Genomic DNA, 57,671 nt, shown 5'->3' with positions numbered 1-57,671 from the left:
AAGATGGCACTTGGCCGTGCCACATTCTTGAGCATGTCACTCTGGAGCTTCAGAACCTGGCGGGTATGCGCGGCGGCTTTGGCAGAGCGCGTGAAACTTCGGTGCGCGGTGTTTATAAAGTCGCATTAAGCGCCTGGCAAGCGGAAATCACTACAGCTGCTTTACATTCCGCGCGTGAATTGGTTTTAGCCGCGATGAATTTTCAGCAATCCGACTCCCCATTTTATGATGTCGAGGGAGCAATCGAGCATCTTCGCGATATGGTCGATTCGCTTTGGCTCGGACCTTCCACAGCATGCATTGTAGATGCTGCAATGGCTCGTAATATTCCAGCCACCCGACTCATTGCAAAAGGAAATCTTGTGCAACTGGGCCATGGCGCGCGCTGCCGCCACATCTGGACAGCCGAGACAGACCGGACACCCGCCATTGCCGAGGGTATTTCCCGTGACAAGGATCTGACAAAATCATTGTTGCAATCCTGCGGTGTTCCTGTTCCGGAAGGGCGCATTGTCGAAAGCGCCGAAGCTGCTTGGGAAGCGGCGAATGACATTGGCATGCCGGTTGTCATAAAACCTTGCGATGGAAATCATGGACGTGGCGTTTTTATTGAGTTAAGCCAGCGGGAAGAAATCGAATCGGCTTACCGCATGGCGTTACGGGAAGGGACGGAGGTACTGGTCGAACGCTATATTGCCGGAACCGAGCATCGTTTGTTGATTGTCGGTGGACGCCTGATAGCGGCTACGCGTGGCGATTCAGTATCAGTCATAGGAGATGGCGTCTCAACCATTGCCGAGTTAATCGAATCGCAAATCAATTCCGATCCACGGCGTGGATCGACAGAAGATCATCCGCTCAATTTGATCCGGTTGGATAGCGCGGCACAGATGGAAATCGCTCACCAAGGGTATCAGCGTGATTCCGTCGTGCCAACCGGCATTAAGGTTTTGATTCAACGCAATGGTAATCATGCGTTCGATGTGACCGATCAAGTTCATCCGTCGACGGCGTCTATTGCATCACTAGCAGCGCGCGTCATCGGTCTGGATATTGCCGGTATCGATCTGGTCACCAGCGATATTTCACGTCCATTGAATGAACAAGGCGGCGCCATAGTAGAAGTCAACGCAGGTCCAAGCTTGCTGATGCATATTAAACCGGCGGTTGGTAAACCCCGGCCGGTCGGAAAAGCGATTGTCGATCACTTATTTCCAGACCAGGAAAACGGCCGCATTCCCATTGTTGGAATTTCCGGAAGTTATGGCAAAACATCGGTTGCTTACCTTGTTGCCAGATTGCTTGTTCTGTCCGGCAAGCAAACCGGTTTGGCTTGCAGCGATGGACTGTATCTGGACTATCGGCAAATTGATAAAAACAACAGCGCCAACTGGGCGGCAGCTAATCGCACCTTACTCAATCCGACAGTTGAAGCTGCTGTTTTTGAAAATGGTTTTGATGTGCTATTGAATGAAGGACTGGCATACGATAGTTGCCAGGTAGGTGTAATCACCAATATCGATCCTGCGCACCATTTTGGCCGTCACGGGATTGAAACGCATAAACAGGTTTATACGGTGCTCCGTTCGCAAGTCGATATGGTGACACCGACCGCTGCGGCCATTGACGATGTGGAAAAAGATATAAAACTACCGGTCGGCGCGGCAGTCATCAATGCGAACGATGAAATGCTGGTTGAAATGTCCGAGTTGTGTCACGGTGAAGTGATTTATTTCAGCATTGAACCGGAGCTACCCGTGATTAAGCAACATTGCGCAAGTGGAACCGGACCTACGCAGGGCAAACGCGCTGTAGTAGTCCGCAATGGCAGAGTTGTACTGATATCGGGTTCAAATGAATTGGTACTGATCAACCTGCGTGAGATCGCTTCAGAAAGCGGGGCGAAAAGCACGCAGGCAATCGAGAATATATTGGCAGCTGTGGGTGCCGCTTGGGCATTAGGCATTGAACCGAATCTTATACGTGTTGGAATTGAGACATTTGGTTTCAGTCAAGAGAAGTACAAACCTGAAAATCAGAATCTTCTGGAATTACAAACACAAGGAATTAAGTTATGAAAGTTTTACGCATACGCGCTTTGCGCGGACCTAATTTGTGGAGTCAGCATACTTCGATTGAAGCTACCGTTTTTTGTAGTGGATCTGAAAATAGTATTGATACCATTCCTGGCTTTGAAGCACGGCTACGTGAGCGTTTTCCAGAGATTTCCTTACTCCAGCCCGCCGGTCATCATGAAGCGGTCACCATGGCTCATGTACTCGAATTTGCCACGCTCGGTTTGCAAGTGCAGGCAGGTTGCCCGGTAACATTCAGCCGCACGGTACAAACACCGGAAGCCGATACCTATCGCGTTATCGTAGGATATAGCGAAGAGAAAGTTGGCTTGCTGGCTTTTGAACTGGCGCAAGCTTTATGTATCTCCGCTATTGATGATAGCGTTTTTGATTTATCCGATGCACTGCATCGCTTGCGCGAACTCAATGAAGATATCCGCCTGGGCCCGAGCACCGGTGCCATTGTGCAAGCCGCAGTGGCGCACGGTATTCCGTTCCGCCGCTTGACCGAAGGCAGTCTGGTGCAATTTGGCTGGGGCAGCAAACAGCGCCGCATTCAAGCATCAGAGAGCGATCGCACCAGTGCCGTCGCAGAATCGATTGTGCAGGATAAGGAATTAACGAAAACTTTACTGCATGCCGCCGGCATCCCGGTTCCGCTCGGCCGGGAAGTGAAGGATGTCGAGGATGCTTGGGCAGCTGCTTGCGAAATCGGCGTGCCTGTCGTGATAAAACCTCAGGATAGCAATCAAGGCAAAGGTGTCACTGTTAATCTTGTCACCGCTGAACAAGTCAAAGCGGCGTACATGATCGCAGCCGAAATCAGTGATAATGTTCTGGTGGAGCGTTATATCCCCGGACATGATTACCGCATGCTGGTTGTCGGTAACAAATTGGTCGCTGCCGCCCGGCGCGAACCGCCGCAAGTCATTGGCGACGGCGTGCACAGCATTTATGAACTGGTGGAGCAAATCAATCGCGACCCCATGCGCGGCGAGGGCCATGTCACTTCATTAACCAAGATACATCTGGATGAGATATCCGTCGCGCATTTAGCCGCGCAAGGATTGACCGCCGAGTCGATCCCTGTAAAAGGAATGCGCGTGGTATTGCGCAAGAATGCCAATTTATCAACAGGGGGCACGGCGACCGACGTGACCGACGATGTGCATCCCGAATTGGCGGCACGCGTAGTTGCTGCTGCGAGAGTGGTAGGGCTGGATATTTGCGGTGTTGATGTGGTTTGCGACAATGTCATGAGCTCTTTAGAAGATCAAGGTGGTGGCGTTATTGAGGTAAATGCGGCGCCCGGTTTGCGGATGCACTTGCAGCCATCGTATGGAAAAGGCCGCGCAGTGGGCGAAGCCATTATTGATTACATGTTTCCCCAAGGCGAGGATGCACGCATTCCCGTGATCGCCGTTACCGGCACCAACGGTAAAACAACGACAACCCGTCTGATCGCCAACGTTCTGCAGAGAGATCAAAAACGCGTTGGTGTTACTTGCACCGATGGTGTTTATGTCGACGAGCAGTGCATCGACACCGGAGATTGCAGCGGGCCGAAAAGTGCAAGAAATATTCTTTTTCATCCCGATGTCGATGCTGCCGTGTTAGAAACCGCACGAGGCGGTTTGCTGCGCGAAGGCCTGGGATTTGATCGTTGTGATGTTGCCGTTGTAACCAATATTGGCATGGGCGATCATCTTGGCATGGCATATATCAATACAGCCGAAGAGTTGGCTGTGGTTAAGCGGATTGTTGTGCAGAATGTAACGCCCAATACCGGTTATGCGGTGCTAAATGCGTCTGATCCGCTGGTTGCCAGCATGGCTGAACATTGCCCCGGTTCGGTTATTTTCTTTGCTCAAGATCGCCATCATCCGGTGCTGGCTATGCATCGCGCGCAGCATAAACGTGTTATTTACGTTGAAAGCAGCTGCATCGTCGCTGCGAGTGAAACTGTTGAATACCGTATCCCGTTAAATGAAATCCCCCTGACGAAGAACGGCAGCATCAATTTCCAAATTGAGAATGTAATGGCTGCTATTGGTGCTGGCTGGGCGCTCGGCCTGGAATGGGCGGTCATTCATGCCGGTGTCGCTAGTTTTATCAGCAATACGCAAACAGCACCGGGCCGTTTTAATCTCTTTAATTACCGCAATGCAACTTTGATTGCCGACTACGGCCATAATCCCGATGCGATCCAAGCCTTGGTCAGCGCGATTGATAATATTCCGTCAAAGAAACGTTCCGTTGTTATCAGTGCTGCAGGCGACCGGCGCGATGAGGATATTCGTCAACAGACACGAATCCTCGGTGATGCATTTGATGAAGTGGTGCTGTATCAGGATCAATGCCAACGCGGCCGTGCGGATGGTGAAGTATTGTCTTTATTGCGCGAAGGTTTGGGTAATGCCAAACGCACGCAAAAAGTCAGTGAAATCTTTGGAGAAGCGATTGCCATTGATGCGGCTTTGTCCAATTTGCAGGACGGTGAGTTATGTCTTATTCTGGTCGATCAAGTTGAACAATCACTGGGACAAATCAATAACCGTATTGCACTCGGATAATCGGGCTATTTTTTAGATGTGAGCGTTATGCAATTTCATGGTGAGGTGAATCATGAATAACTTACGCTCATATCGCTATCACAGTCTTTACCAAAAGCTCAAAATCAAGAGCAATAACGAATTGCTCTTCATCACTTTCCCGGCAGTATTCGCAATGAATGCGAAGCACTGCATTGACAAGACGTTACGAATCCGGCCCCCGGCTTTATTAAGTCATTCCACTCATCTACTCAAAGCTGCAAAAATCCAGTAATCAGTTTGCTCTGAGCAAGTTACAGCATATCTAAAGCTACTTCGCGGCTTGACTATCGCAACAGACTTGCCGGGCTGAATACCCCGCCTCATACGGCGGAGTATTCAGTGCTTTCTTTAATTCTCTGATTTCCAATTTTTCACTCCCAAAGATGGGGAAAATTAAATCTTGAGAAATTAAATCGGATTAATCGGCTTGTCTTCTCAAGAAAGCGGGGATATCCATTGGATCAACGCCCGATTGACGCATCGCTGCGACGGTGGCGTTACCTCTTCTGCCCGTGCGCATTACGGCCGGTTCTTCAGTGGAAAACACGGAATCCCTATCATCGGTACCGGTGCGTGTATGCACCACGGTTAACGGAGAATTTTGGCTTTGGCTGACCAAGCTGCCCAATCCGGTAGCCACCATGGTAACGCGCAGATTATCGGCCATATTCTCATCAATGACGGTGCCGACAATAATCGTTGCATCTTCGGCGGTCAGGTCTTTAATCGTGTTCATCACTTCATGCACTTCGCGCATTTTCAGCGATGAGCTGGCGGTAATATTCACTAGAATGCCGCGCGCTCCGGACAAGGAGATATCCTCGAGCAGCGGACTTGATACCGCGCGTTCGGCTGCAACCCGGGCGCGATCGACACCCATCGCAATGGCTGAGCCCATCATCGCCATACCCATTTCCGACATCACGGTTCTAACGTCGGCAAAATCAACGTTGACCAGACCTGGGCAATTAATCACTTCGGCGATACCGGCTACCGCGCCGTACAGCACGTCGTTGGCTGCTTTGAATGCATCCAGCATGGAAATATCATTGCCTAATACCATCATGAGCTTATCGTTCGGGATCACGATCAACGAATCAACATGCTGTGACAACGCTTCCATCCCCGCTTTGGCAGCCGCCAAGCGCTTTCCTTCAAATGCAAACGGTTTGCTGACAACAGCCACGGTTAAAATGCCCATTTCCTTAGCGACTTGCGCCACCACCGGAGCAGCACCGGTACCGGTACCGCCACCCATGCCAGCGGTGATAAACAACATATCCGCGCCTTGAATCAATTCAGCGATGCGGTCGCGATCTTCCAGCGCGGCTTCCCGGCCAATTTCAGGATTCGCTCCGGCGCCCAACCCCTTGGTAATACCCGTACCCAGTTGCAGTACCGTTGGCGCTTTATTGCTTTTCAATGCCTGGGCATCAGTATTCATACTGATGAACTCAACGCCTTGCATGCCGTTCTGGATCATATGATCCACAGCATTGCTGCCGCACCCACCAACGCCGACAACTTTGATGACTGCCTCTTGAGTTTCGTTATTCATGATTTCGAACATATTGTTTCTCCTTTAGTACATTGAAATTAAAGCCGCCTGACTGCTAATACAACCCGTGAAATTTACTATTAAAAATTTCTTTGAAACCACCCCTTCATTCTGGAGAAAATCTGCTTGGCAGAACCTCCTTGTAATCTTGAACCATGCTGATGCTGCAACTGTTCGATACCCGCCAGAATCAAGCCGATCCCGGTCGAATAACGCGGTGTATGAATCACATCTTTCAAATTGCCATGATAATTCGGCAAACCCAATCTGACCGGCATGTGAAAGATTTCCTCGCCCAATTCCACCATGCCGCGTAACGAAGCGGATCCGCCCGTGATCACGATGCCCGATGACAGCAATTCTTCAAATCCGCTGCGGCGTAATTCCGCTTGCACCATGCAATACAGTTCCTCTGCCCGCGGCTCGATCACTTCCGCCAGCGTTTGCCGCGAAAGTTGCCGCGATCCCCGGTTGCCGACATCGGGAACTTCCACCATCTCTTTCGTATCGGCCAGACTTCTCAGTGCGCAGCCGTAGCGGCACTTGATATCTTCCGCGCTCTTGGTCGGCGTACGTAAGGCCATCGCAATATCATTGGTAATTTGGTCCCCGGCAATCGGAATCACCGCGGTATGGCGAATGGCGCCATGCGTGAATACCGCGATATCGGTTGTGCCACCGCCAATATCGACCAGACAGACACCCAAATCTTTTTCATCATCGGAAAGCACGGCCATGGCCGAGGCCAGTGGCTGCAATATCAAATCGCGTACTTCCAATCCGCAGCGATGCACGCACTTGACGATATTCTGCGCCGCCGAAACTGCGCCCGTGACAATGTGCACTTTCACTTCCAGCCGTATGCCGCTCATCCCCACCGGTTCACGCACATCTTCCTGGCCGTCGATGATGAATTCCTGGTTCAGAATGTGCAGAATCTGCTGATCGGCCGGAATATTGACCGCTTTCGCCGCTTCCATCACCCGTTCGACATCTTTCTCAGTGACTTCCTTATCCTTGATAGGCACCATGCCATCGGAATTAAAACCTTTGATATGGCTGCCAGCAATGCCGGTATACACTTCATGTATCTTGCAATCCGCCATCAGTTCGGCTTCTTCCAATGCGCGCTGAATTGCATTCACCGTCGTCTCGATATTGGCCACAACACCTTTTTTCAATCCGCGCGATGGATGGCTGCCCAAACCGATCACTTCGAAACCGCCTTCCGGAATCACCTCGGCGACAATGGCAACAATTTTCGATGTGCCAATATCAAGACCGACAATCAAATTTCTATTTTCTCGAGCTTTATTCATCTAATCCCATCTCCGTGGTCTCACGTTTCTCTCCTCGCGCCGGATTTACGTGGTACTTGTTGCATCACTTCAGGCATGCGGATGGCAAAACCATTGGGATAACGTAAGTCAACATACGCCAATGGTTCTTGCTGATTTAACCGCGCAATACTGTGGTTATATACTGAAACATAACGAACCAATCTCTCTTCAATCTCATTCCGCCCCAACTCCAGAACCGTTCCAGTATTCAATTGCAGACGCCAGGCATAGCGCGGGGTCAGGCTTATTTCCGCAATATGCTGCTGCAATGGCGTCAGTATCTTGTTAAAGCGCCGGAATTTCTGCGCCACTTCTTGCGCGCTGGCCTCATTTGGGCCGGTAAACACCGGTAAATCAGTATCAACCGTCACCCGGAACACCTCACCGTAGGTATTGACCAACGCATGACTTCCCCAGTAGGCCAAGGCTTCATGCTCTTCCAGTGTCACATTCAAACCATGCGGCCATTCCCTTTTCACTCTGGCTTCACGTACCCAGGGTAATTTTACAAAAGCTTCGCGCACCGCAGTGAGATTTACCGAAATAAAATTTCCTTCAATTTCATTTCTGACCAATTGCTCAATTTGCTCGCGCGTCACATGCTGCAATTCAACCTTTTTTTTCTCTTTCCCGTGAATCACTTGCACATTAATTTCTTTAATCGGAAACAACGGTGGCTGAATAAGCCGCAAGCTGATCGCATACAGCACCGCCATTGCCACCAAAGTGAGCAATATTTTGGATAACAGATTCAAGGCGTGATGGTTATTCCACATGCGCCAGATCCAGTATTTTCAAAACCAAGTCTTCGAACGAAATTCCGGCCGTTCTTGCCGCCATCGGCACCAGACTGTGGCTGGTCATACCGGGCGAAGTATTGGCTTCGAGGAAATAAAACTGATTGGTTTCACTCAAGATCAGATCAACCCTTCCCCAGCCCTGACAACCTAACACCTGGTACGCCTTTAATGCTTCTCTCTGGATCGCCGTTTCCAATTCCGCCGGTAAACCGCTCGGGCAAAAGTACTTCGTCTCATTGGAGAAATACTTCGCTTCATAGTCGTAAAGCTCACCCGCAATTTCAATCCGCACCACCGGCAGCGGCGTTTCACCCAGAATTGCCACGGTCAATTCCTTACCGGCGATAAATTCTTCCGCCAGCACCAATGCATCGTGCTCAGCAGCCAGTTGATACGCTTTTGCCAAATCCTGCTTATGCTTTACCTTGCTCAAGCCAATCGTGGAGCCTTCCCGCGCCGGCTTGACGATCAGCGGCAAACCCAATGTTCCGGCGACTTGTTCAAAATCGCTATCCGCTTGCAGTACTGCGTAACGCGGCGATTGAATACCGGCCGCCTGCCAGATCAATTTGGTGCGCCATTTATCCATCGCCAATGCGCTGGCCATCACACCGCTGCCGGTATACGGCAATCCCATTAATTCCAGCGCGCCCTGGATAGTGCCATCCTCGCCAAAACGGCCGTGCAGTGCGATAAAAGCCCTATCGAAACCTTGCTGCAGCAGTTTTTCCATGGCTTGCTCAGCCGGATCGAAAGGATGCGCATCGACGCCGCTGCGCAATAACGCATCCAGCACCGCTTGTCCGCTTTGCAGAGATATTTCCCGCTCGGCCGACCGGCCGCCCAGCAGAACCGCAACTTTGCCGAAACGCTGCGCGGTCATTATGTCAGCCTCCTGGCGTCACCGATGATCCGGACTTCCTGCATCAATGCGACGCCCATTGCTTTTTTAACCCTGCTTTGCACCATCATGATCAACGCTTCAATATCCGCCGCGCTGGCAGCACCGGTATTGACGATAAAATTGGCGTGCTTAGGCGACACCATCGCGCCGCCAATGTGGCATCCCTTCAAACCGCATGCTTCAATCAAACGCGCTGCGTAATCTCCTGGCGGATTGCGAAATACCGAACCGGCATTCGGCAGATTAAGCGGTTGACTGGCTACCCGCTGCGCCAGCAACGCCTTGATGCGTTGCCGCGATTGCGTTTCTTCGCCTTGCACCAAGCGGAAATAGGCGCCGGTAAACCACTCGGCTTCCATCGCACCGGCCGGTTCGCTGTGCCGTTTCACACTGCGATAAGCAATCGCGTATTCACCGGGCTGGCGCATTACGATCTCTCCGCTGCGCTTGATAATCTGTGCTTGCGCCACGATTTCCCAGGTTTCCGAACCGTAACATCCGGCATTCATCGCCAGCGCACCGCCAACCGTGCCCGGTATTCCGGCCAGAAACTCCGCTCCGGCCAGATGATGCTTGGCGGCAAACCGCGCTACCTTGGCGCAAGCCACACCAGCGCTCGCGTAGATGAGCCCGCCGGATTGATTCTGCTCGACCAGCCGCAAATCGTTTAAGCGCGCATGCAACGCCACCACCGTGCCGCGCAGCCCGCCGTCCCTGACCAGCAAATTGCTGCCCAGGCCAATGACGTGAATGACTTCGTGCGGCGACGCACGCAGAAAATCCGCCCAGTCGTCCAGATCCGCCGGTTGGTAGTAACGATCCGCATAACCGCCCGCCCGCCAGGTTGTATGTTTGCTCATCGGCTCATTGAGGCGCATTTCGCCCCGCAATGCGGACACGCCTGTGTCACCGGTTGTTTGATCGGCTACTGGCATGGCAAATCCCGTATTGTGCGGCAAAGCGGTCATGTCTCATCAATCCTCAGCATTCATAGCCATTAACCACGGTCAGCTTCTTTCCCATTTGCGCAATGTGCGGCGCCACTCGCGCTACCGAACCCGCGCCCATCACTAGCACAACATCGCCGTCTTGCACGATATCCAGTATCGCTGCCGGTAAATCGTCCACTTCCTCGATATAAATCGGCTCCACTTTGCCCTGCACCCGGATTGAACGCGCCAGCGACTTGCTATCCGCCGCGACAATCGGCTCTTCCCCCGCGGGATAAACTTCCGTCAGCAGCAATACGTCCACCTGGGATAAAACACGAGTGAAATCCTCGAATACATCCCGGGTGCGGGTGTAGCGATGCGGCTGAAAAGCCACTACCAGTCGGCGGCCTGGGAACGCGCCGCGCGCCGCTTTAATGGTTGCCTCCATTTCCGCCGGATGGTGTCCATAGTCATCCACCAGGGCAAAACTTTTCTGTCCGCTGAAGCGGATATCGCCGTACTGCTGGAAGCGCCTTTCGACCCCTTTGAATTCCGACAACGCTTTGACGATCGCGCTATCCGGCACACCGATTTCATTCGCCACCGCAATCGCCGCCAACGCATTCTGAATGTTATGCAAACCAGGCAGATTCAGGGTGATATCGAGTTTGCGGGCGGAGCCGTTCACACCGACCACCGCGGTGAATCTCATCCGGCGATGATCTTGCCGGATATCGATGGCGCGCACTTGCGCTTCTTCGCACAAACCATAAGTTGTGATCGGTTTGGTAATCGACGGCATCACTTCGCGGATGTTGGCATCGTCCATGCAAACCACCGCCATGCCGTAAAAAGGCAAGTGCTGCACGAAATCCACAAAAGTCTGCTTTAAGCGGCTGAAGTCGTGACCGTAGGTTTCCATATGATCCGCGTCGATGTTCGTCACGACAGCGAGCATCGGTTGCAAATACAAAAACGAAGCATCCGATTCATCCGCTTCGACAACGATGAATTCGCCTCTGCCCAGTTTGGCATGACAACCCGCTGCTTCCAGTTTTCCGCCGATGACAAAAGTCGGATCCATATCCGCTGCCGCCAGAATACTGGCAATCAAGCTGGTGGTGGTGGTTTTGCCGTGCGTGCCGGCAATCGCGATACCGCTGCGCAAGCGCAGCAATTCCGCCAGCATCATGGCGCGCGGCACAACGGGAATATTTTTGTTTTTGGCGGCGATCACTTCCGGATTGCCGGGTTTCACCGCCGTGGAAGTAACCACGACATCCGCTCCCGCAATCTGCTCGCTGGCATGCCCTGCATAAACCTTGATGCCGAGCTTGGCCAAACGCTGCGTCACCGGGTTATTCATCAAATCGGAACCGCTGACCTGATACCCCAGGTTGACAAAAACCTCGGCGATACCGCTCATGCCCGCGCCGCCAATGCCGACAAAATGGATATGTTTGACTTTATGCTTCATGCAGTGCTCCGCTCAATTCGATACAACCTTCAGCCACGATCCGGGTAGCTTCCGGTTTTGCTTGGCTGCGCGCCGCCATCGCCATACCGAGCAATTTTTCCCGGGTTAAATCCGTCAATAAATCAGCTAGCTTTTGCGCTGTCAATTCCTGCTGTGGCAACAACACGGCGGCACCGTGGCGGGAAAGAAATTGCGCATTGCCGGTTTGATGATCGTCGACAGCATGCGGATACGGCACCAGAATGCTGGCGACACCGGCCGCGCTTAATTCCGCGACCGTCAGCGCACCGGCGCGGCACAACACCACATCGCAGTCCGCGTAACGCTTGGCCATATCGTCGATAAACGCCGTCACTTCGCCATCCAATTGCAGTTCCCGATAGATTGTTTTAACCGTTTCGATTTGCGCTGTACCCGTTTGATGCACCACTGCCGGACGCACATTCTCCGGCATTAATTTAAGCGCTTGCGGTACCACGGTATTCAGAACTTGCGCCCCCAGGCTGCCGCCCACAACGAGCACATTCAACTTGCCCTGCCGTTCCTGGAAACGTTTTTCCGGCGTTTCCATGTGTGCAATTTCCGCACGCACCGGATTACCGGAGCAAACCGTTTTATCCCGATCACCTTGGATAGCGCCGGGGAAGCCGAGAAAAATTTTATCCGCCAGCTGCGCCAGAATTTTATTGGTTAACCCTGCGACCGAATTCTGTTCATGAATTACCAATGGCTTGTTGAGCAGTGAGGCCATCATGCCGCCCGGAAAAGCCGGATAACCGCCCATGCCGAGAACCACATCCGGTTTTACCCGTTGAATAATCCGCAGGCTCTGCCAGAACGCCTTGAGCAAACGCAGCGGCAGCAGCAACCATGTAACCAACCGTTTACCCCGCAATCCGGAAAAACTGATTATTTCGGTTTCATAGCCTCGTTGTGGCACCAGTTTTAATTCCATTCCAGCCTCGGTTCCGAGCCAAACCACGCGCCAACCGGCTTGCCGCAAGTAATCGGCCACCGCCAAACCCGGAAACACATGCCCGCCGGTACCGCCTGCCATAATTAATATGGTGTGCGCACTCATACGTTCAGCCCCCGCAGCCGCTGCCGGTTTTCCCAGTCGATGCGCAGCAAAACCGCCAATGCGATACAATTCGCCGTGATACTGCTGCCGCCAAAACTCAGCAGCGGCAGCGTCAATCCCTTCGTAGGCAAGACGCCCATATTCACGCCCATGTTGATCAACGCTTGCACGCCGATCCAGACGCCGATGCCCTGCGCCACCAAGGCCGCGAAAGGACTGTCCAATTTGGCTGCCAGACGGCCAATGACAAAAGCGCGCATAATCAGCCAGGCAAACAAAACGATCACGGCAGCGACACCGGCAAAACCCAATTCTTCAGCCAATACCGACAGCAAAAAATCGGTGTGCGCTTCGGGCAAATAGAACAGTTTCTCGACACTGCCGCCCAAGCCGACGCCGAGCCACTCGCCGCGCCCGAACGCGATCAGCGCATGACTGAGCTGATAGCCCTTGCCATACGGATCGGCCCAGGGATCCATGAAAGCAACCACGCGATTCAACCGGTACGGCGAACTCAAAATCAACTCATACAAACCGAACGCCAGGATAGCGATCAGGCTGACAAAAATTTTCAAACTGACACCGCCGAGGAACAGAATCGACATCGCCAGTGCGGCCACCACGAAGAAAGCGCCGAAATCCGGTTCCAGCAGCAATAACGCACCGACGACGGACAACACAACCGCGATCGGCACAAACCCCTTGAAGAAAGAATTCAGATCGGCTGCCTTACGGTTAACGTAGTCGGCGGCGTACAACACCATGCAGAACTTCATGAACTCGGACGGCTGGATATTCACCACGTACAGCGAAATCCAGCGCTGACTGCCGTTCACTTCATGCCCGATGCCCGGAATCAGCACCAATATCAGCAAAAAAATGCTCAGCATCAGCAGATAGGTCACGTATTTCTGCCACATCTGCATCGGCACTTGAAAAGCGATCAGTCCCAGCAGTAACCCGACACCCAGATAGGCACTATGGCGCAGCAAATAGTGGCCGGCCCGGTCGGGACCAAATTGCGCTTCGGCAATGGCGATCGAAGCGGAATAAATCATCACCAAACCGATACTCAGCAACAGCAAAGCAGACCACACCAGCGCCTGATCATAATCGGCGGTTATTCTTGGTTTCTGATTGTTTGCTTGGTAAATCATCGGTTAATGTTTTTTCTGTCCAAAACTGAAAAATTTGTTTTCCATATCTTTGACGGCCGCGACAAATACTTCCGCGCGGTGAATATAATTTCTAAACATATCGAAACTGGCGCATGCCGGTGAAAGCAAGACCACATCGCCGGATTGCGCCAGCAAGAAACTCTTTTGCATGGCTTCTTCCATGGTCACGGCAAAATGCAACGGCACGCCGCAGTCTTTCAATTCATTCGCAATCATGTTGGCATCCCGGCCAATCAGCACCACGGCACGGGCATTATTGGCAACCGCTTCCCTCAGATAGGAGAAATCCTGCCCCTTACCGTCGCCACCGGCGATTAATATGACGTTTTGCTTCATGCCGCTTAAGGCTGCCACGGTTGCACCCACATTGGTACTCTTGGAATCATCAAAAAAAGTAACGCCGTTAAATGCGGCGACTTTTTCCATGCGATGCGGCAAGCCGCGAAATTCGCGCAACGCGGTCAAAAGCGGATCGATGGCCACACCCAGGGCGCGGCACATGGCTAGTGCCGCCAGCGCATTGACCGCATTATGCAAACCGTTGACCACCAGCTCGGAAGTTTTCATTAATTGCACATCGCCTTCCATCAGCCACAAGTCGTCGCCGTCGTGCATGAGACCGAAATCGGCATGGCCGGGCGGCTCATCGACGCCGAAAGTAATCTGTTTTCTGTCCGGCAGCGCCATGGCACAGACACCGGGATCGTTCCGGTTGAGCACCTGTATGCCTTTACCGGCCTTCTCATGCAGAAATACTCTGGCTTTGGCGATGGTGTAATCGCTCATGCCGGTATAGCGATCCAAATGGTCTTCGCTCAGATTCAACACAGTCGCCACATCCGCATTCAAATTGTGCGTCGTTTCCAATTGGAAGCTGGATGTTTCCAGCACCCAAGCCTGCGGCCAATCGCCTGCATCGATCCGCTGCATCAGCGCATTCAGCACCGCAGGGCCGATATTTCCCGCCACTTCCACATTCCAGCCGGATTTCTTCAACATCGCGCCGGTCATCGCCGTAACCGTCGTTTTTCCATTCGATCCGGTGATGGCGACCACTTTCGGTTTGGGCCGGTTGCTTTGCTCCAGCGCCCAGGAAAAAAGCACCATATCGCCGATTACCGGCACGCCGCGTTGCACCGCTTGCTGCACGCACGGATCGGCCAATGGAACGCCTGGGCTGATGGCGATCATATCGATATCATTGAAAATGGATGCCGTGAATTTGCCTTTATGCAGCTGCACGGACGGAAATCCCGCGCTGATTTGCTGCCAGTTGGGCGGCTCGGAGCGGCTATCCGCAGCGCGCACCGTGGCGCCCTGGCGTAGCAGCCATTTCACCATGGACAAGCCGGTTTCACCCATCCCCAGCACCAGAACTGTTTTATCTTGCACATTCATCGTAATTTTAATGTCGACAATCCAACCAATACTAAAATAAAGGTGATGATCCAAAACCGGACCACCACCTGATTCTCTTTCCAGCCTTTCAATTCAAAATGATGATGCAATGGCGCCATGCGGAACACCCGCTTGCCCAGCAGCTTAAACGAGGCCACCTGCAACATCACGGATAGCGCTTCCACGACAAAAACGCCGCCCATAATCACCAGCACAATCTCCTGCCGCACGATGACGGTGACGATTCCGAGTGCAGCACCCAGCGCCAAGGCACCGACATCGCCCATGAAAACCTCGGCGGGATAAGCGTTAAACCACAAAAAGGCAAGCCCGGCACCGGCCATAGCGCCGCAGAATATAGCCAATTCGCCCGCATTGGGGATATAAGGAATGCCCAGATACTTGGCGAATACCACGTGCCCTGAGGCGTAAGCAAAAACAGCCAGCGCACTGCTGATCATGACGGTCGGCATAATGGCCAAACCATCAAGACCGTCGGTCAGATTGACTGCATTACTGGTGCCGACAATAACAAAATAAGTCAGTATGACAAAACCAGCCGCACCCAGCGGAATCGCCACTTCCTTAAAGAAGGGCACGATCATGTCCGTTTGCGCCGGGATTTCCGCGATGGAAACCAAATACAGCGCAACGATCAGCGCAATCAGCGATTGCCAGAAAAATTTAGCGCGCGCGGACAATCCTTTCGGATTGCGGTAAACCACTTTGCGGTAATCATCGACCCAGCCGATCACGCCGAATCCCAGCGTGGTCGCGAGCACCACCCAGACATAGCGATTGTTCAGATCCGACCATAAGAGAGTCGTCAATACGATCGACATCAGTATCAAAGCGCCGCCCATGGTGGGTGTACCGACCTTGACCAAATGCGTTTGCGGACCGTCGTCACGCACCGATTGTCCGATTTTGTAAGCCGTCAGTTTACGGATCATCATCGGGCCGATGATGAAGGAAATGACCAGGGCAGTCAGCGTAGCCATCACCGTGCGGAGCGTAATATAACTGAATACATTGAATGCGCGGATGTCCTGCGCCAGCCATTGTGAAAGTGTCAGCAGCATGACGGCTCCCTCGGCTGCTCCAGTTGCCGCACTACCCGCTCCATGCGCATAAAGCGCGATCCTTTCACCAGCAAAGTCACATCATCCGCCAGCAAGCTTTCGGTCGCATGCAGCAGTTCGTCGATATCGTTGAAATGCCGCGCGCCCTTGCCGAATGCTTCTGTGGCGTAAGCGCTCAACTCACCCAGTGTGAATAATTGATCCAGCCCGGCATTGCGCGCATCGCGCCCGATCGTGCGATGCAGATCAATGGCGGACTTACCCAATTCGCCCATGTCGCCGAGCACCAGTATTTTTTTCCCCGTCGTAGCAGCCAAGACCGCGAGAGCGGCGCGCACGGATTCGGGATTGGCGTTGTAGGTATCGTCAATCAACAGGGCATGGTGCAAACCGGATTTTTTCTGCAACCGTCCTCTCACGCCCTGGAACGATTCGAGTCCAGCGGCGATCGATGCTTTCCCGACACCCGCTGCGACAGCCGCTGCCGCTGCTGCCAAAGCGTTATAGACGTTGTGCACACCGGGTGCTTGTAACTTCACTTCCACAATGCCATCCGGCAATTTCAACTGAATCCTGTTGCTCAACCGGTCTGCCTGATACTCGGCACTCACCAGCGCTTTTTCGCGCAAACCAAAATCGGCAATCTTGCGTGCACCGGCGCATTCCCGCCACAAAGCAGCAAAGCGATCGTCCGCATTGATCACCGCCGTTCCCTGCTGATCCAATCCGGTAAATATCTCTGCCTTGGCGCGCGCAACCGTTTCAACGGAACCCAAGCCTTCAATATGCGCGGCGCCGGCATTGGTAATGATGGCAATGCCCGGTTTTGCCAGCTGAGTCAGGTAACCGATCTCGCCAACATGATTCATACCCATCTCAATCACTGCATAGCGATGCTGTGGCCGTAAACGCAGCAACATCAGCGGCACGCCGATATCGTTATTCAGATTTCCTTCGGTGGCCAGAATTTGCTCGGCTGGCGCAGCCGTGGTGACTTCACCGCCTGCGGTTGCTTGACGCAATATCGCGGCGATCATTTCCTTGACCGTGGTCTTGCCGTTGCTGCCGGTCACGGCGATGAGCGGCAGCGTAAAGCGGTTGCGCCAATACGCGGCCAGTTGCCCCAGGCTTAAGCGCGTGTCCTGCACGTGCAGCACTGGAATCCCAGCGGATAAAGTATTTTCACCGGCCGATTGCGGCACCAGCGCGGCGGCGGCGCCATTTTCCTTGGCGCTCGCGACGAATTCACTGCCATCGAATCTTTCGCCGGTTAACGCCACAAATAAATCGCCCGGCTTGAGCGTGCGGCTATCCGTGCTCACTCCGGTGAATAATCCGTCTTGCCCATTCCATCCGGCCTGCAATACTTGCGCCGCTTCCCGGATCGTCATCATGATTGCACCCGCACTTTCCTGGCCAAATCTTTCAGCACCTGCTGCACAATGTCGGCATCGCTGAAAGGAATTTTCCGGCCCTGTATTTCCTGATACTTTTCATGGCCTTTACCTGCGATCAGCACGATGTCGTTGCGCTGTGCATTGGCGATTGCCTGATAAATGGCCAGCGCCCGGTCGCTTTCAACCTGGTAATTGTCCGCGCCCGCACCTGCTGTGATGTCTTTAATAATGCTCAAAGGATCTTCCGTACGCGGATTATCGCTGGTAAAAATGACTTCATCCGCCAATCGGGTGGCAACCTCGCCCACCATTGCACGTTTGCCTTTATCGCGGTCACCGCCGCAACCGACCACGCAGAACAACCGCGCATTCCGGCCGGATGTCCGCTTTTTCGATTGCGCGCTGCGCAACAGCTCACGTGACGTGCACAGCACTTTTTCCAGCGCATCCGGGGTATGGGCGTAATCGACGATAACAATCGGCTGGTCAATCCCTTCGTATTTTTCCATCCGGCCCGGAATGGATTGCACACTGTGCAGCGCCCGGACCGCGTCCGGCAACCGGATTCCGCTTGCCAGCATTGCCGCCACGACAGCCAGCAAGTTCGATGCGTTAAATTTACCCAGCAAACCAATTCTCAAATGTTCGCGATTATCCTCAAATTCAATATCAAACTCCAGTCCATGCAGATCAACTTTTAAATTGGATCCGTAGACCATTTTGAATTGCCTTGCATAGCGTTCTTCCGGATAGTGAAATCCATAACCGATGAAGGTGGTGGATTTGCTGGCCAGCTGCCGCGATAACTCGACCCCCAGCACATCGTCCATGTTGACCACCGCATAGCGTAATCCGGGCCAGAAAAACAGACGCGCCTTGGCTGCGGCGTAGGCATCCATATCCGGGTGATAATCCAAGTGGTCGCGCGATACATTGGTCAGCACGGCAATCGCAAATGTGGTGCCGTTAACCCGTCCCTGCACCAGGCCGTGCGAGGATACTTCCATCGCCACGCCATGCGCGCCCTGGTCAACAAATCGCGCCAGCGAACGTTGCAGCACCGCGGCATCAGGCGTTGTATTCTCCGCCGCTTCCAACGCGCCGCAAAAACCATTTCCCAATGTTCCCAGCACCGCTGTTTTTTTACCCAGGCTGGTCATGGCTTGCGCATACCAGTGACTGCACGATGTTTTGCCGTTGGTGCCGGTAATGCCGACCATCCATAATTTCTCCGACGGCTGATCATAGACGTGGCTGGCAATCAGTCCCGCTTTAGCTTTCAACCCATCGATTGCCAACGCCGGGATCCGCCATTCGGGGTTCCACGTGAAATTCTGCGGATCCCACAAAACCGCATTGGCGCCCGCAGCAATGGCTTGCGGGATAAATTTGCGCCCATCGGTGATATCACCGGCATAGGCAAGGAATGTATCGCCGGGCTGTATCTGGCGGCTGTCCGTGACCAGATTTTTAACCGCAACACCCAGCTCATCCAACCGATGATAATCAAACAACTGGGATGTTTTTTTCTTCATCGTCATCGCAGTCATCCTTCGTCACCCATTTCAGGGGTCGCGGTAAAGGTAACGACATTATTGGCCGGTGCATCGGGCGGAATATTCAGGATGCGTAAAGCACCGGACATGACTTTACTGAAAACCGGCGCTGCCACCGCGCCGCCGAAATATTTTCCAGCGGAAGGCTCATCGATCATCACGGCGATGATCAGGCGCGGATTCGATGCTGGCGCATACCCCACAAACGTGGAGATATAGCGCTTATTGGCATATTGACCATCGATCAGTTTATGCGCCGTACCCGTTTTACCGGCCACGCGGTAGCCGCTGATCTGCGCCAGCGGCGCTGTGCCACCCGGTTTGGTAGCCATCTCCAGCATGCGGTTCATCGCCTGCGCGGTATCGCGCGAGATGACGCGCTGCCCCATCACCGGCATGTTTTGTTTCAAGAGCGAGATCGGCTTTAATTCGCCGCCGCTGGCAAAAATCGTGTAAGCACGAGCCAATTGCATCAAACTGGTCGATATACCGTGACCGTACGACATGGTGGCTTGTTCGATCGGACGCCATTTGTTGTAAGGCCGCAATATACCGCTGGCTTCACCGGGGAAACCCGATTTCGTCAGCGTGCCGAATCCGGAGCGGTTAAACATCTCCCACATCGTTTGCGATTCGAGCGACAACGCAATTTTTGCCGTTCCGACGTTGCTCGACTGCTGAATGATTTGCGCGACGGTCAATTCGCCTTTGTTGCTGACATCGCGGATGGTTTTTCTGCCCACTTGCCACATGCCCGGCGCGGTTTGCAGTACCGTATTGGCATTGACTTTGCCGATTTCCATCGCAATCGCCACGGTAAACGGTTTTAACGTCGAACCCGGCTCGAACGTATCGATCAGCGCGCGGTTACGCAGCCGTTCATTGGTAATCGATGATCGTCTGTTCGGGTTGTACGCCGGTAAATTGGTCAAGGCCAGAATCTCACCGGTTTGCGCGTCCAGTACAACGATGCTGCCCGCCTTGGCGTTATTGGCCAGCACCGCTTCTTTTAATTCCGCATGGGCGCGATACTGGATTCTTCTATCGATGGATAACACCAAATCCGCGCCCGGTTTGGGCGGACGGATGTTTTCCACATCCTCGATGATCTGTCCTTTGTTATCCTTAAGTACACGGCGCCGTCCCAACTCGCCCGCGAGCGTATCTTGCCAGCCGCGCTCCACGCCTTCCTGACCTTCGTCGTTGATATCGGTAAAACCGAGCACATGCGCTGCATATTCACTTTCGGGATAGTAGCGTTTGGATTCGCTGGCGAAATAGATGCCTTTGATCTTCAACTTCATGATCTTTTCGGCGATATCCGGCACCACTTGCCGTTTCAAATAAACAAACCGGCTGTTTTCCCGTTTGATGCGGGCATCGATCTCGGCGCTGTCCATTTCGAGCAAACCGGCTAATTGCTTCAATTGCTCCGGCTTGATATCGATCACTTTCGGATCGGCATAAACAGAAGCGACCGGCGAACTGATCGCCAGAATATGGCCATTGCGGTCGGTAATCATGCCGCGGTCGGCGTTCATTTCCACTATGCGGCTGTAGCGCGATTCTCCTTTTTCCTGAAGAAAATCATGATTCATTCCCTGCAAGTAAGCCGCACGTCCCGCCAAAGCAATCAAACCGAGCGCCAGGAAACCAAACAACAGCCGTGAGCGCCACGCTGATAGTTTGATTTGCCGTACTTCGGGTTTGATCATGGTTTTAACCCTTCCGTGTTCAAGCGGTTTTCTGCATCGTTAATGGATACAATTTGTATGCTGGAAGCGGCGGGCACTGTCATATTCAACCGCTCTTTCGCAATCTGCTCGATCCGCCCGTGCATGATTAATGTGCTTTGTTCCAGTTGCAATCTTCCCCATTCCACATCCAGCTTGCGCTCGATTCCTTTTTCATTTTCCAGCGCCATAAACAGTTTGCGCACCATGTGCTGCGAGGTCACCACGCCCAGCGCGCTCGCGATCAATATAAAAACCAGAAAAATGTTCAGTTTGAACATTCTGTTACCCGTTTATGGTTACTCTTTCAGCCACACGCATCACCGCACTCCTAGCGCGCGCATTGTCCGCCACTTCCTGTTCTCCCGGACGCACTGCCCGGCCGATCACACGCAGCGTTTGATTACTGAACCGCAGCAGATCCTTTTCTTGCAGCGGCACGCCGCGAGGCAGTTCGTCCATGCTGGAAGCCTTGCGCATAAATAGTTTGACCATGCGATCCTCCAAAGAGTGAAAACTGATCACCACCAACCTTCCGCCCGGATTCAGCAACTCCACACACTGCGGCAAAACGAGCGACAATTCCTCAAGCTCCTGGTTGAGATAGATCCGTATCGCCTGAAAAGTGCGCGTCGCCGGATGCCGGATAATTTCCCGCTGGCGCTGCCGCGAACGCAAAACCGCTGCGACAATCTCGGCAAGTTGTGATGTGGTAACAATAGGCTGCCGCGCTCTTGCCACAATAATCGCTCTTGCAATCTGCCGAGCAAACCGTTCTTCGCCATATTCCTTGATCACCCATCCCAGTTGATCTTCCGTGGCTGTCGCCAGCCACTCCGCTGCTGTTTGGCCCTTCGTTGTATCCATGCGCATATCGAGCGGCCCATCGGCGCGGAAGCTGAAACCGCGTGAAATTTCTTCCAGCTGCGGCGACGACACGCCCAAATCGAGCAAGACACCGTCTATTTTGGCGATTCCCAGCTCTTGCACGATCTGCCGCAATTGCGAGAAACTGCCGTGCCGGATACAAAACCTTTTGTCCTCAATCGCTTCACCCGACTTCACCGCAACCGGATCTCTATCCAGGGCGATTAACCGGCCATGCTCACCCAATCGCGACAAAATCAACCGGCTATGACCACCGCGCCCAAACGTTGCGTCTACATACACGCCTTCCGGTTTGATCGCCAATGCATCGACCGCCTCGTGCAACAACACCGAAATGTGCATGAATCGCTGTTACCGCTTCACTTACAATGAAAAGCCATCCAGCTCAGGCGGCATATCGCCATCCTTGAAAGCCAGCGCATCTTCAATTTGTAAATTCCATTGCACTTCATCCCACAACTCAAACTTAGCCCCCTGGCCAACCAAAACCACATCCTTGGATAAACTGGCAAAAAGGCGCAGCGGCGGCGGCAGCAAAATGCGGCCAGCAGCATCCATCTCGACATCACTGGCATTACCCACCAGCAGCCGCTGCAAATTGCGGGTCTTCGAATCAAAACTAGAAAGATTATTGAGTTTTTGTTCTATCGGTTCCCAGGCTGGCTGAGGATAAATCAATAAACACTTTGAAGGATCGACAGTGACGATCAAATGCCCTGAGCAGGTAGACATCAGCTCGCTACGGTATCTTGCGGGTATCGCAAGCCTACCTTTTGCATCAAGACTAAGTTGCGTGACGCCACGAAACATGCTGTCTCCTCAAATTAAAGGAAAATCCATCGAGACTCACCAAATTTTCCCACATTTTCCCACCACTTCCCACTTTAATCAAAAAATCCCTGTTAGTCAAGCAAGTAATTGGGTTTTTATAGTTATATGACAAAGACTTAAACGTGATGCGGATTGCCATCGGATAGGCAGCAAAATGTTCAAATAAATAAGATAGATAGAAGAAAAATGAAATGTGAACTGTCAATTCTGCTGAAGAAATGACTGCTGGCAGGCTTGTTTACGCCGGTAAAAAACTGCACACTGCACGGCTTTAATTTCCCACTTTGACATCGCAATGACACCCCAATACTGGACCCAAGCCACACAAGAATTGGCGGCATGCGATCCCGTCATGCAACAATTGATCGGACAGTTTCCCGATGCCACGCTGGTCTCGCGCGGCTGCGCATTCACCACGCTGGCGCGCTCCATCGTCGGACAGCAAATCTCCGTCAAAGCCGCCGAAAGCGTCTGGCAAAAAGTGATCGGCGCGATTCCGGAGATTTCACCGCATACCATCGCCGCAGCCGGGCAGGAATTACTGAGAGCGTGCGGATTGTCCGCGAGAAAAGTCATCTATCTGCACGATTTATCGCGGCACTTCCGCGAAGGGGATTTGAATGAAACGGCGTGGGAAGGTCTGGACGATGAAAGCATCATCAAACAACTGATTCAGGTCAAAGGCATCGGCCGCTGGACGGCGGAAATGTTCCTGATTTTCCACCTGCACCGTCCGGATGTGCTGCCGCTGGACGACATCGGCCTGCAACGCGCAATGAGCCTGCACTACCTTGACAAACAACCGGTCGACAAAAAAACCATGCTCGAACTCGCCAAGCCATGGCAGCCCTGGCGCTCGGTCGCAACCTGGTACTTATGGCGCAGCTTGGATCCGCTGCCGGTGGCGTATTGAAATTCTGAGTCTCTTGTTAAATTGACGCATTCCAATCATGAAGTTACACTCAACCAGGTAACCTCAAAATCGCTCTACGCCTGGCGTGTGATTCCAGTTCGATGGCAAACGACAGCACATTGCTGATTACCGCATCTTTAACGAAAGAACGAAAGTAATTCTTGGCGGCACCCAACTTGCCGTCGACGCTCAAATAGGACAAACATGCCACTATCATTACAAGACAGAACTCGTTTATATGGTGCACTCCGATCGGAGCTAAATAAGTCTTCCGTTCAGGATATTCGGAATACAGTAGCTGCTGCTGGTTTTGATGTTTCGCAGATTACCGCAAAGGCCGAAGCCCGAAGCGGCCTCGGTAGCAGAGCCGAAGTAATGCCGATTATTGATCGGCTATATGGTCAAATGCATGAAGATCAACAAGAAGTGGCATTGCGTATTTTGGCGGAACGACTCATCGGTCGTGATGATGAGGTCGATTCTAATGTGCAAGACATATTGAGTCGACATGGATTTCAATACCTATATGGCACTTTCGTTCCCGTAGCTGCACTGGACGCCCGCGAGTCCAGATTCATACCTCTATCCGCAGCGACAGAGTTAGCTCGAGCAATGTCCCGTCTTCTTGATGGAGACTATAGTGGAGCAATAACTTCTGCCTGTGGAGCCGTAGACTCAGTTACACAAGATATTTATAAAACACATGATCTCGGCGATCCAGGCAAGTCGTCATTCCAAACAAAGGTGAATACCGCACTTCAACGACAAAAAGTTTTTGAAAATATGACTCAGGAGTTTGAGCAAATTGGAATGAAGCAAAATGATGTCAATGAATTGATATGTGAAATGAGAAAGGCTAGTAATCATGCGGCGCAAGCACTCCAAATACTACGCCGGACAATGGGTGATACGCATGGCTCTAAGCCCGCACTTCGCCAAACCGCATACGATGCTATCAAATGGTCATCAGCTCTTTGTGGAATTCTTGAACGTGCGGAGGAATAACCAACAAGAAAATATTACTACCGAAATCGGATCTTGAATTGTGCGCACACAAACATTCAAAACTATTCAACAAGCAGCATTTTTAATTGCCGTATTTAGAAAAGCAGCTGTTTTGTGGTGAGAAATTTACCACTTACTTTCTTGAATCCGCTTCCTTTCTTCCATCATCTTCTTTCCTCTGGGTATTCGTTTATAATCCATCATTCCATCCGGTTTATAGCCCATGATCGACTACCAATACTTTCAGAAATCGCTCAATCACTTGCAGGCGCAATTTCTGAATTACCAATCGCTGGATCCTGCATTACCGGAGTTAATGCAGGAAGCGGTCGCGGAGTCGGTGATTCAGCGTTTTGAGGTGTGTTATGACTGCTTGTGGAAAGTGCTGAAACGCTACCTGGTTGAGGTATTGGGTATTCCGGAAGTGCCGAACAGTCCAAAGCCGATTTTTCGATTGGCTGCCGAAAACAATTTGCTGCCTTCCGCTGTTGAGCGATGGCTGGATTACGCCGAAGCGCGCACCCATACCACACACGATTACAGCGGCGAAAAAGCCAAGGCATGTTTGTCGCTGATGGGTGATTTTATTCGCGATGCTACTGCGCTCTACCAATTACTCAGCAAGCAGACAGAACACTAATGCAGGATATTGATATTACGCCGGATCAGCGCAAAATCCTGCTCGATCTGCTGAATGACTATCTGCTGGACGTGACGGTCTGGGTTTACGGTTCACGCATCAAAGGAACGGCGCGCCCGCAATCCGATTTGGATTTGGCGGTTTTTGCATCCGCGGAGCAGAAGCGGGCAGTCGCCGCGTTGAAAGAAGCATTGGAAGAAAGTCAGCTGCCGTTCCGGGTCGATTTGTTTGTTTGGGATGAAATCCCAGCGCAGTTTCGCGAAAATATTCAGCAGGCGCATGTGGTTTTGGTCAATCCGCGTTCGTCGTAACAGACTCTTAAGGTTTATCATTCAGTCTTTACAATTAACCGCCCACGAGATTCATGGAACCAACCTACTTCGACCACAACGCCACCACCCGCCTCGACGACACCGTGCTGGAAGCCATGCTGCCGTATTTCCAGCAGGAATTTGGCAACGCGTCTAGCCGTCATAGCTACGGCATCAATGCCCGGCGGGCGATCGATAAAGCACGCAAGCAGGTGGCAGAGGCGGTCGGGGTGCAGCCGGTGCAGGTGATTTTCACCAGTGGCGGCTCGGAGGCGAATAATCTGTTCATTCGCGGCGCGGTGGATAGTTTGAAGCCGGGCAATCTGTTCATCAGCGCGATTGAGCATCCGTGCGTGCTGAAACCGGCGCAGGCGATTGCGCGGCGCAGTTGTGACGCGTGGACAGTACATCAACTAACGATCAATCCGGACGGGCAAGCCGATGTGGCCGCCGCCGAAGCCGCAATGCAGGCGAATAAACCGGGCGTGGTGTCGGTCATGCTGGCGAATAACGAAACCGGCGTGATTCAGGATGTCGCTGCGATTGCCGGGCTAGCGCGCTCGCACGGCGCGTACATACACACCGACGCGATTCAAGGATTGGGCAAAATCCCGGTGGATTTTGCCGCGCTGCAAGTGCATGCGATGACGTTATCGGCGCACAAGATTTATGGCCCAAAAGGTGCAGCGGCGTTGATCGTCGACAAGCGCTTGCTGTTGAAACCTTTGATTTATGGTGGCGGACATGAAAACGGCTTGCGTTCCGGCACCGAGAATGTGCCTGCGATTGTGGGATTCGGTGTGGCATGCGAATTGGCGCGAGTGCGCTTGACGGAAACCGCGCAACATACTGCCCGGCTGCGCGAGCAACTGGAAACAGGATTGCTTGGCATGGGCGCGACGATTTTCGGCAACCAGGCGGCGCGCATTCCGAATACCTGTTATTTTGCCTTGCCAGATATCGAGGGCGATACGCTGGTGGTCAAACTGGATAAAGCCGGTTTTGCCGTCGCCGCGGGGGCAGCGTGTTCCAGCGTCAATCCGGGGCAAAGCCATGTGCTCACCGCTATGCAAATTGATCCGATGCTCGCGCGCTGCGCGGTGCGCATCAGTCTGGGCCGTGACAACACCCTGCAACAAGTGGACGATTTTTTGCGCGCAACGCAACGCATTGTTGCAGAATTGCGCCAGATCAACAGTCTCTCGTTCTAAAAACACCTCGCTAAATCCAAACTTGGTTACAATGCAGCGTCGCTATTATCGCTTTGTATACCAAGCTGCTTAAAATCCATTCATTTATGACGAATCAAACCACACCGCCGGTCAAAGCCATCATCCTGAGCGCAGGGCAGGGGCGGCGCTTACTGCCGCTGACCGAGAACACCCCGAAATGCCTGTTGCCGGTTGCTGGCAAACCCGTGCTGGCTTGGCAAATCGACGCCTTGCTCGCGGCCGGTGTCGAAGAGATCACCATTATTACCGGCTTTCAGGTAGCGCTGATCGAGGAGCTGCTGCAACAACGGTACGCCCATCATCCCAAGATCAAAATCCTGTTCAATCCCTTTTACGAGGTGGCGGATAATCTGGCGAGCTGCTGGATTGCGCGTACCGAAATGGATAGCGATTTTTTGATACTGAATGGCGATACCGTGATCGAAACCGCGTTGCTGGACAAAGTCTTGAATTCACAATCCGCGCCCATTACACTGAGCGTGGATTTTAAGAATAGTTACGACGCCGACGATATGAAAGTGCAACTGAATGCCGATGGCTGGGTGCAGCAAGTGAGCAAAATCGTGCCGCCGCATGAGGTCAACGCGGAATCCATCGGGCTGATTTATTTTCGCGGCAACGGTGTGTCACTATTCCGGCAAGCCGTGGAAGAAGCGTTGCGCCATCCGGCGGAGCTGAAATCGTGGTATTTGTCGATTATCGATCGCCTGGCCAAGAAACATTGGGTGAACTCCTGCCCGATCAACGGATTTCGCTGGTGTGAAATCGATTTCATCGAGGATTTGGCCAGAGCCGGTATCGTCTTTGACGAGAGCGCATCATGACAAGCACCACCGGGCCCGAACTGAACGCCACTATGCGCAAGTTTGGCGCGCCGCAGACAATTATCCGGTCGTTTCAATACTGGTCAGTCATGCTGCGTCCGGCCCAGGCGACGCTGGGCGCGCTGGTTCTGGCCGCGCATGAACCGGCACAGGCCTTCTCGCAACTGAGTCCGGCCAGCTTCGCGGAACTGCACAGCATCACTGGGCAGATTGAATCGGTGCTGGCGAAAGCTTTCCACTATGACAAAATCAATTATCTGATGCTGATGATGGTCGATCCCGATGTGCATTTTCATGTGATTCCTCGTTATGCGCAGCCCAAGCCGTTTGCCGGGATGGAATTTATCGACGCGGGCTGGCCCGCCATGCCGAACCTGGGGCAAGTCAATACCACCGATGCAGCGATCAATCAGCACATTATGAATCACCTTCAATCCTGCTGGTCTTAAGCGAAACAAAGCGAGACGACACGTGACCGAAGAAAAAGCCCCCTACGTCAAAGAATTTCCACTGCGCGAAGCGCATCATCTGGTACGCGACCTGATGACGCCGAATCCTTGGATTTACTGGACGGATTTTTTATTTCATATCACGTTGGGCTGGGCGGCTTTTTTTACCGCGCTGTTTTCACCGTTTTTCTCGCTCTGGCAACTGGGTGGATTCATCGTCGCTGTACCGGCCTTGTACCGCTCGGCGATTTTCGTGCATGAGCTGGCGCATTTAAAGAAAGGTACGTTCCAAAACTTCCGTCTGGTGTGGAACATTATTTGCGGCGTTCCGTTCATGATTCCGTCGTTCACCTACGACGGCGTGCATAACGACCATCACAAACCGGATGTGTACGGCACCAGCGCGGATGGCGAATATCTGCCGTTTGCGACGCGCAAACCGGCGGAAATGGTGTTTTATGTGTTGTTGTCGTTTTTGATTCCGATTGCGCTGGCAGTGCGGTTTGTACTGTTGACGCCAATTTCCTACCTGATTCCGCCGCTGCGCAAAATTGTGTGGGAACGCGCATCGTCGTTAACCATCGATCCCACCTACCGGCGCGCGCCGGATGCAATCCGCAACGATCTCAATTGGCGCCAGCAGGAGCTGGGCGCTTTCCTGTTCGGCGCGAGCGTCATTGCACTGGTTGTATTGGGGGTGTTTCCTTATTCGGTGCTGGTATTATGGTACCTCACCGCGGTCGCCGTGTTCATTCTCAATTCGCTGCGCACATTGGCGGCGCATGCCTACCGCAATCCCGGCGACCGCAAAATGACACTGGCCGAACAATACCTCGATTCGGTCAATATTCCCGGTAATGTTCTGATCACGCCGCTTTGGGCCCCGGTCGGTTTGCGTTTTCACGCCACGCACCATTTGTTCATGAGCATGCCGTATCACAATCTCGGCAAAGCGCAGCGCCGCTTGGTCAACAACCTGACCGATAATTCGCAATACATCAAAACCATCCGCAGCGGTTTATGGCCAGCGCTTAAACAAATCTGGCACGAATCCTCCGAAGCCGCCAAAACATCACCGCAACAAAACGGTTAATGCTGAAAGCCATTCCAACGGTAGAAAACTCGCAGCAGCACATCACTCAGCTTGTCCTGCTGCGGCATGGCCAGAGCATTTGGAATCGCGACAAAAAATTCACCGGCTGGAGCGATGTTCCTTTGAGCGCCAAGGGCGAGCAGGAAGCGGAACAAGCCGCTTATTTGCTCAAGCAGACGGGGTTGAGCTTCGATCTCTGTTTTACCTCTTCCTTGCAACGCGCCAAAACCACCGCACGAATCGTGCTCTCCGCCATGCAACTGGATATACCGGTGCATGAAAGCTGGCGCTTAAACGAACGCCATTACGGCGCGCTGGAAGGCATGGAACGCTGGCCAGCCATCAAGAAGTTCGGTATCTGGCCCATTCTGGGCTGCCAAATCAAATTTGATGCAACACCGCCGTATCTGGACGCGCACGATCCTCGCTTTCCCGGTAATCAACCCGGTTACGCCGGTATCGATAAAAACGAGCTGCCGCTGGGAGAAAGCATGCAAAACACCCTGGCGCGGGTAAAGCCCTATTGGGAAGAAACCATCCAGCCGCACATTCAGCACGGAAAGCGTGTCCTGATAGTTTCCCATCGCAATACCTTGCGTATAGTCACAATGCTATTGGATCGCCTCACCTCCGCGCAAGTCATGAAAACACGATTGGCTACCGGCCGCCCGCTGGTATACGAACTGGATCAGCAAGGTCATTCCGTGCGGCATTATTACGTCGACTAATCTACCGCAAAGGTATGCCGACTGTTTATAGTTTTCCTCCCATCGCCGGGAACCAAGCGAAAATTCTGATCCTCGGCAGCATGCCGGGCGAAGCGTCATTAGCCGCCAAGCAATATTACGCCCATCGCCGCAACGCTTTTTGGCCGATCATGGCGCAATTGCTGCACATCGATGTGGAAGCCTCGTATCAGGAAAAAATCGCCGCGCTGCGGTCATCGCCGATCGCGCTGTGGGATGTGCTCCAATCGTGCAAACGGACGGGCAGCCTGGACTCGATGATTGAAACCGGCACGCAAATCAGCAATGACTTCCAATCCTTTTTTTCCGCACACCGCGCCATCACACATATATTTTTTAACGGTGGAACAGCGGAAGTTTGTTTTAAACGGTATGTAATGCCCGCACAAAACCTAGGATTGCTCCAACTCTCACGCCTGCCTTCCACCAGCCCGGCCAATGCCCGTTTATCTTTTGACGACAAATGCGAAATCTGGCGCGAAACGATTGGCTCAGCATTACGTTCCTGCCATCCCATGCCAAAAATAAAGCAGACGCTTGACGGCGAAGCCCGGGATGCGTTTTACTTATGCGCTGGTAGCACGGAACAAAAATGATTAATCAATATTCGACTGAAAGGAATTCACGCGATGAAAAAACTCATTGTCATTGTCTTCATTATTTTTGCCATTGGATACATTACCTTGATGGTTCAGTATTTTTAGAAATCGATAACGGCTGATGGCTAAAACCACCTTATCTTAAGGCATGCGATGCGAAACAAAGCCCGCACGGAATGATCCGGCGACACGAAGGAAAAAGCGTTTGATCTCTTTTCCTGAATACGGAAGTGGACTGGATCTCTCTGTCCGTCTGCGCACAGCGGACTGACGTATGCCTTTGTTCAAAACAAATTGCTTTTTATTCATACTACTGGCCATTGCCACCCTGATATCCCACACCAGATTTGAACAATATGTGCAAATCGGTCCCGAGCTTCAGACTGCCGATTGGAAGTTCCGGACCACAGAAAGCAGCCGGGTTGAGGTTACGGAAAATGGCTTAAACCTTTTTTCCAGCGATGCCAAAACCGGCGCCAGCGCGCTCCAGCATCTTCCAATGGTAAAACCCGGCACTGTGTTATTAGTATCCGCTGATATGCGCTGCGCTAATGTGAAGGCAGGCATAAAACCCTGGAACTCCGCCCGGCTCCTATTGGCGCAAAATGATGGCAAAAAAGACCGCTGGGATCTGCCTCACGCGGCGGTTGCCCTGACAGGAACCCATGACTGGAAAAATTACCGCAAGGCTTTCATCATCGCACCCGGAATCCAAAGCATCGGGCTGATCGCACAATTAAGCCAATCCACCGGGTCGCTGCAGATTAAGAATATTCATGTTTATCCGGTGTACGAAAATCCGGATTATAAATGGGTTCGCGATATCATTCTGTTGGCTTGGGGCGCATATTTCCTGCTGTTTACCGGTTCATTTCTGTTCATCGACAAAAAAAACATCCTCGTTCGCTTCCTGCTGGTTTCCGCTTTTATCGCCATCATTGCCGGAACAACCCTGCCGGGTGACATGAAAAACCTGGTCTCCAGTGAAGTCAAAACTCAAATCGACGCCGACAGCGAATCTTTTAAAACGATCATTCCCTGGGATTTATCCAAGGTCTGGCATCTCGGCTTCTTTTTCCTATTCGGGCTGATCCTCAGCGTGATGATGAAAAAAGCACCCATCCTGCAAACGATCACGATTATTCTTCTGCTGGCTGGCGGCACAGAATTCGCGCAACTGTTTATCGAAGGGCGGACTGCGCTCCTGAGTGACTTCTTTATTGATGCGGCGGGAGGAGTGACGGGTATGATTTTGATCCGGGCTTTTATTTCAAATCGACAGGAAAACACAGCCGCTTCAACATGATTCTTGACCGCTGGAAAATTTAGCCGCTATAAATCCGTAATTAGAATCTGACTTGGACGCGATACTTCAGCGTAACTGCGCTTTCCGCGGGAACAGCCACTTGCCATACAGCTGTGTTACTGGCGGGTTTATGGTGCGGTTGGCTTTCTTCGATTATTTTCCAGTCACCCGGTATGGGTTCTTGCACCGTAATTGTAGCCATTTCCTTTTTGGCATTTTTGAGCGTGATTTCGTAAGCGCTTTCAAAACGGTTAATGCCATTGTTCCCGGTGCTCAATTGCTTGAAATCGGTTTGTTTTTTATCCGCCGTGACATCAAACGACTGCCCCAGCTTTACCCGCACGATCTCGTTTTTTGGTGTGTGATCGATGCGGTCTTCACCGACGAACTGGGCATTTCCGGCTTTATCGCGTTTGTAGGCACGTAAAATACCTTTGGGCAGCGGCATGCCTAACCGGGCCGATTCTTTATTATCAAACTGCATGAATACGCTCACTTTCAGTTTCTGTCCCAGATCGCCATAACCGGAAGCATAATAATAATCGCTGCCTGCCAGCACCAGCTCTTTACGGGCCGGCACGCCGGAGACATTCAGTAGCGCGACTTGCTTGGTTTGATTCTCGGCAATCGTCGTTAACCGATCCAGGTTATAGAGATGATATTCCATGAGCGATTCCTGGCGCATCGGCTCAGCAACGCTGTCCGCCGCCATTTTGGCTCTCATCGCTACCGGCGCAGCGAATTCTTGCTGCACCCGGTTGATATCACCGGCCACTAATTGCAGCTTCGCATTGACATAACGGGTACCACTGGTATTCGTCAGCGTTACCCAGCCGGACAAATCCAGTTGATCATCCGCATCGTTCAATTCAGCGACATAGTCCGCTTTCCAAGCCAGGCCGCTAGTCAAATAACTCAATTCCAACGCTTGCGCCGTGTGGCCATGATGCGTTCCCTCGATCACCAGCGTAGGACGATCCCGCAGGTTACCAGGCACATTCTCAAAGGTGATACGGCCCGGCAGTCCGGTTTCAATGCGATCGGCCATTTTGAGCACCACACCTTCAGCAGCGGCCAGCACCAATGCGCTCTCTTTGCTTTCAACTCCGGTAGCCGGATTGATTTTAACGATCGATACCGTTTGACCGACGTATTTATTCAGCAGGCTTTGCGGGGTGAGCAAATCGAAATTGAAGTTTTGCTCGGCAATTGTAATGCTGCCCGGATTGCTGACGCTCCTTAACAACGCGGTTTCTGGCCGCATTAGCGCGCTGACATCGCGCCAGGCCAGATTAAAATCACCGTTCGCCAAGGAAACATTCCGCACATCTTTTACCAGTGCTAAGTCACTGTTATAGATAGTTACTGCCACCACTTTCTGATCGTTCAGCGTGCTCAGCCGTTCGTCAGCTCCGGCCATGGCCATAGTCTGACCAATCGATAGCACGCAGCTTGCAATTAACAGCACAGGATAAAAAGCGCGGCGCGTTGTACGCATTGAATTTCCCCTATTGAAGAAGCTTGAAGCGGATTTACTTGCCGGATTTAGGCCGTTCAAACGACAAGACTTTACCGGCAGGAGCTTGTTCCAAAGCATGCAGTATTTTTTTAGGCTCCTGGAGCGCTTTCAACAAACCGGTTTCTCCAAGCACATTGGCCCACATTTTCTGCGAAATCTGCAAACAGGCGGCCATCGGGTTGCTGGCTTGCTTGCGAATTTGATCCACTTGCCATTGCAGGCCTGTCATGCGCGGTTTGAGATGAGCCGGTGCTTGCGCAATCAGTTGATTGATCATGTCCTGGCGCATGGCTTCAAACTTCTCGGGTTCCTCGCGAGCAATCCTGGACCACTGGTCAAAGTCAAAATCCTGTATTTTTTCTTTTTCACTCATGAAAATATTTTAGCACTTTGATATCGGAGCGGACAAAAGATGCGCTGATAATCAATGCAAATTGTAACCATTAAAATGGATTGTTTCGCGCTTTGATCCCAGTATATCCTGATGCTACGGACAAAAATTTGGATTCCACGATGATTGGATTTAGGAGCTATGGCGCTCAGTCAAATCCTACGCGGTGTTATTTTCCCTGTAATCAACAAAAAAGCCGGAATCAGCAGCGCGTCAATTCCGGCTCATTGGATAATCCAATCTTATTGGCTCTGTTACTTAAATTGATCCGCCAAACCAGAGATCATTTTGACTTTCCCAGTCATCGCACGGCTGGACGATGACAATTGCTCGACTAATTGCCCATTCTGCTGCGTCACCTCATCAATTTGTGAGATTGCTTGGTTAATCTGTTCGATCCCGTTTGCTTGTTCCTGAGAAGATTGAGAAATTTCGCCAACGATATCGGAGATTTTCTTAACGCTCTCAGTAATCATTTTTAATGAATTTGCAGATTGACCTACCAGCTCGGCCCCGCTTTCCACTTTGGCGACACTGTCATTAATCAGCTCTTTGATTTGTTTTGCCGATTCGGCACTGCGGCCAGCCAAGCTGCGCACTTCATTAGCCACCACTGCAAAACCACGTCCTTGCTCCCCGGCACGCGCCGCTTCAACTGCCGCATTAAGTGCCAGCAGATTGGTCTGAAAGGCAATCTCATCAATAACATTAGTAATATCGGCAATTTTTTTGCTGCTTTCGTTAATTTGCGACATTGCTTGCATCGTGCTTGACACCACCGAGCCGCTTTTCTCAGCTTGCTTACGCGCTTCCATCACAAGAATATTGGCTTGTTTCGCATTCTCAGCATTTTGCTGCACGGTTGAGGTGATTTCTTCCATACTGGATGCCGTTTCTTCCAGGCTGGAGGCTTGATTTTCCGTACGGCCTGACAGATCCACGCTACCCGCTGCAATTTCAGCAGCGGCATTTTCCAATACTTCAGACGATTCTTTGACACGACCTATCGCAGTACGGAGTTTCGCTGTCTGGAATATCTGTGCATATTCTAATTGACCGAGCTCATCGGTTCTACCGGTATAGACAAAGCGTGCTACCGGATCGTTGGCAATTTTCTCTGATTTTGCAGCAAGTTCCCGGAGTGGACTCAACATTTGGTGAATCACGGTGAAACTGATCAAGCTGCCAACCGCAAAACCTGCTAAAGCAAAAAGTAACGAAATTTGCTCAGCCAGCGCCAATCCGGTGAAAAGCAGCGCAAAAACACCCGTCACGGCCAATGCGATTTTGGCGGATAAACCGATTGGGAATCGAGTTAATTTAACTGCGTCCAGCTTTGAACGCCGTTTGTCATCAGCGGATTTTTTTGACATTATTTTGGCATATAAAGCCTCAGCCCGGTCAACCCAAATCTTTTCCGGTTTTACCCGCACTGACTGGTAGCCGATAATTTTGCCGTCTTCATATTGCGGACTGGCGAATGCGTCAACCCAGTAGTGATCACCACTTTTATGACGGTTTTTTACCATACCCATCCACGGATCGCCTGCTTTCAGCGCATCCCACAGCATCGCATAGGCTTCCGGTGGTACATCGGGGTGACGGATAATATTGTGATTTTTATTCTCGAGTTCTTCCCAACTGAAGCCACTCATTCGGATAAAATCTTCATTGACTGATGTGAGCGCACCTTTTAAATTGGTTGTCGAGATGATCACACAATCATTATTCATACCCATATCCCGCTGGGTAACCGGCTCATTTACTCTCATTGCATACCCCCACTATAGTTGCACCTCCGGCAAAGCCGGAGATTTCCTCAATAAAGTGACCATGTTTCGTGAACTCAGACGTAACTATAAATCGAGAGAGCAACCCAATTGTGAAGCGAATGTAAACTCTTTGTTAAATGTTAGTCACGATTGATCAAAATGACACCGGCATGCCATAAATACATCATTGATTAGTATTAACGCGAATAATGATTAAAGAACCTTAGGAAAATTATCCATAAGAAAATTGATGGCGAGTATTTAACTCTTGAACTGACAACTTAAATTTAGAACTTAGTTGATTGCAATTCAGACTTTTCGAACCGGAATCCGCCAAATATAAAAGGCCAGTATGCTGCCGATTACAAGCAGCATCATTTTTTGCCACAGTTCAGGCACGATCAGAATAGAACTGCCAAATGACAATGTCATCAAAAAATACACCCAGCGTTTAACCCGCTGCGGAATGCTGCGATAGAGCGTCCATTCACGAATGATCGGTCCGGCAATCCGGTTTTCCAGCAACTTGCGATGAAAGTGTTCGGAACCACGTGCAAAACAGGCCGCCGCCAGCAACACAAACGGCGTCGTCGGCAATACCGGCAAAATCGCCCCCAGCACAGCCAGAAATAACGCCACAAAGCCAGCGCCCAGATACATGGCGCGCACTACCGGCGAATCATGCAGGCATAATAAATCGGCTGCTTGTTGCTCCGCTAGCGGCGGCTCATTGCGGCCGGTTTCGTGTTGTTCGGGTAAGTGCATATTAGATGTCATAAAGAAAAAATGTTACCGGTAAAAATACTGCACACTATGCGCTTTGATCAACCCCTGGTGAAAACGATCCATTCAAGCAGCCAGTGATAAAAAGAATTGATGTTACCAGTTATAATATGCAAGCGTTAATTGCTAAAATTAGCCGGATTTTATTTATTCTCGAGGAAATCATGCGTACTATTAAAACACTGTTTCACTTAAGTCTCGTTCTGCTGGCACTGACACTACTGCCCCAGACTGTCTTCGCTAATAAGGACGCGGCAGCGGCCGATGGTCCCGCATTTCAAAAGATCGATACCAAAGTAGGCACCGGCGAAGAAGCGGAAATCGGAAAAACCGTCAGCGTGCATTATACCGGCTGGCTCTACGATGAAAGCGCGCCCGACAAAAAAGGCAAAAAATTCGATAGCTCCTACGATCGTAAAGAATATTTTTCTTTCATGCTCGGCGCGGGACGGGTGATCAAAGGCTGGGATCAAGGCGTTCAAGGCATGAAGGTCGGCGGGCAGCGCACGCTCATTATTCCATCCTCAATGGCTTATGGCTCACGCGGCGCAGGCAACGTCATCCCTCCGGATGCAACCTTGATATTCGATGTCGAACTCATCAGTCTGAAAGCGGGCGCGTATCATTAACATAGGCCGCTTATCCGGTTCGGGTAAATTTCGTAAATTGAGCGATCAGATTGATTCTGCAACAGTTTCTGATGCAGCTCAATTTACCCCCGGTTAGAAATTTATATCATCAACACCATATCCATCTAAAATGTTTTGAACACTCCGCTAACTCGCTGTAGAAATTGACAGGGCATCGCTATGACTCCGACCTCGCAGCAACGTGTTATTCGATACAAACGGCTGGGCATCATCCTCGGCGTGATTGCGGTTCTGATCGCCGCGTTAGCTGCACTTGGCGCCTATTGGTTGCCCGACTATGCCAAATCCCAGCTTGAGTTACGCCTGTCAGAAATTCTGCAACGCCCGGTAACGGTTGCGGCGATTGAACTAAAACCGCGCACGCTCGAGTTGAGCGTACAGGGTTTCCGCATTGCCGAAACAGCGGGTAACGCTGAAGCGGGCACAGCGCTTTTTTCCTTCAACACGCTGCACATCGGTCTCAGTTTGGAATCGCTCAAGCAACGCGCCGCTGTGGTTTCGTCCATCACGCTGTCCGAACCGCAACTGCGTCTGGTGCGGAACAGCAAAGATCAGTTGAATATCTCCGATTTGCTGGAACGGTTCAAGCAACCGGCAGAGCAGGAAGATACCGCAAATAAAACCGCTATTCCTTTTTCAATCAGTAATATCGCCATTCAAGGCGGGCGCGTCGAATTTATTGATCGGCACGAAAATGCCGAGCACAGCATCAGCGAAATCAACTTCGGCATCCCAATCGTCGCCAATACCGGCGGCACACAAAACGACTGGATAGTGCCGCATTTCAGCGCGAAAATTAACGGCGCGCTGCTGTCACTGGACGGTAAATTGCGTCCTTTTGCCGCCACTCAGGAAGCAACGCTGACTTTTAAGCTTGATAATGCAGATTTAACCCGCTTTGACCGCTACGTCACTTTACCGGAAGGAATTCGTCTGCTCTCCGGTTTTTACGACAGTAACCTGAATCTCTCTTTCACTCAGGAAGCGGGTAAAGAACCGCAAATCGAAGTGACCGGCGCCACCTCGCTGCGGCAGCTCGCTATTAAGAACAGCGCCGTAGCCGCGCCTTATCAGGCGCATTTGAAGCATTTGAATATCGCGCTGAGCAAAGCCGATCCGACCGGAAAGCAACCGTCGCGGATAAAACTCTATATCGATCAAGCCGCACTGACGCGCGATGGCGAAAAAGAACCGGCGTTATCGCTCGCCAAATTGGCTATTCCTGATATCACCGTCAATACCGCGGCACAAAAAATTGCCTTGGGCGCCATTACATTGGACGGATTGAACACGACATTACGCCGCGATGCGCAGGGAAATCTCGATCTTTCCCGGCTGTTTGAATCTTCCGGATCTGCCGGGTCTTCCGGATCCTCCGCAAGCGCGCCGGTAGAGCGGGTGCTGATTCCGATTCCGGGCAGAAAACCCGCCCATCCTGCCAATACAGTCCAAACGGCCGGAAAAGAATCGCAACAGAAACTCGCGCGCGTGGACGTAGATAACGGCAACAAGAAAAAGTCCTCTGCCGCTAAACCTTGGGTACCGCACATCAAAAGCATCCAATTCAAATCGGCCAAGCTGCGCTATGAAGATCTGTCGCTGACGAAAGTCACCCCGATGGTGATCGATTCACTCGATTTGGCGCTGGAAGACATCGATCTCGACGGCATAGAGCCGCTGCAACTCACGTTACAAGGACAAGTCAACCAACACGGCAGCATCAAAGCCAGCGGCACGCTGGCCTGGTCGCCGCTATTGGCGGATTTGCTGCTGAACCTCAATGCGGTCGATCTGGTATCGCTGCAAGGCTGGCTGGGCGACAAACTCACCGCGCTGCTCACCAGCGGCGACATTTCTTTCGCGGGAAATTTCAAAGCCAGCGGCGATCCGTTAAAAATTCAATTGAGCGGTGAAGGAAAGCTAGGCAATTTCAATATCTTCGATAGCAAAAATGCCTATGATTTGCTGCGCTGGAAAAAACTGGAAATCGGCCACCTCAGCTTCACCAATGATCCGCTGCTGGTGGATATCAACACACTGTATTTGAGCGATTTCTTTGCGCGCATGATCATCCAGCCGGATGGCACGCTCAATCTGAAACAAATCATTCAAACCGGAAAACCGTCGGAACCGGTCGCCTCGATTACCGCAGCGGCATCCAAGGATCTCAGCGCAACCGTGCCAAAAAGCGAAACACCGGTGCATATCGGCAAGATTTACCTGCAACAAGGCAACATCGATTTCAACGACCGATTTATTAAGCCGAATTACCGCGCCAATTTGACTGCTCTTACCGGCCAGGTCGGCCCGTTGTATCCGGGCAAATCGGGAAAAGTCGATATCCGCGGCATGGTCAGCAAAACCGCGCCTTTGCATATCCAAGGAACCATCGACCCGTTCAGCGCCCAATTGCTGATGGATATCGTTGCGCAGGTCAAAGGGATCGATCTGCCGCCATTCAGCCCTTATTCGGGAAAATATATCGGCTATGAAATTGAGAAGGGAAAACTATCGGCCGATGTCAATTATCAGGTCGAGAATGGCGCATTGTCAGCGGATAATAAGATTTTTCTCGATCAATTCACCCTCGGTGAGAAAGTCGAGAGTGAGAATGCGGTATCGCTTCCGCTCGATCTCGCCATCTCGCTGCTGAAAAATCGCCGCGGTGAAATCAATCTTCATTTGCCGCTCAAGGGTTCCATCGACGACCCCGACTTCAATCTGGGCGACATTGTCTTTTCAGCCTTTATCAACATGATCTCCAAGGCGATCACCTCGCCTTTCGCATTGCTTGGCTCGGCGTTTGAGGGTGGTGAGGAATTATCGGAGATTTCCTTTACCCCCGGTTTTGCCGATATCGAGACCGAATCCGCTCAGCGCCTGGAAACCTTGGCCGGGATTTTAAAAGACCGCTCATCGCTGCAACTGGAAATTTCCGGTCAGGTCGATCCGGATGCGGATCACGAAGGGCTCAAGCTCGCCATGTTGCAAACCAAAGTCAAAGCGCAGAAATTAGCCGAAGATACCAAAAAGGGCATCGCCAGCGGCGCTATCACGGATATCAAATTGACTCCGCAGGAATACAACAAATATCTTGAAATTGCCTACAAAAAAGAATCTTTCGACAAACCCAAGAACGCCATCGGATTGGCCAAGAGCCTTCCCAGCGCTGAAATGGAACAACTCATTCTGACCCATCTCACCGTTACCGATAGCGACTTGCAAACACTGGCGGAAAACCGCGCAGCCGCTGCGCGCAACTGGCTGGTCGAGAATGGCGGAATTTCCAGCGAACGTATTTTTGTCGTCGGTATCCACGAAACCGGCGAGGGCGCTCAAAAGAAAGGCAGCAAAGCTGAATTTTCATTGAAATAAACGCTCGCGCAATGTGCATGCGCAACCGCATCCGATTAACCCGCTTCGATAACCCTCACTTATTCTGACGCAATGAAAAACCTGATCCCTGTATTTTCTGCAAAATTAGCTCGTCCGCTGCTCATGCTCGCGCTGGGCTTTCTGATCGCTACGCCATCCCAGTCCGCCGGAACACTCAATATCAATCCGCAAGATGCGCCTGATGCTTGCAATAAACGCACCGCGCAGGTCAGGGTGACGGTAAAAAATGTAACCACCGGTGGTGCTTTGAACATCGAGCTGTACGATGATCCGGATCATTTTCTCTCCAAAAAAGGGCGCAAACGCAAAGTGCGCATTCCGGCAGCGGCAGGACAGCAAACCGCTTGCATCAATCTTGACCGGGCCGGTACTTATGCCGTGGCGGTTTATCAGGACTTGGACGGCGACCGGAAACTGAAAAAGAACTGGAATCTGTTACCGCTCGAACCTTTTGGCCTATCGAACAATCCTGAACAACCGGCCGGTTTTCCCAGATTCAGCGATTCCGCATTTACCACCGGCAAGCTCGGTGCGGATATCGTGATCAATCTGCAGCAACCTTAATGCACTTGTCATGCCGCGTATGCTGCTCAATCTGCTGATCGCGCTGGTTGTCGCGTATGTAGTGATTGTTTTGCTGGTGTATGTTGGTCAATCCCGCCTGGTTTATTTCCCGGAAAAACAGCTCGGCAATACCCCCGGCGCAGTCGGGCTGGATTATAGCTCCGTCAGCATCCCAACCAGCGACGGCGAAACCTTGCATGGCTGGTGGATGCCCGTGCCGGATGCCAAAGGCACGGTATTGTTCTTTCATGGCAACGCCGGCAATATTTCCCATCGCATCAATTACCTGACCATGTTCAAGCGGCTCGGGTATAACGCATTATTGTTCGATTATCGCGGCTATGGCCAGAGCAGCGGCACGCCGTCGGAATCCGGCACATATCTGGATGCGCAAGCGGCTTGGCATTATTTGACGGCAGCCAAAGGGATTGCGCCTGAACGGATCGTCCTGTTCGGTGAATCGCTCGGCGGTGCCGTGGCAGCGTGGCTGGCAGCCCGGGAGAAACCCGGTTTGCTGGTGTTGGCTTCAACCTTTACCTCGGTTCCCGGACTGGCCGGAGAAATTTATCCGTTCCTGCCGGTGCGGTGGATCAGCCGCTTTGCATACAACACGCAGGCATCGCTACAATCGGTATCCTGTCCGGTTTTCATCGCGCACAGCCCGCAGGATGACATCGTTCCGTTTCATCATGGCGAACGGTTGTTTCAGGCAGCGCCGGAACCGAAGCAATTTTTACCGTTGGAAGGCGGCCACAATACCGGTTTCATTTTTATGCAACCGGCGTGGAAAAGAACCTTGGGTGCTTTTATGGATGAACATTTACGCTAGAGCAAGTGTTCACGCTTCATTAATCCCTTTGATTCCCGCGATCATGATCTTTCTTGCCGTGATTTCCGTGATCGTCCTTGTCGCGATTCTTATGATCCCCCCGGCCCGGGTGATCGCGGTCACCGTGCCGGTCTTGAGAATCTTCCTGCCGATAGCGGCGTGATTCACCGTAGCGTTCGCGGTAACGATCCGAATCGCGCCCCTCATCATGGCGGCCCGGATTATCGTATTGTCTGTTTGAATATATCTGCTGGCTCTGATAATGCGGCAGATAAACATCGTTGTACCAGTTCCGTTGCACAAAATAGACCGGTTGATAGCAGGCGTTGTAACGATGGCAGTATTTGTCCCAGCGTTTGGCATGGCCGGGCGGCACGTACAGATAAACCGGCTGCTGTTGAACAGCAACAGCAGGAGGAATTGCCAAAACAGGATTCGGATAAATCAACTGCGGCACCGGATACTGATTGCCCAGCGTGATTTGACCATAAAACCCGGGTTGACCGATGCTGATAGTGACTCCTACATCACTTGCCAATACTGGTACCGGAATAACTGAAATCAGTACTGCCAGTAAAAAATTTCGCATGTTTAATCCTTTGTGCGTATCAAAAACATCGATCCTATAAACCCGGAAATCCGGCTAGCATCTTCCCTGTTTGGAAAAATAACGTCAAGGTGCAATCATCCACGGTTTCTAGCTGCTTAGAGCATAGCCAATAAGCCGCATGTCATGAACCCCACGGGCAGCAAGATACGCATCCGTCTGGTTACCGGCCGGGCTTCCAGCCAGTTAAACAGTACCATACCGGCGCCGATACTGACACACATTGCCAATAACAGACCGCATAGTTGAATTTCGGGTTGATGCGGCATAAATCTGAAAAATGCGGCATTGATGATCAGCAGTACCGGGAAATGAATGAGAAAGATGGAATAGGAAGCACGCCCAAGATAAGCCAGAAAACCAGGTACGTATTTGCTGCGCAAAACATCGAAATACTGCGCCAATCCCAGGAGCAAGGCAACAGCGCCTGCAACGGCAATGCGCGAACGGAAATCCAACAGCAGCGAGGCAATAATCACCGCAATCAGCACGGCAAACCAGAACACCTGGTGCTTGCTGGCCGATGCCCAATAAATCAGAATACCCAGACCATAAGCGCCAAAGAAATATAAAGCCGTTTCATCCCAGTAACGATCGCGGTTAAAAAAGAACAAGGAAGCGATGGTTAAACCGGAAATTAAAATCAAGCTGAACATTTTCAGTGCTGCATATCGATTCTGGATTTGGCGGGTAGCCCACAATACTAAAATTGTCAGCGCAAATAATTGGAAATCGATGGCGACATACCAGACACCCGCCGACAAAACCTCCTGATTCAGCAGATCATGCAGCAAAAAAATATGCGCGAGCAGTTGAAATAAATTGGGTGTACCGGGTATCGATTCATGCTGCATCCAAATTCTGGCCAAGGCGGCCGCGCCAATCGCAAGCGTTAATGCCGCCAGATAAGGCATGATCAAGCGTACATAGCGTTGCTGGATAAGCGCGATTGGATTTGAGACAAGCGATAAACCCTGCGGTGCAAGTTTTCCTGCGACAAAAAACCCCGCGATGACAAAAAATAGTTGCACCGCGATTCTCCCGTCTTCACGCAACCAATCGATTAATCCCGGAATCAAGGGATAAGCGAAATCCGGTATAGGACCGTAAATGGCCAAGTGATGCGCGACGATCAATAAACAGCAGATCGCTTTTAAAGCATCGATAAAGGGCCATCTTGCGCGATGATCAGCGGACATATTTCCTGTTTTCTATTAATAAAACAGTGAGAAAAGTAAGAATAGATTCCAATATAATGATATGAGCGGTATACCATGCATGGTAATTGAAACAACAAAACACCCTACTGCATCTAGTTCATCTTAATCATTGGAGTCATAAAATTCCTGATACAAATCAAAATGCACTTGATTTGGCAATAGCCGTTGGGAAATGCCTCGCTCAGCGCGGCTGGATGCTGGTGACTGCGGAATCCTGCACCGGCGGCTGGGTGGGTCAGGCTGTCACGGCGGTGTCCGGCAGCTCGGTCTGGTACGAGCGCGGCTATATCACCTACAGCAACACCGCCAAATGCGAAATGCTCGGCATACAACAAGCCACCTTGGATCACTATGGCGCGGTTTCCCCGCAAACCGCTCAGGAGATGGCCATCGGCGCACTCAACCGCAGCCATGCGCAGATCAGTGTATCGATTACCGGAATCGCCGGACCGGACGGCGGCACGGCCACCAAACCGGTCGGCATGGTGTGCTTTGCCTGGGCCACTCAGGATGGCTTAGTGCAGCAGGAAACGCATTATTTTAGCGGCGACCGCGAATCCATCCGGCGCCAGGCGGTAGTTACCGCTTTGCAAGGCGTACTGACCATGTTGAGCCATGCAGCAGCCGTCGCCTGAAACCACCAACGATTGGAATTAGTGTTCACCCGACTGCATGCTGGTCTGCGTAATAATGCGATCGCAGTAAGCGATTGCGATGGCCGAAAGCAGGAACGCCATGTGAATACCGGTTTGCGCCAGCAGCGTTTTTTCGTCGTATGCACTGGCATTGATGAACGTTTTCAGCAGATGGATCGATGAAATCCCGATGATTGCCGTGGCCAATTTGACTTTCAACACGGAAGCGTTGACATGCGACAGCCATTCCGGCTGATCCGGATGTCCTTCCAGATTCATGCGCGAAACGAAGGTTTCATACCCGCCGATGATGACCATAATCAGCAGATTTGAAATCATCACCACATCGATCAAACCCAACACTACCAACATAATGGTGGTTTCCGTCAGCCGGTCCGGCCGGGTCGCGCCTTCGATTGTGACGACATCGAGAATATGCTCCAACGCATTTTTGTTTCCCATCACCGCACCGATCAAATCGGTCAGCTCAACCCAGAAATGAAATACATACACGCACTGTGCCAGCACCAGCCCGAGATACAAAGGCAACTGCAACCAGCGGGTGAAAAAAAGAAAATGCGCAATGACGGGAATTCTCTGCGACGGTGTGTTTCGAGGTTTATCTTTTTGTTCCATATTTTTTGATGTCGTTAAAAAAATGCCGCAAGAATAGCATAGCGGCGGTTAAAAAAATTCGAGTTTGTTATAAAAATCCAACGCAAATTTGGTGTTGCAAACCATAAATTTCAAGAGTCTGGAAACTACCAATAGGTAACCGGTTTTTACTAACTGGATAGTTGGGTGTGATGATCTTGCGGAACGAGAAACCGGGTATTTTTATTCAAAGGAATGAGAAGCATGCATCTTCTCACAACATTTCCTCCAGAGCGGCAGCGGCTTGCTTCGCAACCTCCTTACACAGACTATTGATACCCGCAGGACAATTGCTTTCCGCATTCGATAACGCTTGTTTGAGTTCTATGGGATCGGTAGTGGCATTGATATGCCGAAGAACAAAAACCCGAAATTCAGGGTCGCGTGATGCGAGAGTATGTAAAGTCTTGATATCTTCCCATTGGGTTGCAAATGCCCGGACGATAACATCCGAATAACCCTCGGCATACATTCCGTCGTCTGGTATGCACGGAAGATTGGTTCTGTACACACTATAAATCGTGTCCCAATCCTTCATGGTGTAAAGCTGACTAACAAATTCTTCATCCGAAATCCGGCAATCACTTGTATTTTCCTCGGCGAGAGCAATACTCGCTACCAACAAGACGGAAAAGATTAATTTATTCCAAGGATATAGCCACATAGCCACTACCAATGAGTTTCCAATGACAAACCTACAGATTTAATAGCAAGCCAGGTAGGATGTGCCGACCGCAGGAGGCGCATCAGATAAATCATTCAAACCCCTCGATATCATAACCTGCGTGATTCCCCCAATTCTCGGGATAAACACCTTGTTCAACATAACGATGAAAACTGGAATAAGGCCAATCACCGACGCTTTTTGCCCAGCCATGTTTCACAGGATTCCAATGAATATAATCGACGTGCCGGTTAAAATCATTTTGGTCACGTAAAAGATGCTCCCAGAATCGGCGTTGCCATATTCCTCTTTCCCGGCGGGATTTCCGGCTGGCAGAAATTCTTTCTCCTTTGGCTATGTGACGGGAAAAGTAACCTTTCAGCAGATTCCATCGGGTTGAAAAATCTGCATCGGCCTGCGGCAACGTCCAGATACATTGTAAGTGATCCGGCAAAATAACGACGGCATCCATGCGAAAAAGGTGGCGCTGCTTGGTGTATTCAAATGCGCTACGCAGTAAATCGATTTTTTCGACTAACAGCCGATTGGTCTTGCGTTCGGCAAGATTGACCGTAAAAAACCAGGAACCTCCAGGAACATACGCACGCCGGTATTCTGCCTTTCGTTTGTTTTCCTGTTTTCAAACGTTTTTTGATTGACGCGCCTCCTTACAGTCGGCACATCCTACCAGACCCTAATTGTAGGTTGGGCTGACAAAGGAAGCCCAACATTCATTGATCGTCACGAAACAATACCTTTGTTTTACCGCTGATTGATGTTGGGCTTTCTTCGGCAGCCCAACCTACCTGGTACGCTGATTAATTTAGATTATCGCGCCTCACCATATTGATAAGGACGAATCGACAGCAGCATTATCGATAATCCAAATAACATCAGTAGATATGCATTAGGCTCTGGTACAGGGCTCATTAGAAATGCATGCATTTCAGCAACGTCACCAGGATTATCTTCTCTGTATCCCCAACCTACAATTTGCCCTAACTCATTAATACCTCGCGCATCAAGCGTTTTCCAACCCAATGCTTCTGCATCTGATAACACATACAAATCAATCATCTTTCCATTATCAAATAATAGTGCATGACCTCCACCTCCATCCCATTCCGATGGCATATTTGACCATCCTACAATTTGACCACTATTATTGATATCAAAAGCAGCACTATAAGATCCATCATTTAAAAAGCCTAGATCTTGCATGACGCCATTGCTATATGTAAATGCATGGTATGGCGGGTTTTCTTCGGCTGCAATAACCGAATAGCCTACAATCTGACCACTATCATTAATTGACCTGGCATAGCTATCTCTTCCACCCAATGTACCCAGATCCTGCATGTAACCATCGCTATATAAGAAAGCGTGATAAGCAGAATTGCCACTTATTTGTGAATATCCCACAATCTGGCCATTTGAATTAATACCCGTAGCAATACTATTCGTTCCACCTAAAGTACCGAGATCTTGCATTCTGCCACTTTCGTATAAAAATGCATGGTAACCGACATTACCGGTTGTGGCTGATGCTCCTACGATTTGACCATTATTATTAATGCTCGAAGCATTGCTCCATTCGCCACCCAAAGTACCCAAAAGTTGCATATTGCCGCTACTGTACAAAAAAGCACGAGTATCTTCAGTGATTGTAGTTACATTCCCCACGATCTGACCACTGTCGTTGATATCTGAAGCACTACTCATTAAATCACCTAAAGTACCTAAATTCCGTTTGTTATCGTTACTATATAAAAAAGCTTTAAGAACAGATATAGCAATATATTCATCTCCTACGACTTGACCACTAGAATTGACAGCATTAGCCGTTGTACCTCCAAGGTCTATGATTGTATAACCTGCAGCCAGGGAACTTCCGCTAATGCTTAGAATGGCGAAAAAAATGTAAGAAAATATGTATTTGCTTATTATCATAATTAATCTCATCTTTGTGATATCGAACTTGAATTCATACTAAAACAAAAAACCCGGCAACACCAGTTTGCCGGGTTTTATTTTAACTACAACTACAATGACAGAATTACAACTTCGCCAACACTTCCGCGACCGTTTGTCCCATCAGCGACGGGGTCGGGCAAATCGTGACGCCGAGTTCTTTCAGCATCGAGACTTTTTCGGCGGCGCTTTCTCCTGCAGAGGAGATAATCGCGCCGGCGTGGCCCATGCGGCGGCCTTCGGGTGCGGTGAGTCCGGCAATGTAAGCGACCAGCGGTTTACTCATGTTTTCCTTGGCGAATTTACCGGCTTCGACCTCTTGCGGACCGCCGATTTCACCGATCATGAGTGCGACTTTGGTCTCGGGATCTTGCTCCAGCCGTTCCAGAATGTCGCGGTGCGAGCTGCCGGGGATCGGGTCGCCGCCGATGCCGACCGAAGTGGAAATGCCGATGCCAAGTGCGCGCATTTGGTCGGCGGCTTCATAACCCAGCGTGCCGGAACGGCCAACCACGCCGATATTGCCACGGATGTAAATATGGCCGGGCATAATGCCGAGCATCGCACGGCCTGGGCTGATGGTTCCGGCGCAGTTCGGGCCGGTCAGCAGCATGCGTTCTTCTTTCGGGAAACGGCGCAGAAAGTTTTTCACCGTCATCATGTCTTGCGTCGGGATACCGTCGGTGATCGAGACACAGTATTTGATCCCGGCATCGGCAGCTTCCATGATCGAATCCGCCGCAAACGCGGGCGGTACAAACACGATGCTGGCTTCCGCGCCGGCTTGCTCGACCGCTTCCTTGACGGTGTTGAACACCGGTAACCCCAGATGCGTTTGTCCGCCTTTACCGGGCGTGACACCGCCGACCACGTTGGAGCCGTAGTCGATCATTTCCTGCGCGTGAAAAGTACCGATTCTGCCGGTAAAACCTTGCACAATAATGCGTGTTTTTTCGTTGATTAATATGGCCACTTTATACTCCTAGGCTTTTTTTGCGGCGACTTCGTTGCGGGCGCGGACGACTTTCTCGGCGGCTTCCGCTAACGTATCGGCGGTGATGATCGGCAGGCCGCTGTCGGCAATGATGCGGCGGCCTTCTTCTACGTTGGTGCCGGACAAACGGACCACCAGCGGGATTTTCATGTCGATGTTTTTGACGGCTTGCACCACGCCTTCGGCAATCCAGTCACAGCGGTTGATACCGGCGAAAATATTCACCAGCATCGCTTTGACATTGGCATCGGCCAGCACCAGACGGAATGCTTTCTCGGTGCGCTCGGCGGATGCGCCGCCGCCAACATCGAGGAAGTTGGCAGGCTCGCCGCCCGCCAGTTTGATCATATCCATCGTCGCCATCGCCAAACCGGCGCCGTTGATCATACAGCCGATGTCGCCGTCCAGACCGACATAGCTCAGCCCGGCTTCGCCAGCCGCGACTTCGCGTTGATCGACTTGCGTGTTGTCGCGTAGTTCGGCGATTTTGTGGCGGCGGAATAGGGCGTTTTCGTCGAACACCATTTTCGCGTCGAGCGCGATGAGGTCGTTATTCGCGGTGATCACCAGCGGGTTGATTTCCAGAATGTTGGCGTCCAGATCGCGCAACGCGCGATAACAGCCTTTGATGGTTTTCACCGCGTGATTTAGTTGCGCCGGATCGATCCCCAGCGCGAACGCCATTTTGCGCGCCTGAAAGTCCTGCAATCCGACTGCGGGCTCGACATAAATTTTGATGATCGCTTCCGGATTGGTCACAGCCAGCTTTTCGATTTCCATACCGCCTTCTGCGGAACCAATCATGATGACGCGTTCGCTGACACGGTCGATCATGAACGACAGGTACATTTCCTTGGCGATATTAGTACCCGCTTCAATGTAGAGCCGGGAACAGATTTTTCCGGCAGGGCCGGTTTGGTGCGTCACCAGCTTTTTACCGAGCAGATCCTCCGCGGCTTTTTCAACTTCCGCGTGTGTTTTGCACACTTTGATACCGCCCGCTTTACCACGCGCGCCGGAATGAATCTGCGCCTTCACCACCCAGACATCACCGTCGATTTCCCGTGCGCGTTGCACGGCTTCCACCACACTATAGGCCAGACCCCCTTCAGCAATTTTAACGCCGTATCCAGCCAGAATTTCTTTTGCTTGATATTCGTGAATATTCACTTCAATTTCCTCAACAATCGCATTAATGCGCTAATTTTTATCATTTCAAACTATCGGGTTCTAAAGATAAAGGCCGCATTACGCGGCCTTCATTCATTAACCGTTTTTTGCTGCAATCGCTTCCGCGACTTTCACCACATTATTGGCCATTCTTTCCGAAGCGGCGTCGATCAAGCGGCCATCCAGCGCAGCGGCGCCTTTGCCTTGTGCGGCGGCTTCCTTAAGCGCGGCCAGAATACGTTTGGCTTTTTCAATTTCCCGCTCGGGCGGTGTGAACACATCGTTAGCCAGCGGAATCTGTGTCGGATGAATCGCCCATTTGCCTTCGCAACCCAATGCAGCAGCGCGTTTAGCTGCCAGCACATAACCATCGGGATCCTTAATGTCGCCGAACGGCCCGTCGATCGGGCGCAAACCGTATGCGCGACAAGCGACGATCATGCGGCTGATGGCAAAATGCCATTGATCGCCGGGATAATCCGGATTCAAACCGCCGATATTGGTGGTTCTGGCGCGGTTACTGGCGGCATAATCGGCCACGCCGAAGTGCAATGCTTCCAATCGTCCGGTTGCACCGTTACGCGCGATGTCCTCCACGTTAGCCATACCGAGCGCCGTTTCGATCAAGGCTTCCAGACCAATGCGGTTTTTCAGCCCTTGCTGCATTTCGAGCTGGGTAACCATGGCTTGTACCATGTAAATATCCGCATACACACCGGCTTTGGGAATCAGCAGCGTGTCGATCTTGCTTCCGGCCTGTTCCACCAGATCCACTACGTCGCGCACCATATACTGCGTATCGAGGCCGTTGATGCGCACGGAAACCGTGATGCCATGGCCTTTCCAGTCCAAATCGTTAAGTGCCTGAATGATGTTTTTGCGCGCCTGGATCTTGTCGTCGGGTGCGACGGCATCTTCTAGATCGAGAAAAACAAAGTCTACGCCGCTATTCAGCGCCTTCTCAAACATGCCCGGGCTGGAACCTGGAACGGCCAATTCACAGCGTTGTACCCGCTGAACGGTGGTTTCATAAAGCGTGTGACTCATTTTTCCTCCAGAATTTAATAAATTTGTAAGTGATCGATAAGGCTAATAAGACGAATAGGCCGAATGCATTATTGGGTTTCTTAGTGTCATTTCATCTGAACTGCGCGCAATGGCAGCAATGGATTTAAGACAGACTGTGGTTCGTGATTTAACAACGCAGGCAATCGTGAAGAGATGAATGGATAGAGTGTTTTCTGCTTTTTGTTGTAAAGACTAATTATTCAGCAAATTATATCCATTCCGCGGGAATTTATCTACTGATGCCGGAGTTGAACGCAAGCATCCGCCGCAATGGACAGCTTATGATAGCGCGCAGCCCATTCAAGCGGAATCGACGCTATCTGGCCGTTTTGCTGTGCGGTATAAGCCGCCATGATCGCGCCGAGCATGATGGAACGGCCGCAGCTATCGCCGCCGACACGGATATTTTCTTCAATCGCTGTGCGGTAATCGGGCGCATAGCGCGCGATATGCGCAATCACCGGCAGGCCCTCCAGCACATGGCAGGCCGAGCCGAAACGTTTGGCCGCTGCGGCGCTGTCGAGCATTCCCGTTTGCAATGCTTCTTCCACCAGCGGCGCCAGTTTTTCGCCAGCACAGGATAAGGCATCGCTCAGCGCTTGACCGATGGATTGACCTTGCAAAATGGCCAGCAACGCACAGCCTGCGTACTGTGCCGCCGCAACGGCGGTGTCATTGTTATTGGTCAGCCGCACCGCCTGCTCGATTTTCGCTTTAAGCGCATCTTGCGATTCATTATGGGCCGCCACGATTGCCGGCAATGCCGCCAATGCGGCAAACTGATCGTCGTCCGCGCCGGATTCCAGTGGAAAATCTTCCGGCTTGAGCGGCAGCAGCGTTTGCAGGGTTAACCGCGTGGGAGAATCGATATAGCCGTGATACCCGCCTCCGGGTCCGAAATAGCTGCGGTACTCGGCTTGATAATCCGTGCGGTAAAAACCGCCGTGCCGTGCGATATGGCGCAGCATCAGCAAACACAATTCACCATAAGCCGATGAATCGCCCGCTTGCTTCCTGCCATGCGCGAAGTAGCCGCTGACACCGGCGTAATCGCTGGCATCCGGTTGCAGAAAAACCAACCCTTTGCTTTTTTCGATCTGCGCGATGCGCGCGGGATCGTAGAGCCAATGCAACCCCAGCGACGCGGCATCGGCAACCAAAGCCCCCAGAATAGCCGCCACGCGCGGCTCAAGCTTGATACTCGAATTCATCGTTATTATTTTATTTCAACTTCGTCCGGTATCCGGCGCGCTTCGTCTTCCAGCATCACCGGGATGCCGTCCTTGATCTGGAATGCCAGCCGGTCGGGTTTGCAGATCAATTCCTTATCGTCTTTTTTGTAGAGCAGCGGCCCTTTGCACAACGGGCACACCAAAATATCCAATAACCTTGCGTCCATAATTTTCCTTATTCGCTCATTCTAGAATTTGCTGAGAATATCATCCAATTGATCCAAGCTGGTATAGTGGATCACGATATTGCCCTGGCCGTTCTTTTTCGGCTTGATCGCCACCTGCGCACCGAGTCGCTCGGAGACATTCTCTTGCAACCGCAGCAGGTCGCGGTCGGGCTTCTGCACTTTTTTCGGCGCCGGGTGTTCGATCTGGTTGACGATTCTTTCCGTTTCGCGTACCGATAGCTGTTTTTGCACGATCACATTGGCGATTTTAATCTGCTGCACCGGCGCCAGTGGTAACAGGGCGCGTCCATGCCCCATATCGATTTTACCTTGCATCATCAATTCCTGTACCGGCGCGGACAAATTGAGCAGGCGCAGCAAGTTGGAAATCGTGCTGCGCGAATTGCCCAGCGCTTCACCCGCCGTTTGATGCGTCATACCGAATTCATTGATAAGGCGCTGAATCCCCATGGCTTCTTCCAATGGATTCAGGTTTTCCCGTTGAATATTTTCGATCAGCGACATGGCCAGCGCCGATTCATCGGCAACTTTACGGATCAGCGCGGGCACCTCGGTCAATCCGGCCAATTGCGCGGCGCGCCAGCGGCGTTCCCCGGCGATAATCTCAAAGCGATCATCACTGATGGGCCGCACCAGAATCGGCTGCATCACACCCTGCGCTTTGATCGATTCGGCTAGCTCCGCCAAAGCCACTTGATCCATATTGGTTCTGGGTTGATATTTGCCGGGTTGCAGTTTAGCGATCTCGATATTCTGCAACGAATCTTCCGCCAGCGCCATATTGCCATCGCCCGACAACAAAGCATCCAGCCCGCGCCCTAATCCTTTTTGTTTTGTCATTTCATTGGGTTCCTTATTTCTTTCAAGCAGGATTACCCGCAAGAATTTCCTTGGCTAAATCGAGGTAAGCCTGCGCGCCCTTGGATTGCCCGTCGTGATACAACACCGGCAAGCCAAAACCGGGCGCTTCGGCCAGGCGCACATTGCGCGGTATCACGGTACGGTAGACCTTGTCGCCGAAATGCTTCTGCAACTGATCGGAAACCTGCTGCGCCAGAATATTGCGCGGATCGAACATGGTGCGCAGCAACCCTTCGATGCGCAACACCGGATTGAAACTGCTGCGCACCCGCTTGATGGTATTGACCAGATCGCTCAAGCCTTCCAGCGCATAGTATTCGCATTGCATCGGAATCATCACCGCATGCGCGGCGCATAAACCGTTCAACGTCAGCAAGTTCAGCGCGGGCGGACAATCGATCAAAATATAATCGTATTCGTCCTGAATCTCTTCCAGTGCGGTCTTTAACCGCGCTTCGCGCTGCGGAAAATCGACCATTTCGACTTCCGCGCCCGCCAGATCGCGGTTTGCGGGAATCAAATCGTATTTTCCTTGCGCACTGCTCACCAACGCTTGCTGTATTCCCGTATGGCCGAGCAACACGTGATAGATCGTGGTTTTCAGCGTTTGCTTGTTGGTGCCGCTGCCCATCGTGGCGTTCCCTTGCGGATCGAGATCGATCAGCAGCACGCATTTATCGGCAGCCGCCAAGCTTGCGGCCAGATTCACGCTGGTGGTGGTTTTGCCGACACCACCTTTTTGATTGGTAATGGCTAGAATTTTGGTCACGGGCTTAGCTCCTGTATTCATGACGCGGAATCAAAGCTGTTCTGTTGGATGATAATCAGTTGCCGGGCGGCATCCAATCCAGGCACATGCAGCGTGACCGTCTTTTCAATCGTAAACGGCGCACGGATTTGCTGGCGTTCTTGTTCCGTGCAATTGGCTTTCATCGCAACCCAGCGGCAGTTGGCGGCATTTTCCCCGGCCAAGTGTCGCGTTAACGCGATGAATTCGCCGAGCTCGGAAAATGCGCGCGAAATGACGGTATTCACCATCCCATCGGGACGGACATCCTCGATACGCTGCGCCATGATTTCAACATTCTGCAACCCCATTTCGATTTTTACCTGCTGTAAAAAAGCGGTTTTCTTCTGATTGCTTTCCACCAAAGTCACTTGCCAATCCGGCCTTGCCAGCGCAACCGGTATGCCTGGCAGCCCCGCACCGGTACCGACATCGATAATGTGCGGACCCTGGATATGCGGCAATACCGCCAAGCTATCCGCCACATGCTGAGTCAGCATGTCATGCGGATTGCGGATCGCGGTCAAGTTATGGACTTTGTTCCATTTTTCGATCAGCGATAAATAATGCTCGATGTTTTTAGCAAGCTGCTCCGGCGCCGCAATAACGTCTATATTCAGCGCTTGCAAGCTGCGCGTAATCTGCGGCAGCAGGCTCATGCGCTTTGTTTTTTGTCATTGACCGCAAAGCCGCGTTTCAAATGCACCAGCAGCAACGAAATCGCCGCCGGTGTCACGCCGGAAATACGCGATGCCTGGCCGATGGTTTCCGGTTTGTGCTGATTGAGTTTTTGCTGCACTTCGTTGGACAATCCTTTCACCACGCAATAATCGATCTCCTTCGGCAGCAAGGTGTTTTCATACTGCGCCTGACGCGACACTTCTTCCTGCTGACGCTGGATATAACCGTGATATTTGGCTTGGATTTCAACTTGCTCGGCGACTTGCGCGCTCGCCACCGGTTCGCCCGCGCCGGGCAACGTCATTAACGTTTCATACGTGACATCGGGGCGCTTCAGCAATTCGGTAAGCGTGTATTCGCGCTCGATACCTTTGCCGAGCACACGCAAAGCGTCCTGTTCCGGCAATGTGCCGGGCAATACGCGAATCGAATCGAGCCGTTGCTGCTCCTTGATGATCGCTTCCTGTTTATTGGAAAACGCTTCCCAGCGCTGATCGTCGATCAGCCCCAGCTTCCTGCCGGTTTCGGTCAAGCGCAAATCGGCATTGTCTTCGCGCAATTGCAAGCGGTATTCGGCGCGGCTGGTGAACATCCGGTAAGGCTCGGTGACGCCGGAAGTAATCAGGTCGTCGACCAGCACGCCCAAATACGCTTCGTGGCGTTGCGGCGACCAGGCATCCCGCCCCTGTACTTGCAAAGCGGCATTGATCCCGGCCAGTAACCCCTGCGCGGCGGCTTCTTCGTAACCGGTGGTGCCGTTGATTTGCCCGGCGAAAAACAGATGCTCGATGGTTTTGGTTTCGAGCGTATGCTTCAAATTGCGGGGATCGAAATAATCGTACTCGATGGCATAACCGGGGCGTGTGATATGCGCATTTTCCAATCCGACGATGGAATGAATCAATTGCGTCTGCACCTCGAACGATAAGCTGGTTGAAATACCGTTCGGGTAGATTTCATGCGTGCCTAGACCTTCCGGTTCAAGAAAAATCTGATGCGATTCACGCGCGGAAAAGCGCACCACTTTGTCCTCGATCGATGGACAGTAGCGCGGCCCGACACCTTCGATTTTTCCGGTAAACAGCGGCGAATCGACCAAGCCATCGCGGATAATGTCGTGCGTATCGCTATTGGTATGGGTAATCCAACACGAAATCTGGCGCGGATGTTGGATGCCGGTATCGATCAGCGAGAAAAACGGCGCCGGTTGGTCGCCGGGTTGCTCCAGCAATTTAGAATAATCCATGCTGCGCCCGTCGATGCGCGGCGGCGTGCCGGTTTTCAACCGTCCTGCGGGAAATTCCATTTCCCGTAACCGTTGCGCCAATGTCAACGCTGGTGGATCGCCCGCGCGGCCTGCTTTAAAATGGATTTTACCGATATGCGCCAGCCCGGCCAGAAACGTGCCGACGGTCAAAATTACCGCGCGTGCACGGAATTTGATCTGCAATTGCGTCACCACGCCAACCACGCGATCCTGCTCGATGATCAAATCATCGACTGCTTGCTGCATCACCCACAAATTAGGCTGGTTTTCAACCCGGCCGCGGATCGCTTGCTTATACAATACCCGGTCGGCCTGTGCACGCGTCGCCCTGACCGCCGGACCTTTGCTCGAATTCAACACGCGGAACTGAATCCCCGCCTCATCCGCCGCCAACCCCATCGCACCACCCAACGCATCGATTTCCTTCACCAAATGGCTCTTGCCGATGCCGCCGATCGACGGATTGCACGACATCTGCCCGATAGTTTCGATATTGTGCGTCAGCAACAACGTCTTGCACCCCATGCGCGCCGCCGCCAATGCAGCTTCCGTTCCGGCATGCCCGCCGCCGACAACAATAATGTCAAAATCCGTGTGATTGCTCATAGTGTTAGATGATTGGTAACTCAGGTGATACGAGAAGATTTTAATCGATTGGTTTCACGTGAAACCATGTTGCGCATTGTAAGCTAAAAAGATGAAATTTTCGCGTGCAATTTTCCGAGCTAAGCAGTCAACTATAATGTTTCGAACTATACAGTCATGCCTGTTTGCACAACCACTCTATCGCGTTCGATCACTTTTCTGAAGTTCTCGCTCGCCGCTGCCCAATCGACGATATCCACTTTGTACGGCAAATCCGATTCCGCGAAAGCTTCCGCCAATTGTGCAGCCAAATCTATTCCAAGCGGTTTTCCCCCGTTGATCGCCAAATCCAGATCGGAATATGGCTTGGCACGACCGGTAGCCCGCGAACCGAAAGCCCACACGGTATAGCTTGGAACCTGTACACGCAAAATGTTTCGTATGATCGGCCAATCGGCTTCGGAAACGGCAATTGGTGGCCGGCCACTCATTTTGACAAACGTTGCATTAATTGCTGATGCAGATATTGCGCTTCCTTCAAAAAACCTGGAATCGCATCAACCACCTCGCGCGCGATGGCTTCATCGTAGGTATGGCTGGTTTTTGCCCGCATATCGCGATACCGCCGCCATTGCGGCCAATCTCCCAGCAACAAACCCTGCTCATTAGCAGAACGAATCAAATAATGGAAATCGGCTTGGTCAAACTGCACCGGATTGGCTGCCGATGCTTCCAGGTAGCACTTGAGCATTTTATGCGCAAGCTCGTAAGTAATTTTAAAGCGCTGAACCAAGCCATCGCGTATCAGCGCGTCACTGATATCGGATTGATAGCGCACCCAACCTTTCGCCAATCGCGTAATTGCATTCGTTAAAGAAGAAATATCGAGAGACATAGACGGAGCGCTGAATAATAGTGAATCGAGTTCGAATGGTAAATTTTTTAGGGTTACTAGTCAAAAACCCACAACCAGAACACAGTGCTACCGAGCTTGTGCCCAACCTGAAGCGATTCGAGTATCAATCCCACATCGTGTTTTACATCCCCAAAGAGTCGCATATTTTGATTGTGCGTATTTTGCACCAACGCATGGATTTTTGGCGGCATTTACCGGAATCTTTACCAAAATAGCGACTCATCTGCAATCTTATCGCCACTCTTCTGGTTAATCACAAGTGCTAATTTGTAAGAATTTCTAGCGTTGTTTACAGTATTCAGGAGAATACTGTAGATGAACATAC

General features: G+C 51.7%; 56 protein-coding genes and 1 pseudogene (1 of these 57 running past the window's edge). 19 read left to right on the top strand and 38 right to left on the bottom strand.

Annotation, left to right across the window (positions count from 1 at the left end; all coding sequences use genetic code 11):
• Positions 1–2,078: the 3' portion of a cyanophycin synthetase gene (locus ABD07_RS02025; RefSeq protein ID WP_160816899.1), read on the top strand. 250 nt of this gene lie to the left of the window's left edge; 2,078 of the gene's 2,328 nt are visible here — the last part of the coding sequence; its start codon lies beyond the left edge, outside the window; its stop codon occupies positions 2,076–2,078.
• A complete protein-coding gene (gene cphA / locus ABD07_RS02020) occupies positions 2,075–4,648 on the top strand; it encodes a cyanophycin synthetase (protein WP_160816898.1) in 2,574 nt (857 codons plus the stop codon). The genes ABD07_RS02025 and cphA overlap by 4 nt, the downstream gene beginning before the upstream one ends.
• Before the next feature lie 439 nt (positions 4,649–5,087).
• Here the strand turns inward: cphA and ftsZ are convergent, their stop codons facing one another.
• From ftsZ to mraZ, 16 genes are all read right to left on the bottom strand, one after another.
• The gene (ftsZ, locus tag ABD07_RS02015) at positions 5,088–6,239 is read right to left on the bottom strand and encodes a cell division protein FtsZ (protein WP_108697601.1); all 1,152 of its coding nucleotides are present in this window, start codon (positions 6,237–6,239) and stop codon (positions 5,088–5,090) included.
• A gap of 68 nt (positions 6,240–6,307) precedes the next feature.
• Positions 6,308–7,546 carry a cell division protein FtsA gene (gene ftsA, locus ABD07_RS02010; protein WP_107804139.1) on the bottom strand — a complete coding sequence of 413 codons (1,239 nt, stop codon included), beginning with the start codon at positions 7,544–7,546 and terminating at the stop codon, positions 6,308–6,310.
• Between the two features lie 20 nt (positions 7,547–7,566).
• Positions 7,567–8,343, bottom strand: coding sequence for a cell division protein FtsQ/DivIB (locus tag ABD07_RS02005; protein ID WP_160816897.1), 777 nt, complete (start codon positions 8,341–8,343; stop codon positions 7,567–7,569).
• The gene (locus ABD07_RS02000) at positions 8,333–9,250 is read right to left on the bottom strand and encodes a D-alanine--D-alanine ligase (RefSeq protein WP_160816896.1); all 918 of its coding nucleotides are present in this window, start codon (positions 9,248–9,250) and stop codon (positions 8,333–8,335) included. The genes ABD07_RS02005 and ABD07_RS02000 overlap by 11 nt, the downstream gene beginning before the upstream one ends.
• Positions 9,250–10,239: a UDP-N-acetylmuramate dehydrogenase gene (gene murB, locus ABD07_RS01995; RefSeq protein WP_420813483.1), complete on the bottom strand. Its 990-nt coding sequence runs from the start codon at positions 10,237–10,239 to the stop codon at positions 9,250–9,252. The genes ABD07_RS02000 and murB overlap by 1 nt, the downstream gene beginning before the upstream one ends.
• A gap of 13 nt (positions 10,240–10,252) precedes the next feature.
• Positions 10,253–11,680 carry a UDP-N-acetylmuramate--L-alanine ligase gene (gene murC / locus ABD07_RS01990; protein ID WP_160816895.1) on the bottom strand — a complete coding sequence of 476 codons (1,428 nt, stop codon included), beginning with the start codon at positions 11,678–11,680 and terminating at the stop codon, positions 10,253–10,255.
• A complete protein-coding gene (murG, locus tag ABD07_RS01985) occupies positions 11,670–12,761 on the bottom strand; it encodes an undecaprenyldiphospho-muramoylpentapeptide beta-N-acetylglucosaminyltransferase (RefSeq protein ID WP_160816894.1) in 1,092 nt (363 codons plus the stop codon). Before murG ends, murC begins: the two co-directional genes overlap by 11 nt.
• Complete coding sequence (gene ftsW, locus ABD07_RS01980; protein ID WP_108697596.1) at positions 12,758–13,918, bottom strand: putative lipid II flippase FtsW; 1,161 nt, start codon at positions 13,916–13,918, stop codon at positions 12,758–12,760. The genes murG and ftsW overlap by 4 nt, the downstream gene beginning before the upstream one ends.
• A gap of 3 nt (positions 13,919–13,921) precedes the next feature.
• Positions 13,922–15,337, bottom strand: a complete 1,416-nt coding sequence (gene murD, locus ABD07_RS01975; protein WP_160816893.1) for a UDP-N-acetylmuramoyl-L-alanine--D-glutamate ligase — start codon at positions 15,335–15,337, stop codon at positions 13,922–13,924.
• Positions 15,334–16,419, bottom strand: coding sequence for a phospho-N-acetylmuramoyl-pentapeptide-transferase (gene mraY / locus ABD07_RS01970; protein WP_108697594.1), 1,086 nt, complete (start codon positions 16,417–16,419; stop codon positions 15,334–15,336). Before mraY ends, murD begins: the two co-directional genes overlap by 4 nt.
• Entirely contained in the window at positions 16,410–17,813 is a 1,404-nt protein-coding gene (locus ABD07_RS01965) for a UDP-N-acetylmuramoyl-tripeptide--D-alanyl-D-alanine ligase (RefSeq protein ID WP_160816892.1), read from the bottom strand. The genes mraY and ABD07_RS01965 overlap by 10 nt, the downstream gene beginning before the upstream one ends.
• Entirely contained in the window at positions 17,810–19,357 is a 1,548-nt protein-coding gene (locus ABD07_RS01960) for a UDP-N-acetylmuramoyl-L-alanyl-D-glutamate--2,6-diaminopimelate ligase (protein ID WP_160816923.1), read from the bottom strand. Before ABD07_RS01960 ends, ABD07_RS01965 begins: the two co-directional genes overlap by 4 nt.
• A 5-nt stretch (positions 19,358–19,362) precedes the next feature.
• Positions 19,363–21,087, bottom strand: a complete 1,725-nt coding sequence (locus tag ABD07_RS01955) for a peptidoglycan D,D-transpeptidase FtsI family protein (RefSeq protein WP_160816891.1) — start codon at positions 21,085–21,087, stop codon at positions 19,363–19,365.
• Positions 21,084–21,386, bottom strand: a complete 303-nt coding sequence (ftsL, locus tag ABD07_RS01950; RefSeq protein ID WP_132426984.1) for a cell division protein FtsL — start codon at positions 21,384–21,386, stop codon at positions 21,084–21,086. Before ftsL ends, ABD07_RS01955 begins: the two co-directional genes overlap by 4 nt.
• Positions 21,387–21,390: 4 nt before the next feature.
• A complete protein-coding gene (gene rsmH / locus ABD07_RS01945; RefSeq protein WP_160816890.1) occupies positions 21,391–22,335 on the bottom strand; it encodes a 16S rRNA (cytosine(1402)-N(4))-methyltransferase RsmH in 945 nt (314 codons plus the stop codon).
• 21 nt (positions 22,336–22,356) lie between these two features.
• Positions 22,357–22,803 carry a division/cell wall cluster transcriptional repressor MraZ gene (gene mraZ, locus ABD07_RS01940; RefSeq protein WP_160816889.1) on the bottom strand — a complete coding sequence of 149 codons (447 nt, stop codon included), beginning with the start codon at positions 22,801–22,803 and terminating at the stop codon, positions 22,357–22,359.
• Positions 22,804–23,119: 316 nt separating this feature from the next.
• Between mraZ and ABD07_RS01935 the strand changes: the two genes are divergently transcribed.
• Positions 23,120–23,737, top strand: a complete 618-nt coding sequence (locus tag ABD07_RS01935) for a DNA-3-methyladenine glycosylase family protein (RefSeq protein WP_160816888.1) — start codon at positions 23,120–23,122, stop codon at positions 23,735–23,737.
• Between the two features lie 49 nt (positions 23,738–23,786).
• Here the strand turns inward: ABD07_RS01935 and ABD07_RS01930 are convergent, their stop codons facing one another.
• The gene (locus ABD07_RS01930) at positions 23,787–23,939 is read right to left on the bottom strand and encodes a hypothetical protein (protein WP_160816887.1); all 153 of its coding nucleotides are present in this window, start codon (positions 23,937–23,939) and stop codon (positions 23,787–23,789) included.
• A 2-nt stretch (positions 23,940–23,941) separates the two neighbouring features.
• On the opposite strand from ABD07_RS01930, the gene ABD07_RS01925 reads away from it, so the two are divergent.
• From ABD07_RS01925 to ABD07_RS01880, 10 genes are all read left to right on the top strand, one after another.
• Positions 23,942–24,742, top strand: coding sequence for a hypothetical protein (locus ABD07_RS01925; protein WP_160816886.1), 801 nt, complete (start codon positions 23,942–23,944; stop codon positions 24,740–24,742).
• Between the two features lie 223 nt (positions 24,743–24,965).
• Positions 24,966–25,382: a nucleotidyltransferase substrate binding protein gene (locus ABD07_RS01920; protein WP_160816885.1), complete on the top strand. Its 417-nt coding sequence runs from the start codon at positions 24,966–24,968 to the stop codon at positions 25,380–25,382.
• Positions 25,382–25,693, top strand: a complete 312-nt coding sequence (locus ABD07_RS01915) for a nucleotidyltransferase family protein (RefSeq protein ID WP_160816884.1) — start codon at positions 25,382–25,384, stop codon at positions 25,691–25,693. The genes ABD07_RS01920 and ABD07_RS01915 overlap by 1 nt, the downstream gene beginning before the upstream one ends.
• A gap of 53 nt (positions 25,694–25,746) precedes the next feature.
• A complete protein-coding gene (locus tag ABD07_RS01910; protein WP_160816883.1) occupies positions 25,747–26,904 on the top strand; it encodes a cysteine desulfurase family protein in 1,158 nt (385 codons plus the stop codon).
• A gap of 86 nt (positions 26,905–26,990) precedes the next feature.
• Positions 26,991–27,749, top strand: coding sequence for a phosphocholine cytidylyltransferase family protein (locus ABD07_RS01905; RefSeq protein ID WP_160816882.1), 759 nt, complete (start codon positions 26,991–26,993; stop codon positions 27,747–27,749).
• Complete coding sequence (locus ABD07_RS01900; protein WP_160816881.1) at positions 27,746–28,198, top strand: HIT family protein; 453 nt, start codon at positions 27,746–27,748, stop codon at positions 28,196–28,198. The genes ABD07_RS01905 and ABD07_RS01900 overlap by 4 nt, the downstream gene beginning before the upstream one ends.
• A gap of 22 nt (positions 28,199–28,220) precedes the next feature.
• On the top strand, positions 28,221–29,291 hold the full coding sequence (locus ABD07_RS01895; protein ID WP_160816880.1) for a fatty acid desaturase: 1,071 nt from the start codon (positions 28,221–28,223) through the stop codon (positions 29,289–29,291).
• Positions 29,291–30,019 carry a 2,3-bisphosphoglycerate-dependent phosphoglycerate mutase gene (locus ABD07_RS01890; protein WP_160816879.1) on the top strand — a complete coding sequence of 243 codons (729 nt, stop codon included), beginning with the start codon at positions 29,291–29,293 and terminating at the stop codon, positions 30,017–30,019. Before ABD07_RS01895 ends, ABD07_RS01890 begins: the two co-directional genes overlap by 1 nt.
• 14 nt (positions 30,020–30,033) lie before the next feature.
• A complete protein-coding gene (locus tag ABD07_RS01885) occupies positions 30,034–30,633 on the top strand; it encodes a DNA-deoxyinosine glycosylase (protein ID WP_160816878.1) in 600 nt (199 codons plus the stop codon).
• A gap of 277 nt (positions 30,634–30,910) precedes the next feature.
• The gene (locus tag ABD07_RS01880; protein WP_160816877.1) at positions 30,911–31,942 is read left to right on the top strand and encodes a VanZ family protein; all 1,032 of its coding nucleotides are present in this window, start codon (positions 30,911–30,913) and stop codon (positions 31,940–31,942) included.
• A gap of 40 nt (positions 31,943–31,982) precedes the next feature.
• Here ABD07_RS01880 and ABD07_RS01875 read toward each other — a convergent pair whose 3' ends face one another.
• From ABD07_RS01875 to ABD07_RS01860, 4 genes are all read right to left on the bottom strand, one after another.
• Positions 31,983–33,440 (bottom strand): DUF4139 domain-containing protein, encoded by a 1,458-nt coding sequence (locus ABD07_RS01875; protein WP_160816876.1) that lies wholly within the window; start codon positions 33,438–33,440, stop codon positions 31,983–31,985.
• Positions 33,441–33,474: 34 nt separating this feature from the next.
• On the bottom strand, positions 33,475–33,834 hold the full coding sequence (locus tag ABD07_RS01870) for a DUF3135 domain-containing protein (protein ID WP_160816875.1): 360 nt from the start codon (positions 33,832–33,834) through the stop codon (positions 33,475–33,477).
• 272 nt (positions 33,835–34,106) lie between these two features.
• Entirely contained in the window at positions 34,107–35,585 is a 1,479-nt protein-coding gene (locus ABD07_RS01865; RefSeq protein ID WP_160816874.1) for a methyl-accepting chemotaxis protein, read from the bottom strand.
• 348 nt (positions 35,586–35,933) lie between these two features.
• Positions 35,934–36,401 carry a YbaN family protein gene (locus tag ABD07_RS01860; protein WP_240142373.1) on the bottom strand — a complete coding sequence of 156 codons (468 nt, stop codon included), beginning with the start codon at positions 36,399–36,401 and terminating at the stop codon, positions 35,934–35,936.
• A gap of 170 nt (positions 36,402–36,571) precedes the next feature.
• On the opposite strand from ABD07_RS01860, the gene ABD07_RS01855 reads away from it, so the two are divergent.
• From ABD07_RS01855 to ABD07_RS01840, 4 genes are all read left to right on the top strand, one after another.
• Positions 36,572–37,036, top strand: a complete 465-nt coding sequence (locus tag ABD07_RS01855; protein ID WP_108697701.1) for an FKBP-type peptidyl-prolyl cis-trans isomerase — start codon at positions 36,572–36,574, stop codon at positions 37,034–37,036.
• Between the two features lie 180 nt (positions 37,037–37,216).
• Positions 37,217–40,432, top strand: a complete 3,216-nt coding sequence (locus ABD07_RS01850) for a DUF748 domain-containing protein (protein ID WP_160816873.1) — start codon at positions 37,217–37,219, stop codon at positions 40,430–40,432.
• A gap of 72 nt (positions 40,433–40,504) precedes the next feature.
• Positions 40,505–41,017 (top strand): DUF2141 domain-containing protein, encoded by a 513-nt coding sequence (locus ABD07_RS01845; protein ID WP_160816872.1) that lies wholly within the window; start codon positions 40,505–40,507, stop codon positions 41,015–41,017.
• A 10-nt stretch (positions 41,018–41,027) separates the two neighbouring features.
• The gene (locus ABD07_RS01840) at positions 41,028–41,846 is read left to right on the top strand and encodes an alpha/beta hydrolase (protein WP_240142372.1); all 819 of its coding nucleotides are present in this window, start codon (positions 41,028–41,030) and stop codon (positions 41,844–41,846) included.
• 19 nt (positions 41,847–41,865) lie between these two features.
• On the opposite strand, the gene ABD07_RS01835 is transcribed toward ABD07_RS01840, so the two are convergent.
• On the bottom strand, positions 41,866–42,435 hold the full coding sequence (locus ABD07_RS01835) for a hypothetical protein (RefSeq protein WP_160816871.1): 570 nt from the start codon (positions 42,433–42,435) through the stop codon (positions 41,866–41,868).
• A 116-nt stretch (positions 42,436–42,551) separates the two neighbouring features.
• Positions 42,552–43,652, bottom strand: a complete 1,101-nt coding sequence (locus ABD07_RS01830; protein ID WP_160816870.1) for an acyltransferase family protein — start codon at positions 43,650–43,652, stop codon at positions 42,552–42,554.
• Between the two features lie 173 nt (positions 43,653–43,825).
• On the opposite strand from ABD07_RS01830, the gene ABD07_RS01825 reads away from it, so the two are divergent.
• The gene (locus tag ABD07_RS01825) at positions 43,826–44,308 is read left to right on the top strand and encodes a CinA family protein (RefSeq protein WP_240142371.1); all 483 of its coding nucleotides are present in this window, start codon (positions 43,826–43,828) and stop codon (positions 44,306–44,308) included.
• Between the two features lie 18 nt (positions 44,309–44,326).
• On the opposite strand, the gene ABD07_RS01820 is transcribed toward ABD07_RS01825, so the two are convergent.
• The 15 genes and pseudogenes from ABD07_RS01820 to ABD07_RS01750 form a co-directional block, all read right to left on the bottom strand.
• Positions 44,327–44,944: a YqhA family protein gene (locus tag ABD07_RS01820; RefSeq protein ID WP_132427020.1), complete on the bottom strand. Its 618-nt coding sequence runs from the start codon at positions 44,942–44,944 to the stop codon at positions 44,327–44,329.
• 232 nt (positions 44,945–45,176) lie between these two features.
• Positions 45,177–45,626, bottom strand: a complete 450-nt coding sequence (locus ABD07_RS01815; RefSeq protein WP_160816869.1) for a hypothetical protein — start codon at positions 45,624–45,626, stop codon at positions 45,177–45,179.
• A 91-nt stretch (positions 45,627–45,717) separates the two neighbouring features.
• Positions 45,718–46,230: pseudogene (locus ABD07_RS01810) on the bottom strand (REP-associated tyrosine transposase); the annotation flags it as partial.
• A gap of 224 nt (positions 46,231–46,454) precedes the next feature.
• A complete protein-coding gene (locus tag ABD07_RS01805) occupies positions 46,455–47,576 on the bottom strand; it encodes a DUF3466 family protein (protein ID WP_160816868.1) in 1,122 nt (373 codons plus the stop codon).
• Between the two features lie 106 nt (positions 47,577–47,682).
• Positions 47,683–48,570, bottom strand: a complete 888-nt coding sequence (gene sucD / locus ABD07_RS01800; protein ID WP_160816867.1) for a succinate--CoA ligase subunit alpha — start codon at positions 48,568–48,570, stop codon at positions 47,683–47,685.
• A 9-nt stretch (positions 48,571–48,579) separates the two neighbouring features.
• Complete coding sequence (locus tag ABD07_RS01795) at positions 48,580–49,761, bottom strand: malate--CoA ligase subunit beta (protein ID WP_160816866.1); 1,182 nt, start codon at positions 49,759–49,761, stop codon at positions 48,580–48,582.
• A 96-nt stretch (positions 49,762–49,857) separates the two neighbouring features.
• Positions 49,858–50,808, bottom strand: coding sequence for an HpcH/HpaI aldolase/citrate lyase family protein (locus ABD07_RS01790; protein ID WP_160816865.1), 951 nt, complete (start codon positions 50,806–50,808; stop codon positions 49,858–49,860).
• A gap of 254 nt (positions 50,809–51,062) precedes the next feature.
• Positions 51,063–52,040, bottom strand: a complete 978-nt coding sequence (locus tag ABD07_RS01785; RefSeq protein ID WP_160816864.1) for an ADP-ribosylglycohydrolase family protein — start codon at positions 52,038–52,040, stop codon at positions 51,063–51,065.
• Positions 52,041–52,045: 5 nt separating this feature from the next.
• Entirely contained in the window at positions 52,046–52,228 is a 183-nt protein-coding gene (locus tag ABD07_RS01780; protein ID WP_090314933.1) for a Trm112 family protein, read from the bottom strand.
• A gap of 21 nt (positions 52,229–52,249) precedes the next feature.
• Complete coding sequence (locus tag ABD07_RS01775; RefSeq protein WP_108697566.1) at positions 52,250–53,089, bottom strand: ParB/RepB/Spo0J family partition protein; 840 nt, start codon at positions 53,087–53,089, stop codon at positions 52,250–52,252.
• 22 nt (positions 53,090–53,111) lie between these two features.
• Positions 53,112–53,879, bottom strand: a complete 768-nt coding sequence (locus tag ABD07_RS01770; protein ID WP_207909808.1) for a ParA family protein — start codon at positions 53,877–53,879, stop codon at positions 53,112–53,114.
• 17 nt (positions 53,880–53,896) lie between these two features.
• Positions 53,897–54,556, bottom strand: coding sequence for a 16S rRNA (guanine(527)-N(7))-methyltransferase RsmG (rsmG, locus tag ABD07_RS01765; RefSeq protein WP_160816862.1), 660 nt, complete (start codon positions 54,554–54,556; stop codon positions 53,897–53,899).
• Positions 54,553–56,451, bottom strand: a complete 1,899-nt coding sequence (gene mnmG / locus ABD07_RS01760; RefSeq protein ID WP_160816861.1) for a tRNA uridine-5-carboxymethylaminomethyl(34) synthesis enzyme MnmG — start codon at positions 56,449–56,451, stop codon at positions 54,553–54,555. The genes rsmG and mnmG overlap by 4 nt, the downstream gene beginning before the upstream one ends.
• Positions 56,452–56,597: 146 nt before the next feature.
• Positions 56,598–56,921: a nucleotidyltransferase family protein gene (locus ABD07_RS01755; RefSeq protein ID WP_160816860.1), complete on the bottom strand. Its 324-nt coding sequence runs from the start codon at positions 56,919–56,921 to the stop codon at positions 56,598–56,600.
• Entirely contained in the window at positions 56,918–57,325 is a 408-nt protein-coding gene (locus ABD07_RS01750) for an HI0074 family nucleotidyltransferase substrate-binding subunit (RefSeq protein WP_160816859.1), read from the bottom strand. The genes ABD07_RS01755 and ABD07_RS01750 overlap by 4 nt, the downstream gene beginning before the upstream one ends.
• Before the next feature lie 35 nt (positions 57,326–57,360).
• Between ABD07_RS01750 and ABD07_RS15310 the strand changes: the two genes are divergently transcribed.
• A complete protein-coding gene (locus tag ABD07_RS15310; protein WP_160816858.1) occupies positions 57,361–57,561 on the top strand; it encodes a type II toxin-antitoxin system RelE/ParE family toxin in 201 nt (66 codons plus the stop codon).
• The last annotated feature ends 110 nt before the right edge of the window (positions 57,562–57,671 follow it).

Origin of the sequence: Nitrosomonas oligotropha, from assembly GCF_009833085.1 — a bacterium.
GTDB lineage: Bacteria > Pseudomonadota > Gammaproteobacteria > Burkholderiales > Nitrosomonadaceae > Nitrosomonas > Nitrosomonas oligotropha.
The sequence above is the reverse complement of the archived record's forward strand: the minus strand, read 5'-3'. Positions and strand labels throughout refer to the sequence as shown.

Coding starts and splice junctions, on each gene's coding strand:
- cphA (WP_160816898.1), top strand. CDS start 2,075: ATGAAAGTTTTACGCATACGCGCTTTGCGCGGACCTAATTTGTGGAGT.
- ftsZ (WP_108697601.1), bottom strand. CDS start 6,239: ATGTTCGAAATCATGAATAACGAAACTCAAGAGGCAGTCATCAAAGTT.
- ftsA (WP_107804139.1), bottom strand. CDS start 7,546: ATGAATAAAGCTCGAGAAAATAGAAATTTGATTGTCGGTCTTGATATT.
- ABD07_RS02005 (WP_160816897.1), bottom strand. CDS start 8,343: ATGTGGAATAACCATCACGCCTTGAATCTGTTATCCAAAATATTGCTC.
- ABD07_RS02000 (WP_160816896.1), bottom strand. CDS start 9,250: ATGACCGCGCAGCGTTTCGGCAAAGTTGCGGTTCTGCTGGGCGGCCGG.
- murB (WP_420813483.1), bottom strand. CDS start 10,239: ATGACCGCTTTGCCGCACAATACGGGATTTGCCATGCCAGTAGCCGAT.
- murC (WP_160816895.1), bottom strand. CDS start 11,680: ATGAAGCATAAAGTCAAACATATCCATTTTGTCGGCATTGGCGGCGCG.
- murG (WP_160816894.1), bottom strand. CDS start 12,761: ATGAGTGCGCACACCATATTAATTATGGCAGGCGGTACCGGCGGGCAT.
- ftsW (WP_108697596.1), bottom strand. CDS start 13,918: ATGATTTACCAAGCAAACAATCAGAAACCAAGAATAACCGCCGATTAT.
- murD (WP_160816893.1), bottom strand. CDS start 15,337: ATGAATGTGCAAGATAAAACAGTTCTGGTGCTGGGGATGGGTGAAACC.
- mraY (WP_108697594.1), bottom strand. CDS start 16,419: ATGCTGCTGACACTTTCACAATGGCTGGCGCAGGACATCCGCGCATTC.
- ABD07_RS01965 (WP_160816892.1), bottom strand. CDS start 17,813: ATGATGACGATCCGGGAAGCGGCGCAAGTATTGCAGGCCGGATGGAAT.
- ABD07_RS01960 (WP_160816923.1), bottom strand. CDS start 19,357: ATGACGATGAAGAAAAAAACATCCCAGTTGTTTGATTATCATCGGTTG.
- ABD07_RS01955 (WP_160816891.1), bottom strand. CDS start 21,087: ATGATCAAACCCGAAGTACGGCAAATCAAACTATCAGCGTGGCGCTCA.
- ftsL (WP_132426984.1), bottom strand. CDS start 21,386: ATGTTCAAACTGAACATTTTTCTGGTTTTTATATTGATCGCGAGCGCG.
- rsmH (WP_160816890.1), bottom strand. CDS start 22,335: ATGCACATTTCGGTGTTGTTGCACGAGGCGGTCGATGCATTGGCGATC.
- mraZ (WP_160816889.1), bottom strand. CDS start 22,803: ATGTTTCGTGGCGTCACGCAACTTAGTCTTGATGCAAAAGGTAGGCTT.
- ABD07_RS01935 (WP_160816888.1), top strand. CDS start 23,120: ATGACACCCCAATACTGGACCCAAGCCACACAAGAATTGGCGGCATGC.
- ABD07_RS01925 (WP_160816886.1), top strand. CDS start 23,942: ATGCCACTATCATTACAAGACAGAACTCGTTTATATGGTGCACTCCGA.
- ABD07_RS01920 (WP_160816885.1), top strand. CDS start 24,966: ATGATCGACTACCAATACTTTCAGAAATCGCTCAATCACTTGCAGGCG.
- ABD07_RS01915 (WP_160816884.1), top strand. CDS start 25,382: ATGCAGGATATTGATATTACGCCGGATCAGCGCAAAATCCTGCTCGAT.
- ABD07_RS01910 (WP_160816883.1), top strand. CDS start 25,747: ATGGAACCAACCTACTTCGACCACAACGCCACCACCCGCCTCGACGAC.
- ABD07_RS01905 (WP_160816882.1), top strand. CDS start 26,991: ATGACGAATCAAACCACACCGCCGGTCAAAGCCATCATCCTGAGCGCA.
- ABD07_RS01900 (WP_160816881.1), top strand. CDS start 27,746: ATGACAAGCACCACCGGGCCCGAACTGAACGCCACTATGCGCAAGTTT.
- ABD07_RS01890 (WP_160816879.1), top strand. CDS start 29,291: ATGCTGAAAGCCATTCCAACGGTAGAAAACTCGCAGCAGCACATCACT.
- ABD07_RS01885 (WP_160816878.1), top strand. CDS start 30,034: ATGCCGACTGTTTATAGTTTTCCTCCCATCGCCGGGAACCAAGCGAAA.
- ABD07_RS01880 (WP_160816877.1), top strand. CDS start 30,911: ATGCCTTTGTTCAAAACAAATTGCTTTTTATTCATACTACTGGCCATT.
- ABD07_RS01875 (WP_160816876.1), bottom strand. CDS start 33,440: ATGCGTACAACGCGCCGCGCTTTTTATCCTGTGCTGTTAATTGCAAGC.
- ABD07_RS01870 (WP_160816875.1), bottom strand. CDS start 33,834: ATGAGTGAAAAAGAAAAAATACAGGATTTTGACTTTGACCAGTGGTCC.
- ABD07_RS01865 (WP_160816874.1), bottom strand. CDS start 35,585: ATGAATAATGATTGTGTGATCATCTCGACAACCAATTTAAAAGGTGCG.
- ABD07_RS01860 (WP_240142373.1), bottom strand. CDS start 36,401: ATGACATCTAATATGCACTTACCCGAACAACACGAAACCGGCCGCAAT.
- ABD07_RS01855 (WP_108697701.1), top strand. CDS start 36,572: ATGCGTACTATTAAAACACTGTTTCACTTAAGTCTCGTTCTGCTGGCA.
- ABD07_RS01850 (WP_160816873.1), top strand. CDS start 37,217: ATGACTCCGACCTCGCAGCAACGTGTTATTCGATACAAACGGCTGGGC.
- ABD07_RS01845 (WP_160816872.1), top strand. CDS start 40,505: ATGAAAAACCTGATCCCTGTATTTTCTGCAAAATTAGCTCGTCCGCTG.
- ABD07_RS01840 (WP_240142372.1), top strand. CDS start 41,028: ATGCCGCGTATGCTGCTCAATCTGCTGATCGCGCTGGTTGTCGCGTAT.
- ABD07_RS01835 (WP_160816871.1), bottom strand. CDS start 42,435: ATGCGAAATTTTTTACTGGCAGTACTGATTTCAGTTATTCCGGTACCA.
- ABD07_RS01830 (WP_160816870.1), bottom strand. CDS start 43,652: ATGTCCGCTGATCATCGCGCAAGATGGCCCTTTATCGATGCTTTAAAA.
- ABD07_RS01820 (WP_132427020.1), bottom strand. CDS start 44,944: ATGGAACAAAAAGATAAACCTCGAAACACACCGTCGCAGAGAATTCCC.
- ABD07_RS01815 (WP_160816869.1), bottom strand. CDS start 45,626: ATGTGGCTATATCCTTGGAATAAATTAATCTTTTCCGTCTTGTTGGTA.
- ABD07_RS01805 (WP_160816868.1), bottom strand. CDS start 47,576: ATGATAATAAGCAAATACATATTTTCTTACATTTTTTTCGCCATTCTA.
- ABD07_RS01790 (WP_160816865.1), bottom strand. CDS start 50,808: ATGAGTCACACGCTTTATGAAACCACCGTTCAGCGGGTACAACGCTGT.
- ABD07_RS01785 (WP_160816864.1), bottom strand. CDS start 52,040: ATGAATTCGAGTATCAAGCTTGAGCCGCGCGTGGCGGCTATTCTGGGG.
- ABD07_RS01780 (WP_090314933.1), bottom strand. CDS start 52,228: ATGGACGCAAGGTTATTGGATATTTTGGTGTGCCCGTTGTGCAAAGGG.
- ABD07_RS01775 (WP_108697566.1), bottom strand. CDS start 53,089: ATGACAAAACAAAAAGGATTAGGGCGCGGGCTGGATGCTTTGTTGTCG.
- rsmG (WP_160816862.1), bottom strand. CDS start 54,556: ATGAGCCTGCTGCCGCAGATTACGCGCAGCTTGCAAGCGCTGAATATA.
- mnmG (WP_160816861.1), bottom strand. CDS start 56,451: ATGAGCAATCACACGGATTTTGACATTATTGTTGTCGGCGGCGGGCAT.
- ABD07_RS01755 (WP_160816860.1), bottom strand. CDS start 56,921: ATGAGTGGCCGGCCACCAATTGCCGTTTCCGAAGCCGATTGGCCGATC.
- ABD07_RS01750 (WP_160816859.1), bottom strand. CDS start 57,325: ATGTCTCTCGATATTTCTTCTTTAACGAATGCAATTACGCGATTGGCG.
- ABD07_RS15310 (WP_160816858.1), top strand. CDS start 57,361: ATGGTAAATTTTTTAGGGTTACTAGTCAAAAACCCACAACCAGAACAC.